At 69.1% G+C, this 53214-nt stretch carries 64 protein-coding genes (2 of these 64 cut by a window edge); 37 read left to right on the forward strand and 27 right to left on the reverse strand.

The window, feature by feature from the left end:
• From FMM06_RS02120 to pyk, 3 genes are all read right to left on the reverse strand, one after another.
• Nucleotides 1-131 carry the 5' end (the start) of a LytR/AlgR family response regulator transcription factor gene (locus tag FMM06_RS02120; RefSeq protein ID WP_143554570.1) on the reverse strand. It extends 601 nt beyond the left edge of the window, so the window shows 131 of its 732 coding nt (coding positions 1-131); the start codon lies at nucleotides 129-131; its stop codon lies beyond the left edge, outside the window.
• Entirely contained in the window at nucleotides 124-1260 is a 1137-nt protein-coding gene (locus FMM06_RS02125) for a sensor histidine kinase (protein ID WP_143554571.1), read from the reverse strand. Before FMM06_RS02125 ends, FMM06_RS02120 begins: the two co-directional genes overlap by 8 nt.
• A gap of 93 nt (nucleotides 1261-1353) precedes the next feature.
• On the reverse strand, nucleotides 1354-2796 hold the full coding sequence (pyk, locus tag FMM06_RS02130; RefSeq protein ID WP_143554572.1) for a pyruvate kinase: 1443 nt from the start codon (nucleotides 2794-2796) through the stop codon (nucleotides 1354-1356).
• Nucleotides 2797-2865: 69 nt separating this feature from the next.
• On the opposite strand from pyk, the gene FMM06_RS02135 reads away from it, so the two are divergent.
• From FMM06_RS02135 to FMM06_RS02165, 7 genes are all read left to right on the forward strand, one after another.
• Nucleotides 2866-3201: a DUF1244 domain-containing protein gene (locus FMM06_RS02135; RefSeq protein WP_143554573.1), complete on the forward strand. Its 336-nt coding sequence runs from the start codon at nucleotides 2866-2868 to the stop codon at nucleotides 3199-3201.
• 66 nt (nucleotides 3202-3267) lie between these two features.
• Complete coding sequence (locus tag FMM06_RS02140) at nucleotides 3268-3513, forward strand: DUF2312 domain-containing protein (RefSeq protein ID WP_143554574.1); 246 nt, start codon at nucleotides 3268-3270, stop codon at nucleotides 3511-3513.
• A 13-nt stretch (nucleotides 3514-3526) separates the two neighbouring features.
• Nucleotides 3527-4159 (forward strand): glutathione S-transferase family protein, encoded by a 633-nt coding sequence (locus tag FMM06_RS02145; RefSeq protein ID WP_143554575.1) that lies wholly within the window; start codon nucleotides 3527-3529, stop codon nucleotides 4157-4159.
• The gene (locus FMM06_RS02150; protein WP_143554576.1) at nucleotides 4156-4623 is read left to right on the forward strand and encodes a (2Fe-2S)-binding protein; all 468 of its coding nucleotides are present in this window, start codon (nucleotides 4156-4158) and stop codon (nucleotides 4621-4623) included. The genes FMM06_RS02145 and FMM06_RS02150 overlap by 4 nt, the downstream gene beginning before the upstream one ends.
• Complete coding sequence (locus FMM06_RS02155) at nucleotides 4616-5416, forward strand: FAD binding domain-containing protein (protein ID WP_143554577.1); 801 nt, start codon at nucleotides 4616-4618, stop codon at nucleotides 5414-5416. Before FMM06_RS02150 ends, FMM06_RS02155 begins: the two co-directional genes overlap by 8 nt.
• On the forward strand, nucleotides 5409-5657 hold the full coding sequence (locus tag FMM06_RS02160) for a hypothetical protein (protein WP_143554578.1): 249 nt from the start codon (nucleotides 5409-5411) through the stop codon (nucleotides 5655-5657). Before FMM06_RS02155 ends, FMM06_RS02160 begins: the two co-directional genes overlap by 8 nt.
• Nucleotides 5654-6004, forward strand: a complete 351-nt coding sequence (locus tag FMM06_RS02165) for a hypothetical protein (RefSeq protein ID WP_143554579.1) — start codon at nucleotides 5654-5656, stop codon at nucleotides 6002-6004. The genes FMM06_RS02160 and FMM06_RS02165 overlap by 4 nt, the downstream gene beginning before the upstream one ends.
• Nucleotides 6005-6007: 3 nt before the next feature.
• On the opposite strand, the gene FMM06_RS02170 is transcribed toward FMM06_RS02165, so the two are convergent.
• The 13 genes from FMM06_RS02170 to FMM06_RS02230 form a co-directional block, all read right to left on the reverse strand.
• Nucleotides 6008-6331, reverse strand: coding sequence for a hypothetical protein (locus FMM06_RS02170; RefSeq protein WP_143554580.1), 324 nt, complete (start codon nucleotides 6329-6331; stop codon nucleotides 6008-6010).
• Nucleotides 6332-6369: 38 nt separating this feature from the next.
• Nucleotides 6370-7497: a GNAT family N-acetyltransferase gene (locus FMM06_RS02175; protein WP_143554581.1), complete on the reverse strand. Its 1128-nt coding sequence runs from the start codon at nucleotides 7495-7497 to the stop codon at nucleotides 6370-6372.
• Nucleotides 7490-7948: a RidA family protein gene (locus FMM06_RS02180; RefSeq protein WP_143554582.1), complete on the reverse strand. Its 459-nt coding sequence runs from the start codon at nucleotides 7946-7948 to the stop codon at nucleotides 7490-7492. Before FMM06_RS02180 ends, FMM06_RS02175 begins: the two co-directional genes overlap by 8 nt.
• Nucleotide 7949: 1 nt before the next feature.
• Complete coding sequence (locus tag FMM06_RS02185) at nucleotides 7950-8555, reverse strand: HAD family hydrolase (RefSeq protein ID WP_143554583.1); 606 nt, start codon at nucleotides 8553-8555, stop codon at nucleotides 7950-7952.
• Entirely contained in the window at nucleotides 8552-8824 is a 273-nt protein-coding gene (locus tag FMM06_RS02190; protein ID WP_235889021.1) for a DUF3572 family protein, read from the reverse strand. The genes FMM06_RS02185 and FMM06_RS02190 overlap by 4 nt, the downstream gene beginning before the upstream one ends.
• 51 nt (nucleotides 8825-8875) lie before the next feature.
• Nucleotides 8876-9049, reverse strand: coding sequence for a 50S ribosomal protein L33 (gene rpmG, locus FMM06_RS02195; protein WP_143554584.1), 174 nt, complete (start codon nucleotides 9047-9049; stop codon nucleotides 8876-8878).
• A gap of 83 nt (nucleotides 9050-9132) precedes the next feature.
• Nucleotides 9133-11331: a ribonuclease R family protein gene (locus tag FMM06_RS02200; RefSeq protein WP_143554585.1), complete on the reverse strand. Its 2199-nt coding sequence runs from the start codon at nucleotides 11329-11331 to the stop codon at nucleotides 9133-9135.
• Nucleotides 11332-11370: 39 nt separating this feature from the next.
• Nucleotides 11371-11778 (reverse strand): DUF3597 family protein, encoded by a 408-nt coding sequence (locus FMM06_RS02205; protein WP_143554586.1) that lies wholly within the window; start codon nucleotides 11776-11778, stop codon nucleotides 11371-11373.
• Nucleotides 11779-11896: 118 nt separating this feature from the next.
• Nucleotides 11897-12586, reverse strand: a complete 690-nt coding sequence (locus FMM06_RS02210) for an Npun_F0296 family exosortase-dependent surface protein (protein WP_143554587.1) — start codon at nucleotides 12584-12586, stop codon at nucleotides 11897-11899.
• Nucleotides 12587-12827: 241 nt separating this feature from the next.
• Nucleotides 12828-13505, reverse strand: a complete 678-nt coding sequence (locus tag FMM06_RS02215) for an Npun_F0296 family exosortase-dependent surface protein (protein WP_143554588.1) — start codon at nucleotides 13503-13505, stop codon at nucleotides 12828-12830.
• 144 nt (nucleotides 13506-13649) lie between these two features.
• Nucleotides 13650-16253, reverse strand: coding sequence for a type I DNA topoisomerase (topA, locus tag FMM06_RS02220; protein WP_143554589.1), 2604 nt, complete (start codon nucleotides 16251-16253; stop codon nucleotides 13650-13652).
• A gap of 98 nt (nucleotides 16254-16351) precedes the next feature.
• Complete coding sequence (locus FMM06_RS02225) at nucleotides 16352-16747, reverse strand: hypothetical protein (RefSeq protein ID WP_143554590.1); 396 nt, start codon at nucleotides 16745-16747, stop codon at nucleotides 16352-16354.
• A gap of 8 nt (nucleotides 16748-16755) precedes the next feature.
• Nucleotides 16756-19236, reverse strand: coding sequence for an Rne/Rng family ribonuclease (locus FMM06_RS02230; RefSeq protein WP_143554591.1), 2481 nt, complete (start codon nucleotides 19234-19236; stop codon nucleotides 16756-16758).
• A 395-nt stretch (nucleotides 19237-19631) separates the two neighbouring features.
• Here FMM06_RS02230 and FMM06_RS02235 point away from each other — a divergent pair, with 395 nt between their 5' ends.
• The 4 genes from FMM06_RS02235 (at nucleotide 19632) to FMM06_RS02250 (ending at nucleotide 24227) form a co-directional block, all read left to right on the forward strand.
• On the forward strand, nucleotides 19632-20909 hold the full coding sequence (locus FMM06_RS02235) for an N-acetylmuramoyl-L-alanine amidase (RefSeq protein WP_143554592.1): 1278 nt from the start codon (nucleotides 19632-19634) through the stop codon (nucleotides 20907-20909).
• Between the two features lie 40 nt (nucleotides 20910-20949).
• On the forward strand, nucleotides 20950-21795 hold the full coding sequence (locus FMM06_RS02240; protein WP_185965004.1) for a diacylglycerol/lipid kinase family protein: 846 nt from the start codon (nucleotides 20950-20952) through the stop codon (nucleotides 21793-21795).
• Complete coding sequence (locus tag FMM06_RS02245; protein ID WP_143554594.1) at nucleotides 21792-22520, forward strand: metallophosphoesterase family protein; 729 nt, start codon at nucleotides 21792-21794, stop codon at nucleotides 22518-22520. Before FMM06_RS02240 ends, FMM06_RS02245 begins: the two co-directional genes overlap by 4 nt.
• Nucleotides 22521-22583: 63 nt before the next feature.
• Nucleotides 22584-24227, forward strand: a complete 1644-nt coding sequence (locus FMM06_RS02250; RefSeq protein WP_143554595.1) for an acetolactate synthase large subunit — start codon at nucleotides 22584-22586, stop codon at nucleotides 24225-24227.
• A gap of 11 nt (nucleotides 24228-24238) precedes the next feature.
• Here FMM06_RS02250 and FMM06_RS02255 read toward each other — a convergent pair whose 3' ends face one another.
• Nucleotides 24239-25504, reverse strand: coding sequence for a Y-family DNA polymerase (locus tag FMM06_RS02255; protein WP_143554596.1), 1266 nt, complete (start codon nucleotides 25502-25504; stop codon nucleotides 24239-24241).
• Nucleotides 25505-25590: 86 nt separating this feature from the next.
• Between FMM06_RS02255 and FMM06_RS02260 the strand changes: the two genes are divergently transcribed.
• Both FMM06_RS02260 and FMM06_RS02265 read left to right on the forward strand, forming a co-directional pair.
• Nucleotides 25591-26319: a queuosine precursor transporter gene (locus FMM06_RS02260; protein ID WP_143554597.1), complete on the forward strand. Its 729-nt coding sequence runs from the start codon at nucleotides 25591-25593 to the stop codon at nucleotides 26317-26319.
• A 32-nt stretch (nucleotides 26320-26351) separates the two neighbouring features.
• On the forward strand, nucleotides 26352-27398 hold the full coding sequence (locus tag FMM06_RS02265) for a hypothetical protein (RefSeq protein ID WP_143554598.1): 1047 nt from the start codon (nucleotides 26352-26354) through the stop codon (nucleotides 27396-27398).
• Here the strand turns inward: FMM06_RS02265 and purQ are convergent.
• Nucleotides 27395-28060 (reverse strand): phosphoribosylformylglycinamidine synthase subunit PurQ, encoded by a 666-nt coding sequence (gene purQ, locus FMM06_RS02270; RefSeq protein ID WP_143554599.1) that lies wholly within the window; start codon nucleotides 28058-28060, stop codon nucleotides 27395-27397. The genes FMM06_RS02265 and purQ overlap by 4 nt on opposite strands.
• Entirely contained in the window at nucleotides 28057-28287 is a 231-nt protein-coding gene (gene purS, locus FMM06_RS02275) for a phosphoribosylformylglycinamidine synthase subunit PurS (RefSeq protein WP_143554600.1), read from the reverse strand. Before purS ends, purQ begins: the two co-directional genes overlap by 4 nt.
• Nucleotides 28288-28367: 80 nt before the next feature.
• On the opposite strand from purS, the gene FMM06_RS02280 reads away from it, so the two are divergent.
• The 3 genes from FMM06_RS02280 to FMM06_RS02290 are packed head-to-tail and all read left to right on the forward strand — an operon-like array spanning nucleotide 28368 to nucleotide 29702.
• Nucleotides 28368-28709: a DUF6152 family protein gene (locus FMM06_RS02280; protein WP_143554601.1), complete on the forward strand. Its 342-nt coding sequence runs from the start codon at nucleotides 28368-28370 to the stop codon at nucleotides 28707-28709.
• Nucleotides 28710-28713: 4 nt separating this feature from the next.
• Entirely contained in the window at nucleotides 28714-29175 is a 462-nt protein-coding gene (locus tag FMM06_RS02285; RefSeq protein WP_143554602.1) for a hypothetical protein, read from the forward strand.
• A complete protein-coding gene (locus tag FMM06_RS02290; RefSeq protein ID WP_143554603.1) occupies nucleotides 29172-29702 on the forward strand; it encodes a histidine phosphatase family protein in 531 nt (176 codons plus the stop codon). Before FMM06_RS02285 ends, FMM06_RS02290 begins: the two co-directional genes overlap by 4 nt.
• Nucleotides 29703-29716: 14 nt before the next feature.
• On the opposite strand, the gene FMM06_RS02295 is transcribed toward FMM06_RS02290, so the two are convergent.
• Nucleotides 29717-30091 carry a hypothetical protein gene (locus tag FMM06_RS02295; protein ID WP_143554604.1) on the reverse strand — a complete coding sequence of 125 codons (375 nt, stop codon included), beginning with the start codon at nucleotides 30089-30091 and terminating at the stop codon, nucleotides 29717-29719.
• Nucleotides 30092-30095: 4 nt separating this feature from the next.
• Nucleotides 30096-30875 (reverse strand): phosphoribosylaminoimidazolesuccinocarboxamide synthase, encoded by a 780-nt coding sequence (gene purC, locus FMM06_RS02300; RefSeq protein ID WP_143554605.1) that lies wholly within the window; start codon nucleotides 30873-30875, stop codon nucleotides 30096-30098.
• A gap of 177 nt (nucleotides 30876-31052) precedes the next feature.
• On the opposite strand from purC, the gene FMM06_RS02305 reads away from it, so the two are divergent.
• Genes FMM06_RS02305 through FMM06_RS02320 form a run of 4 tightly spaced genes read left to right on the forward strand, consistent with a single transcriptional unit; the run spans nucleotide 31053 to nucleotide 32717 of the window.
• Complete coding sequence (locus FMM06_RS02305) at nucleotides 31053-31367, forward strand: DUF1476 domain-containing protein (RefSeq protein ID WP_143554606.1); 315 nt, start codon at nucleotides 31053-31055, stop codon at nucleotides 31365-31367.
• Nucleotides 31367-31606 (forward strand): BolA/IbaG family iron-sulfur metabolism protein, encoded by a 240-nt coding sequence (locus tag FMM06_RS02310; RefSeq protein ID WP_143554607.1) that lies wholly within the window; start codon nucleotides 31367-31369, stop codon nucleotides 31604-31606. The genes FMM06_RS02305 and FMM06_RS02310 overlap by 1 nt, the downstream gene beginning before the upstream one ends.
• 6 nt (nucleotides 31607-31612) lie before the next feature.
• Entirely contained in the window at nucleotides 31613-31945 is a 333-nt protein-coding gene (gene grxD, locus FMM06_RS02315) for a Grx4 family monothiol glutaredoxin (RefSeq protein ID WP_143554608.1), read from the forward strand.
• A 28-nt stretch (nucleotides 31946-31973) separates the two neighbouring features.
• Entirely contained in the window at nucleotides 31974-32717 is a 744-nt protein-coding gene (locus FMM06_RS02320; protein WP_143554609.1) for a hypothetical protein, read from the forward strand.
• On the opposite strand, the gene hemF is transcribed toward FMM06_RS02320, so the two are convergent.
• Nucleotides 32714-33562: an oxygen-dependent coproporphyrinogen oxidase gene (hemF, locus tag FMM06_RS02325; protein WP_143554610.1), complete on the reverse strand. Its 849-nt coding sequence runs from the start codon at nucleotides 33560-33562 to the stop codon at nucleotides 32714-32716. The genes FMM06_RS02320 and hemF overlap by 4 nt on opposite strands.
• 119 nt (nucleotides 33563-33681) lie before the next feature.
• On the opposite strand from hemF, the gene petA reads away from it, so the two are divergent.
• The 3 genes from petA to FMM06_RS02340 are packed head-to-tail and all read left to right on the forward strand — an operon-like array spanning nucleotide 33682 to nucleotide 36416.
• Nucleotides 33682-34236: a ubiquinol-cytochrome c reductase iron-sulfur subunit gene (gene petA / locus FMM06_RS02330; protein WP_143554611.1), complete on the forward strand. Its 555-nt coding sequence runs from the start codon at nucleotides 33682-33684 to the stop codon at nucleotides 34234-34236.
• Nucleotides 34237-34246: 10 nt separating this feature from the next.
• The gene (locus tag FMM06_RS02335) at nucleotides 34247-35587 is read left to right on the forward strand and encodes a cytochrome b (protein WP_143554612.1); all 1341 of its coding nucleotides are present in this window, start codon (nucleotides 34247-34249) and stop codon (nucleotides 35585-35587) included.
• 13 nt (nucleotides 35588-35600) lie between these two features.
• Nucleotides 35601-36416, forward strand: a complete 816-nt coding sequence (locus tag FMM06_RS02340; protein ID WP_143554613.1) for a cytochrome c1 — start codon at nucleotides 35601-35603, stop codon at nucleotides 36414-36416.
• Here the strand turns inward: FMM06_RS02340 and FMM06_RS02345 are convergent.
• Genes FMM06_RS02345 through ubiA form a run of 3 tightly spaced genes read right to left on the reverse strand, consistent with a single transcriptional unit; the run spans nucleotide 36413 to nucleotide 39518 of the window.
• Nucleotides 36413-37231 carry a 3'(2'),5'-bisphosphate nucleotidase CysQ gene (locus FMM06_RS02345; protein ID WP_235889023.1) on the reverse strand — a complete coding sequence of 273 codons (819 nt, stop codon included), beginning with the start codon at nucleotides 37229-37231 and terminating at the stop codon, nucleotides 36413-36415. The genes FMM06_RS02340 and FMM06_RS02345 overlap by 4 nt on opposite strands.
• Nucleotides 37224-38570 (reverse strand): TldD/PmbA family protein, encoded by a 1347-nt coding sequence (locus FMM06_RS02350; protein WP_143554614.1) that lies wholly within the window; start codon nucleotides 38568-38570, stop codon nucleotides 37224-37226. Before FMM06_RS02350 ends, FMM06_RS02345 begins: the two co-directional genes overlap by 8 nt.
• A gap of 27 nt (nucleotides 38571-38597) precedes the next feature.
• Complete coding sequence (ubiA, locus tag FMM06_RS02355; RefSeq protein WP_143554615.1) at nucleotides 38598-39518, reverse strand: 4-hydroxybenzoate octaprenyltransferase; 921 nt, start codon at nucleotides 39516-39518, stop codon at nucleotides 38598-38600.
• Between the two features lie 97 nt (nucleotides 39519-39615).
• Here ubiA and FMM06_RS02360 point away from each other — a divergent pair, with 97 nt between their 5' ends.
• The 10 genes from FMM06_RS02360 to FMM06_RS02405 all read left to right on the forward strand — a co-directional run bounded on the left by FMM06_RS02360 (nucleotide 39616) and on the right by FMM06_RS02405 (nucleotide 48178).
• Entirely contained in the window at nucleotides 39616-40359 is a 744-nt protein-coding gene (locus FMM06_RS02360; RefSeq protein ID WP_268900659.1) for a 16S rRNA (uracil(1498)-N(3))-methyltransferase, read from the forward strand.
• Nucleotides 40360-40457: 98 nt separating this feature from the next.
• Nucleotides 40458-41066 (forward strand): guanylate kinase, encoded by a 609-nt coding sequence (gene gmk / locus FMM06_RS02365; protein ID WP_144237034.1) that lies wholly within the window; start codon nucleotides 40458-40460, stop codon nucleotides 41064-41066.
• 32 nt (nucleotides 41067-41098) lie between these two features.
• Nucleotides 41099-41686, forward strand: a complete 588-nt coding sequence (locus FMM06_RS02370) for a DUF4893 domain-containing protein (RefSeq protein WP_143554616.1) — start codon at nucleotides 41099-41101, stop codon at nucleotides 41684-41686.
• Between the two features lie 73 nt (nucleotides 41687-41759).
• Nucleotides 41760-42107 carry an ATP-dependent Clp protease adapter ClpS gene (gene clpS / locus FMM06_RS02375; protein WP_407925182.1) on the forward strand — a complete coding sequence of 116 codons (348 nt, stop codon included), beginning with the start codon at nucleotides 41760-41762 and terminating at the stop codon, nucleotides 42105-42107.
• Nucleotides 42104-42775 carry an SDR family NAD(P)-dependent oxidoreductase gene (locus FMM06_RS02380; protein WP_235889025.1) on the forward strand — a complete coding sequence of 224 codons (672 nt, stop codon included), beginning with the start codon at nucleotides 42104-42106 and terminating at the stop codon, nucleotides 42773-42775. Before clpS ends, FMM06_RS02380 begins: the two co-directional genes overlap by 4 nt.
• Before the next feature lie 85 nt (nucleotides 42776-42860).
• On the forward strand, nucleotides 42861-43553 hold the full coding sequence (locus FMM06_RS02385; RefSeq protein ID WP_143554617.1) for a pirin family protein: 693 nt from the start codon (nucleotides 42861-42863) through the stop codon (nucleotides 43551-43553).
• A 77-nt stretch (nucleotides 43554-43630) separates the two neighbouring features.
• Complete coding sequence (locus FMM06_RS02390) at nucleotides 43631-45043, forward strand: TolC family protein (protein WP_143554618.1); 1413 nt, start codon at nucleotides 43631-43633, stop codon at nucleotides 45041-45043.
• A complete protein-coding gene (locus FMM06_RS02395; protein ID WP_143554619.1) occupies nucleotides 45040-46236 on the forward strand; it encodes an efflux RND transporter periplasmic adaptor subunit in 1197 nt (398 codons plus the stop codon). Before FMM06_RS02390 ends, FMM06_RS02395 begins: the two co-directional genes overlap by 4 nt.
• Nucleotides 46233-46964 (forward strand): ABC transporter ATP-binding protein, encoded by a 732-nt coding sequence (locus FMM06_RS02400; RefSeq protein ID WP_143554620.1) that lies wholly within the window; start codon nucleotides 46233-46235, stop codon nucleotides 46962-46964. Before FMM06_RS02395 ends, FMM06_RS02400 begins: the two co-directional genes overlap by 4 nt.
• Nucleotides 46961-48178 (forward strand): ABC transporter permease, encoded by a 1218-nt coding sequence (locus FMM06_RS02405; protein WP_143554621.1) that lies wholly within the window; start codon nucleotides 46961-46963, stop codon nucleotides 48176-48178. The genes FMM06_RS02400 and FMM06_RS02405 overlap by 4 nt, the downstream gene beginning before the upstream one ends.
• Before the next feature lie 55 nt (nucleotides 48179-48233).
• Here the strand turns inward: FMM06_RS02405 and FMM06_RS02410 are convergent, their stop codons facing one another.
• Nucleotides 48234-48959: a phasin family protein gene (locus FMM06_RS02410; RefSeq protein ID WP_143554622.1), complete on the reverse strand. Its 726-nt coding sequence runs from the start codon at nucleotides 48957-48959 to the stop codon at nucleotides 48234-48236.
• A 200-nt stretch (nucleotides 48960-49159) separates the two neighbouring features.
• The gene (pgmG, locus tag FMM06_RS02415; protein WP_143554623.1) at nucleotides 49160-50539 is read right to left on the reverse strand and encodes a phosphoglucomutase/phosphomannomutase PgmG; all 1380 of its coding nucleotides are present in this window, start codon (nucleotides 50537-50539) and stop codon (nucleotides 49160-49162) included.
• A gap of 134 nt (nucleotides 50540-50673) precedes the next feature.
• On the opposite strand from pgmG, the gene coaBC reads away from it, so the two are divergent.
• The 4 genes in view from coaBC to FMM06_RS02435 are tightly spaced (at most 55 nt apart) and all read left to right on the forward strand, a layout consistent with a single transcriptional unit that may run on beyond the window.
• A complete protein-coding gene (coaBC, locus tag FMM06_RS02420) occupies nucleotides 50674-51852 on the forward strand; it encodes a bifunctional phosphopantothenoylcysteine decarboxylase/phosphopantothenate--cysteine ligase CoaBC (RefSeq protein ID WP_143554624.1) in 1179 nt (392 codons plus the stop codon).
• A complete protein-coding gene (gene dut / locus FMM06_RS02425; RefSeq protein ID WP_143554625.1) occupies nucleotides 51842-52285 on the forward strand; it encodes a dUTP diphosphatase in 444 nt (147 codons plus the stop codon). Before coaBC ends, dut begins: the two co-directional genes overlap by 11 nt.
• A gap of 7 nt (nucleotides 52286-52292) precedes the next feature.
• Nucleotides 52293-53048: a HesA/MoeB/ThiF family protein gene (locus tag FMM06_RS02430; RefSeq protein ID WP_143554626.1), complete on the forward strand. Its 756-nt coding sequence runs from the start codon at nucleotides 52293-52295 to the stop codon at nucleotides 53046-53048.
• Nucleotides 53049-53103: 55 nt separating this feature from the next.
• Nucleotides 53104-53214: the 5' portion of a transglycosylase domain-containing protein gene (locus FMM06_RS02435; protein WP_143554627.1), read on the forward strand. The gene runs 1875 nt beyond the window's last position; 111 of the gene's 1986 nt are visible here — the first part of the coding sequence; it begins with the start codon at nucleotides 53104-53106; the stop codon falls past the right edge of the window.

The raw sequence follows: 53214 nt of genomic DNA on the forward strand, positions 1-53214 counted from the left end.
AGCGCGGCGGAGGCATCGCCCGCGCTGCCGACCAGCCTGATCTCGGGGAGGCTCGCGCACAGGATCTGCAGCCGCTCGATCCCTAGCGGCTCGTCGTCGACGATCAGCGTCCGCAGCGGTGCGTCAGGCATGCGCGGCAGCGGGGCGGGGCAGCCAGCGCAGCGTCGTCGGCATCGGCACGCCGAGCACGACGCGGTAGCCGCCGCCGAGCCGCGGTCCCGCCTCGCAGCGGGCGCGCTCGCCGAAGCGCGCGGCCAGGCGCTCGCAGACGTTGCGCATGCCGGTGCCGGTGCTCGGCGCCGCGGTGCCCGCCGGTGCGCCATCGTCCTCGACGACGATCTCCAGCCAGTCGCCGACCGCGCGTGCGCGGATCGATACCGTCACCGGCCGCTGCGTCGGCGCGACCCCGTGCTTGATCGCGTTCTCGACGACCGGCTGCAGAATCAGCCCTGGCACGCGCACGTCGGCGAGCGCGTCGGGGACATCGATGTCGATCAGCAGGCGCTCGGGAAAGCGCACCGCCTCGATCGCCAGGTACAGGCGCTGCATCGCGATCTCGTCGGCCAGCGGCACGTCGGCGACGGGGTCGCCGGTCAGACTGCTGCGGAAGAAGGTCGACAGCGTCATGATCATCCGCTCGGCGTCGGCGTTGCGCCCCGCCAGCACCAGCGCCGACAGCGAGTTCAGCGTGTTGAACAGGAAATGCGGGTTGATCTGGTACCGCAGCGCGCGGAGTTGAGCGGCCTGTGCCTCGGCCTGGTAGCGCGCCGCCTGGCGCTCGGCGTGGCGGACGCGCGCGGCATTGGCCATCGCCACCCACAGCACGCCCCAGGCGACGATGAAGAAATACCAGCTGACCGCCGAATCCACGATGTGGTGCAGCGGCGAATCGAGCTTCTTCGGGTTTTTCGCCAGCTCGGCAAGCGTGTTCTCGCTGGGCGACACGACGTAGAAGGCCATGTAGTTGATCGCCGAATAGGCGAGCGCGATCGGTACCGCCGCCAGGATCGCGGTGAGTACTAAGGTACGCGTCGTCCGGCCCTCGACCTGGCGCAGGACGAGATACAGGATCCCGGTGAGCATGATGCCGAAGACCGCGACGACCGCGCGCCGTCCGAGCATGTCGAATTGGTCGGGCCCGTCCCACATCGCCGCGCGCATGCTGTTGAGCGAGAAATAGAACGCCCAGAAGCCAAGGATCGACAGGACCGCAAGGCGGGGCGGTGCCCGTCCGGTCGGCGGCTGTTCGGGGTCGGCCATCCCCAATGACTACAAAGCGTGACACCCAGCGTCCATGCGCCCCGCGTCGTCTGTCGAAGCAGGGGTGACGTTGGTCGAACGGTCGCGCCTGATTCAGTATCCGGTCAGTTCGCTGCCCGTCAGCCGCACGACATGGACGACGTTAGTCGTGCCCGGCGTCGAGAAGGGCACCCCGGCGATCAGCACGAGCAGGTCGCCGCCTTTGCCCAGGCCGGTGCGCAGCGCCATGCGCTTCGATTTCTCGACCATCTCCTCGAAGCCCGCGACGTCGCGCGTCGTGACCGCATGGACGCCCCACACCAGCCCCATGCGGCGCGCGGTGGCGAGCACCGGCGTCAGGCACAGGATCGGCACAGAGGCCCGCTCACGCGCCACGCGCCGCACGGTCGAGCCGGTGATGGTGAAGCAGGCAATCGCTTTCGCCCCCACGGTGCGCGCGATCGCGCCGCCGGCGGACGAAATCGCGTCCGCGGTCGTCGCGCCGCTCGCCGCCTCGGCGAAGTGGACGCGCGCGTACCACAGGGGGTCGTCCTCGACCTGGTCGGCGATGGCGTCCATCATCGCGACCGCCTCGACCGGCCAGTTGCCTGCCGCGCTTTCGGCCGACAGCATGACCGCGTCGGCGCCGTCGTAGATCGCGGTGGCGACGTCGCTGACCTCGGCGCGCGTCGGCGACGGCGACTGGATCATCGATTCGAGCATCTGCGTGGCGACGACGACGGGCTTGCCCAGCGCGCGCGCCATCGCGACGATGCGCTTCTGCGCACGCGGGACCTGTTCGGGGGGCAGCTCGACGCCAAGGTCGCCGCGCGCGACCATGACCGCATCGGCAAGCTCGAGGATCTCGTGAAGCCGCTCCATCGCCTGCGGCTTCTCGATCTTCGCGAGCAGCGCGGCGCGACCGCCGATCAGGGCGCGCGCCTCGGCGACATCCTCGGGGCGCTGGACGAAGCTCAACGCGATCCAGTCGGCACCATGGTCGAGCGCGAAGGCAAGGTCGGTGCGGTCCTTGGGGGTCAGCGCCGCGAGCGGCACGACGACGTCGGGGACGTTCAGCCCCTTGTTGTTCGACAATTTGCCGCCGACCACCACCTCGGTGACCAGCCGCGTGGGCGCCGCCTCGACGACGCGCAGCACCATCTTGCCGTCGTCGAGCAGCAGGCGCGCGCCGACCGTCAGCGCGGCGAAAATCTCCTTGTGCGGCAGCTCGACCCGCGTGGCGTCGCCGGGTGTCTTGTCCATGTCGAGGACGAAGCGCGCGCCGGTCGTCAGTTCGATCGACCCTTCGGCGAAGCGCCCGACGCGCAGCTTCGGGCCCTGCAGGTCGGCGAGAACGGTCAGCGGGCGGCCGGTTTCCTTCTCCAGCGTGCGGATGTGCGCGATCAGCGAGGCGCGCGCCTCGGGCGTGCCGTGGCTCATGTTGATGCGGAAGGCGTCGGCGCCGGCCACGAACAATTTGCGGATCATCTCGAGGCTCGCGGACGCGGGCCCGAGGGTGGCGAGAATCTTCACGCGGCGGCGGCGCGGGTCGGTCATGGCTCGGCTGCTCCTGTGCGCGCGCCGCTGCTAGCGGTATAGCAGCGCGACCTCAAGGAGCAGAAAGCAATGAACGAAGCCGCCGAAGCCGCTGTCTTCCGCCGACTGGTCGCGCATCTGCGTCACCGCACCGACGTCCAGAACGTCGACCTGATGGGGGTCGGCGGGTTTTGCCGCAACTGCCTGGGCGACTGGCTCGCCGAAGCTGCGGGAATCTCGAAGGAACAGGGCCGCGAGCTCGTCTACGGCATGCCCTATGCCGAGTATAAGGCGGCGCACCAGACCGCGGCGACGCAGGAACAGCTCGACCGCATGGCCGCGAGCGTCGCGAGGAACGAGCGGCTCGACGCCGCGCTCGCCGACAGTTTCCCGGCCAGCGACCCGCCCTCGGCAAGCGAACCCTGACGCGCCCAGTAGCGCCTGCGCGCCGCTTGCCCTAGCTTGCCCGAATACGAATCACCGGGAGTAAGAATGTCGACGGAAAACGTCTCCGCCGAACAGCTGCGGCTGTTCATCGAGCGGATCGAGCGCCTCGAAGAGGACAAGAAGGCTCTCGCGGACGACATCAAGGATGTGTACGCCGAGGCCAAGGGTACGGGGTTCGACACCAAGACGATGCGTGCCATCGTCCGCCTGCGAAAGATGGAGAAGGCGGCACGCCAGGAGGCCGAGGCGCTGCTCGACACCTACAAGACCGCGCTCGGGCTGATCGACTAGGGGGGACACGACGATGCACCTGTACGGCGCGAAACTTTCGCCATTCGTGATGCGGCCGGTGCTCGCGGCGCGCGCCAAGGGGCATGAGCTGGAACCCGAGCCGTTCGAAGGTGGCATCAAGTCGCCCGAATATCTGGCGCTGTCGCCGATCGGCAAGATGCCGCTGCTCGTCGACGACGACGGCTTCGCGCTGCCCGAAAGCCAGGCGATCACCGACTATCTCGACCGCAAGCTCAGCGGCCCCAGTCTCGCACCGAGCGAGCCGCAGGCCGCGGCGCGGTGCCGGCTGATCGTGCGCATCGCCGACATCTACGTCGTCCCGCACCTGCGCGGCCTGTTCGGCGGGCGCGATCATCCCGACGGCATCGCGCCTGCCAAGGCTGGCACCGCCGAGGGACTGGGGTTCATCGAGCATTTCCGGAAGGACGACGATGTCTTCGTCGTCGGCGACGCCTTTTCGGTCGCCGATGCCGCGCTGATCCCGCTGTTCTTCTTCTACGACGCGCTCGACCGGGCGATGCAGACCGGTGCGCTGATCGCCGACCGGCCCGGCCTTGCGGCCTGGTGGGAACGCGCCAGGGCGAGCGAGCTGGGCTCGCGCTGCATCGCCGAACAGGCGGCTGGATTGAAGGCGATGCGCTCATGACCGGACTGACCATCAACGGCATCGCGCATAGCGCCGACGTGCCCTCGGCGACCCTGCTCGTCGAATATCTGCGCGACCACCTCGGCCTTACCGGCACGCATATCGGGTGCGAGACCAGCCAGTGCGGCGCGTGCAACGTGCTGATCGACGGCGTGCCGGTGAAGGCGTGCACCGCGCTCGTCGCGACGCTCGACGGTGCGGCGGTGACGACGGTCGAGGGGCTGGCCGCGGGTGAAACGCTCCACCCGATGCAGGCGGCGTTCCGCGAGCATCACGCGCTGCAGTGCGGCTTCTGCACGCCCGGCATGGTGATCGCGGGTATCGGCATCGCGCAGCGCCATGGCGCGGACGTGACGCCGGGGGTGATCGCGCACGAGCTCGAGGGCAATCTGTGCCGCTGCACCGGGTACATCAACATCGTCGCGGCGATCGCGGCGGGCGCAAAGGCGATGCACGATGCGTGATTTCGATCTCGTTCGTCCGGCGTCGGTCGCCGAAGCGGCAGCGGCCTTCGCGGCGAGCGGCGACGCGGCGTACCTCGCGGGCGGCCATACGCTGATCCCGGCGATGAAGGCCCGGCTGCGCGCGCCCGAGACCCTGGTCGACCTGTCGCGCCTGCCGGGTCTGACCGGCGTGACGCGCGACGGCGACCGGTTGTGGGTCGGCGCGCTGACCACCCACGCGGCGGTGGCGGAGGACGCGACCGTCGAGGCGGCGATCCCCGGTCTGTCGGCGCTGGCGCTGCTGATCGGCGACCCGCAGGTCCGCGCCAAGGGCACGCTGGGCGGCGTCATCGCCAACAACGACCCCGCCGCCGACTATCCCGCAGCGTGCCTCGCGCTCGACGCGACGATCGTCACCGACCGTGCCGAGTACGGCGCCGGCGATTTCTTCCAGGGCATGTTCGCAACCGCGCTGAGCGACGGCGAGATCGTCACCCGCGTCGGCTTCCGCGTGCCCACGGCGAGTGCCTACGCCAAGTTCCGCCACCCCGCATCGCGCTACGCGGTCGCTGCGGTGTACGTCGCGCGCTTCACCGACGGCGTGCGGGTCGCGGTAACCGGTGCCGGCCCGGGCGCCTTCCGCTGGACCGAGGCCGAGGCGGCGCTCACCGCCAGCTTCGACGCAGGCGCAGTCGCAGGCCTGACCCTCGAAGACGGCGATCTCAGCAGCGACATCCACTGCTCGGCCGAGTATCGCGCGCATTTGTGCGGCGTGATGTTGGCGCAGGCGGTTGAAGGTTCGATCAATGGATGACCAAGGCCTTGAATATGATGCTGAGAAAATCGCAGAACCTGTCACCAAGGGGCAGCTTTGGTCTATTTTACTGAAAGTAGATTTGCTTGCGCACGCAGCCCGAACGCTAGCAATCGCAGTTAGTATCGGAAACAAGGACTATATTAAAGAGATGACGGAGCGGTATGACCGAATAGACAAAGAATTCGAGGTAGAGCGCGATGCTCTCGTTGTTAAAGGTCGGACTGGTGAATTTTCGTGAGCCGGACGTTTAATCGTAACGTTGTCGACTTTGAAAAGGCCCGGGCTGACAAGAGGCTGACCGACGCGGTCTTGAATTCCGACGGGGGCGGTGGCACCTATGACGGTATGGAGAGGCGCGTCACCCATTTGGAAACGAGCTTAGAGTTTATCAAGCGCGACGTAGGTGAGCTACGTGTCGATGTTTCTGGTTTAAAGGTTGATCTTGCACGCCTTGATGAACGCGTCAAAAATCTTCCGGGCAAAGGATTTATCGTTTCGGCATCCATAACCATCATCGGACTAATCACCGCGATGATCGTGCTCAGCGATCAGATCAAGACCGCGCTGGGCCTTGCCGCCAGCTAGGCCTCAACGCCGCCGCTGCCGCTCCCGCCCGTAGTCGCTGTGTTCGAAGGAGAATGCCGCGAAGCCCTTGTCGCCCAGCGGCATCTCCGCCGTGCCGAACACGCCGCGCGCCCCGCCGGTGCCGACGAACGCGCCGACCTCGCCATGGACGCGGCGGTCGCGGCGGACCTCGGTCTCGTCGAACAGCGAGCGGTCGAACAGCGGGTCGACGGCGGGGGCCTTGGAGGCCTTGGCGATCTCGTCGGGCGTCAGGCGGTAGACGGTGCCGGGCTGCGCGGCGCAGGGGGCAGCGGCGAGGATCAGCAGGATCGGCCAGTAGCGTCGCATCGTCGTTCTCCGGCCCCGCGGGCGACGATAGCCGCGCCTCAGCCTTTGCGGAAGGGGCCGTGCTCGTCGAGCGCCTCGATATGCTCGACGACCGCCTCGCGCTCGGCCTGGAGGAAGTTGCCGACGGCGCGGCGGAAACCCGGATCGGGGATGAAGTGTGCGCTGTAGGTCGGCGTCGGGCGGTAGCCGCGCGCCAGCTTGTGCGACCCTTGCGCGCCCGCCTCGACCCGCGCGCGGCCGTTCGCGATCGCCCAGTCGATTGCGCGGTAGTAGCAGAGTTCGAAGTGTAGGAAGGGCACGTCCTCGCGGCAGCCCCAGTAGCGGCCGTACAGGCAGTCGTCGCCGATCAGGTTAAGGGCACCCGCGACCGCGCGGCTGCCGCGCCTGGCCAGCCCCAGCAGCACGCGGTCGCCCATCGTCGCCCCGAGTCGGCTGAAGAAGTCACGCGTCAGGTAGGGCTGGCCCCATTTGCGCGCGCCGGTGTCCTGATAGAACTCCCAGAAATCGTCCCAGTGTGCCTCGGTGATCTGGTCGCCGGTCAGCATCTCGATCTCGATGCCCGGCTGCATCACGCGCTCTTTCCGGATCTGCTTGCGCTTGCGGCTGCTCAGGTCGGCGAGGAAGTCATCGAAACTCGCATAGCCGTCGTTGACCCAGTGAAACTGCTGGTCGACGCGCACCAGCCAGTCGGCGGCCTCGAACGCCGCCACCTGCTCCGGCTCGATGAATGTCGCATGCGCCGACGACAGGCCGTTCTGGACGGTCAGCGCCTCCGCCGCGCCGAGCAATGCGGGGGCGAGGGCGGGGTCACGCAGCAGCAGCCGCGCGCCGGTCGCGGGGGTGAAGGGCACGCACGACTGGAGCTTGGGGTAATAGCGCCCACCGGCGCGCCGCCACGCGTCCGCCCAGCTATGATCGAAGACATATTCGCCCTGGCTGTGCGACTTGAGATACGCAGGCAGGATCGCCGCCGCCTTGCTGTCCGCGCCGTCGACGACGAGGTGCACCGGCTGCCAGCCGGTCGCGGGCACCGCGCTCTCGGACTCCTCGAGCGCGACGAAGAATGCGTGCTGCAGGAAAGGGTTGCCGGGTCCGGCGCAGGCGTTCCACTCGGCCGCCGGTAGATCGCGTGCACGCCGAAGGATGCGCGCGACCGTCTCAGGCATCGACGGCGATGATCGCGTCGATCTCGACCGCCACGCCGAGCGGCAGCGCCGCCACGCCGACCGCACTGCGCGCATGACGTCCACGCTCCCCGAACACCTCGACCATCAGGTCCGACGCGCCGTTGGCGACCTTGGGCTGGTCGGTGAAATTGGGCGTCGACGCGACGAAGACGCCCAGCTTGACGACCCGGCGCACCTTGTCGAGGTCGCCCAGCACCGCGTTCATCTGCGCGAGCAGCCCGATGCCGCAGCGGCGCGCGGCCGCCGCGCCTTCCTTCATCGTCATGTCCTCGCCCAGCCGCCCGCGGATCAGGTCGCCATTCTCGTCGAACGGGATCTGGCCCGAGATGTGGAGCAGCCCGGCGTGGACGACGCCCGGCACGTAGTTGGCAGCCGGTGCGGCGGCGTGCGGCAGGACGATACCCAGCTGGCCCAGGCGTTCGGCGATCATCTCAGCCCTCCATGAAGTTCAGGATATGCGGCAGCGCGGTGTCCCAGTCGTCGATCCGCGCGTCGGCGTCGTTCGCCTGCGGGATCAGGTCGCGCAGCCGCGGGTCGGCCACCATGTGCAGGCGATGCACCTCGGGGACGTGCTTGCGGACCGATGAGTGATGGTGCGGCAGGTCGTCGACGAAAACGCTGCGCGTCGCCATGAAGCTCTCGACCAGCGCCGCGACCGGCACGCCCTTCGGTCCCGAGTTGCCGATGACGCGGTACGGCATGCCGAGGCGCGCCAGCTCGCTTGTCCGGACAGCTGCGTGATGGTCGGCGATATTGGTCAGGATGACGATGTCCGCGACCTCGGCGATGCGCGCCAAGGCGTTGGCCGCGCCGGAGGCAGGGGTCTGGGTCGTCATGTGCGTGTCGAAGAAACCGTTGAGCAGCGGCATGAAGTCGGCCTGCTCGACCGTGCTGCCGTCGGCGCGGCGGATGTTGCCGCTCAGCGCGAAGGTATCGAGGCCGAGGCTCAGCTCGTGCGTGTCGCGCAGGTAGTCCTGGAACGGCCCGACGAAGTGCAGCAGCACCTCGTCGCAGTCGCAGATCAGCAGCGGCCTCATGTGTCGAGCCGCATCGCGGCATCGGCAAGACGCTGCGGCGGCACGTCGAGCGCCTCGGCGACCTCGATCAGGCTGGGCTCGTGTGCGGTCAGAAAGTTGAGGACGGCGGCCAGCACCGCCGGCTCGCCCGCTCGCGCGCGCAGCGAGGCCGCGTCCATGCCGGTCATCTCGAGCAGGCGAGGCCCGAGGTCGTAGTCGCCCGCGATATGCGCGAGTGCGCGAAGCGCCAGCGTCGCGTCGTCTTCGGCAGGGCGGCGCTCGCGGATCACGCGGCTGGACTTAGCGGATCGGCGCGCCCGGACAAGCGCACAAAACGCCGCTTACTTGATCTTGGCTTCCTTGAACTCGACATGCTTGCGCACGACGGGGTCATACTTGCGGAAGCTCAGCTTTTCCGTGGTGTTCGGCGAGCGCGGGTTCTTCTTGGTGACGTAGTAGAACCCCGTGTCGGCGGTCGACACGAGCTTGATCTTGAGGGTAGTCGGCTTGGCCATGTCACAGTCCTGTTGAGCGCAGCAGGCAGGGCCAGGCGCAAACGAAGCGCGCTAGTGGCTGGCAGGGGGGCAAAAGTCAAGGCTCACCGCCCCCGGCGCACGCCCCTGGGCACCCGCGACTGTCCCGCCCGCCGCCCGGTGCGCACGCGGTCCTGCCGGGGGCGGGTCGCGCCTTCGCCCAAGGGGAGTTCGAAGCGCAGGGCCCCGGTGATCGGGTTGGCCTCGACGAGGCGCAGGTCGAGGCGCTGGCCGGGGACGAAGGCGGTGCCGGTCTCGATGCCCTCCAGCCGCTTGAGCCCCTCGTCGAAGACGAAGCGCTCGTCGCCCAGCGTCGATACCGGCACCAGCCCGTCGCCGCCGATCCCGTCGACCGTCGCGAAGAAGCCGAAGCGCGCGACGCCGGTGATGCGCGTGCCCAGCGTCTCGCCGACCTTGGTTGCGAGGTGCGCGGCGACATAGCGGTCGAGCGTGTCGCGCTCGGCCTCCATCGCGCGGCGCTCGGTCATCGAGATATGTTCGGCGGTGCGCGCCATCGTGCCCGCCGCGGCGTCGCTCAGCCCGCCGTCGCCCAGCTTGTAGGCGCGGACCAGCGCGCGGTGGACGACGAGATCGGCATAGCGGCGGATCGGCGAGGTGAAATGGCCGTAGCTCGCCAGCGCCAGCCCGAAATGCCCCTTGTTGTCGGGCGAGTAATAGGCCTGGGTCTGCGTGCGCAGCACCTGCTCGCTGATCTGCTGACTGTACTCGGTCGCTTTGGCGTCGTTTAGCAGCTTGTTGAAGGTGCGCGGCTGGATGACCTGGCCGAGCGCGAAGGGGATGCCGAAGGTCTCGAGATAGTCCTTCAGCGCAACCAGCTTCTCGCGGCCTGGCGCCTCGTGCACGCGGTACATGCAGGCGGTGCGCTTCGCCTCCAGCGCCAGCGCGGCGGCGACGTTCGCGGCGATCATGAAATCCTCGATGACGCGATGCGCATCGAGGCGCTCGCGGACCTCGATGGCGGCGATGCGGCCGGCTTCGTCGAGGCGGACGCGGCGTTCGGGCAGGTCGAGGTCGAGCGGGGAGCGCGCGTCGCGGGCCTTCGACAGGGCGCCCCAGGCGCCCCAGAGGTGGCGAAGGACATCGAGCTCTGCGCCCGCGCTACTGTCGATCGCCGCCTGCGCATCCTCATACGAGATATTGACCACACACCAGATCACCGCGCGCGAAAACCGGTGCGCGACCAGCTTCCCCTCGGGCGAGATCGTCAGATGGCACGCCAGCACGGCGCGGTCGGCGCCCTCGACCAATGAGCAGGCGTCCGCCGACAGCGCTTCGGGCAGCATCGGCACGACCCGGTCGGGAAAGTACACCGAGTTGCCCCGCTCGCGCGCCGAGCGGTCGAGGGGCGAGCCCTCGCGGACGTAGAAGGACACGTCGGCGATCGCCACGACCGCATCCCAGCCGCCGTCGTCGCGGGGGGCCGCCCAGACCGCGTCGTCGTGGTCGCGCGCGTCGGCGGGGTCGATCGTCAGGATCGGCAGGTGCCGCAGGTCCTCGCGCTCGCCCAACGGCAGCGCGGCGGCGCGGTCGGCGTCGGCGATCGTCTCGGCGTTGAAGGCGTGTGGGATGCCCTTGGCGTGGATCGCGATCAGCGAGAAGCTGCGCGGCGCAAACGGGTCGCCCAGCACCTCGACGACACGTGCGTGCTGGCGCGGCGGGCGGCCCGAGGGTTCGGCGAGCACCAGGTCGCCGGGCTCGGCGTCGCCGCGGTCGAGGACGGCGAAGTCGATCCGCGCCTTCTTGTCGACGGGGACGAGACGGTAGCCCAGCGCTTCCTTGCGCAGGATGCCGAGGACGAACTCCTCGGACTTGGCGAGCGTCTTCATCGGGAAGGCGCGGTAGCCGCTGCCCTGTTCCTCGATACGCGCCAGCACCCGGTCGTTGACCCCGAGGGCGCTGCGGCTGCGGCCCTCGTTGACGCGGATGCGCGGCGGCGGGGTGCCGCGGTCCCACGCGTCGGGCACCGCGACGCACTCGCCGTCGCCGGCCTCGATGATCCGCAGGACGGTGACCCTGGGCAGGCCGCCGCCGCGGTGAACGGTGCGGCCGGGGCCGACCTCGAGTTCGCCCGCGTCGGCCATTTCCTTGAGCAGCGCCTTGAGCGCGATCTTGTCCTGCGCGTGCAGGCCGAACGCCTTGGCGATCTCGCGCTTGCCGACTGCGGTGGGGCTGTCGGCGACGAAGCGCAGCACGGCCTCGCGCGTCGGCAGGCCGGGGGGTGGAGGAGGGGGGCGGCGCGGCATCACATGCTCATGCGCGGCACGCGCCGCCCCGGCAAGTTCCTAGTCCTGCATGCTCGCGGGCACCTTGCCGCCGTTCGCCGCCAGCTTCGCCATCACCGCCTTGTGGAGCGCGATGTTCTGCTCGGCCGAACCGTGCTCACCGGCATGGACGCCCAGTTCCTCGGCCAGTTCGCGACGCGCGGCCATATCCGAGTCGAGGTCGAGCAGCTTGAGCAGGTCGACGATCGACGTCCGCCAGTTGCCGCCGCCGCCGGCTGCACCGCCCGCCATCTGGCTGAGCACCGCCTCGACATCGACCGGCGCAGCGCCTGCGGGAGCGGCTGCAACGGCGGGCTTGGCGACGGGGGCGACCCCGGGGGCTGCAGCCGGACGCGCGGCCGGAGCGGGGGCGGCAGCAGCGGGGCTGCGGCCCAGAATCTTGTCCATGATCTTGCCGAAAATGCTCATGCGTAACGCTCCTTGGTTGTCGCGCGCATTGAACGCCGCGGACATGACAAGAGACGCATCGCGTAACGAAAAAGGCCGCCCGGTAAGGGGCGGCCTTCGTCTCGTCGAGGTCGGTCGATCAGGCGGTGACGACGGGCATGCGACGACGCATGCCGAGGCCGACCAGGCCGAAGCCGGTGATCATCATCGCCCAGGCGGCGGGCTCGGGGACCGTCGCGCCGATCGTGATGTTGTCGAGCTCGAAGCCGCCGCCGCCGTTCTGCGACAGCACGACGCGGTTGAAGCCCTCGGTCACGTGGAAGTTGAAGAAGGCGTACTTCTCGCCGCCGTTGGCACCGGCAAAGGGGCCGCTCGGGTTGCCGCTATAGGCGCCCGACAGCGGAAAGGCGGTCAGGTTGGTGCTGCTGAGCAGCGTCGTGCCGTTGTAGAAGCTGACGGTGTTGTTGGCATCGAGCGCCGATGCCCAGACGCCGAAATAGTCGAGCGGCGTTCCGGTGAAGCTGATCTCCAGGTCGCCGGTCTCGCGGACCGCGACACCGTTACCGACGCCGTCGGCGCCGGTGTACTGGTCGGCGGCGAGGATCTGCGTCGAGGTAAAGATACCCGTCACGCCGATCGCGGCGAAGCTGGTGTTGACGGGCACGACGCTGCCGCCCGTCGGCTGGGCGTCGAAATCCTCGACGGCGCTGACGGCGAGGTCGCGCGTCGTCGACACCAGGCCGGGCGCCTCGACGGTGACGATGGTGACGGCCTGTGCGGCAGTCGCGCCGAACAGCGCGGCGGCGAGGGCCAGGGACTTGAAGGTCATCGAAAATTCTCCAGACTTAACAACTCGAAACCGAGTGCTGCCGGATCTGCAAAACCCGTGCCAAACGGGTTAACGTCGCTAATTGCTTGAATTCTATAGAGACGACTTCGTAACGAAGGTTAACAGTGTAAGAATATCCGACACGGCAGCGAAATGATGCGGCGGCTTATGGAACGGCTGGTTCGCGCAACGAAAAGGCCGCCCGGTGAGGGGCGGCCTTCAAGTCGTTCGAAACAGGCGATCAGGCGGCGGCGACAGAGCGGCGGCGCATGCCGAGGCCAACGAGCGCAAAGCCGGCGATCATCATCGCCCAACTGGCGGGCTCGGGCACCGCGGCGAGGGTGCCGACGGTGACGTTGTCGAGCTCGAATCCGCCACCGAGATTCTGGATCAGGTGAACCTCATCATAGCCGCCGGCCACGACGAAATTGAAGAAGGCATATTTCTCGCCGATGTCCTGCCCGTTGTAGGGCGGGTTCGGGTTGCCGTCGTAGCTGTCGTCGAGTGCCACCATGACGAGGCTGATCGTGTCGATCAGCGCGCCGTTCTTGTAGAAGGCGACCGTGTTGCCACCGTCGAGCGCCGACGCCCAGAGCCCGAAATAGTCGGTCGCGGGGCCGCTCAGAGTCAGGATCTGCTCGCCCTGGACGGTCTCGTACCTGCCGGTACCGCCAGCGCCGCCATAGGCGTCCGCGCCCGTGCTCAGCACCCCGTTGAACGACCCCGTCCAGGGGCTGCCGCCGAAGGTCGAGACATAGGGAAAGGTATAGCCACTCAGGCTGTCGAAATTCTCGACCCCCGACGTCGTGGCGAGCGTGGTGTTCTGGACACCGGCGGCCTCGACGGTGACGGTGGTAAGGGCGCTGGCCGAGCCGGCGAGCAGGGCGGCCGCGAGCGCGGCGCCGACGATTTTGGTCATAATCAAAGCAAGCTACTCCTGGATACGATGGGGGTAGCCATGCATGGCCTATGCCAGACAGGTTAACGCGCCGCTACAGTGGAGAGGCGCCAAACGCCGTCGATAGAGTGTAAGGCCAGCCGACGGTTTTTGGTTAACCTTCGTTTAGGTCGAGGATTTAGCCGGCTTTTTCGCGGCCTTTGGCGGCGCCTTCTTCTTCGCCGCAGGCTTGGCGGCGGCCGCCTTCTTCTTCGGCGCGGGCTTCTTCTTGCCCTTGGGCGGCATCGCGGCGCGCGCGTCGAGCAGGGCGACCGCCTCGTCGAGGGTCAGCGCCATGCCGTCCGAATCCTTCGGCACCGTGGCATTGGTGGTCCCGTCGGCAAGATACTGGCCGAAGCGCCCGGCGATCAGGCGGATCGGCGCGCCGCTCACCGGGTGCGGACCGAACTCGCGCAGCGGCGCGGGCGTGTTGCGCGCCCGCGGGCCGGCGGCGAGCGCCTCCGCCAGCTTGACCACGGCGGCGTTCATGCCCGTCTCGAACACGTCCGCGGTCGAGGTCAGGCGCGCATACTTGCCGTTGTGCTGGAGGTAGGGGCCGTAGCGGCCGATGCTCGCGACGATCTTTTCGCCGGTCTCGGGGTGGATGCCGACTTCACGCGGCAGCGCGAGGAGGCGCAGCGCCATGTCGAGGTCGTCGGGGCCGGCGACCGTCACGTCCTTGGGGATCGAGGCGCGGGGTGGCTTGGGCGCGTCCTTGGGTCCGTCGTCACCGAGCTGGACGTAGACGCCGAAGCGGCCCGACCGCAATGACACCGGTTCCCCCGACACGGGATCGGTGCCGAGCAGCAGCGGCGCACCGCCGTTGACGCTCGCCTCCGACGGGTCGCCCGCGAACTGGCGGGTGTAGCGGCACTCGGGATAGTTCGAGCAGGCGATGAAAGCGCCGAACTTGCCGGTCTTCAGGCTCAGGCGGCCGGTCCCGCACGTCGTGCACAGACGCGGGTCGGTGCCGTCGTCCTTGGGCGGGAAGAGCAGGGGCGCCAGAAACTCGTCGAGCGCCACCGTCACGTCGGACGGGCGCATGTCGAGCATGTCCTTGGTGCGCGCCTCGAACTCGGTCCAGAAACGGCCGAGCACGGTCAGATAGTCGAGGTCGCCCGCGGATACCTCGTCGAGCTCGGTCTCGAGCTCGGCGGTGAAGTCGTAGCCGACATATTTCTCGAAGAAGCGTTCGAGGAAGGCAGTGACCAGCCGGCCCTTCTCCTCGGCGAAGAAGCGGTTCTTCTCGATGCGGACATAGCTGCGATCGCGCAGCGTCTGCAGGATCGAGGCATAGGTCGAGGGGCGACCAATGCCGAGCTCCTCGAGCTTCTTGACGAGCGTCGCTTCCGAAAAGCGCGGGGGTGGCTCGGTGAAATGCTGGTCGGCGGTCACGTCGTTGACCACCGGGGTCTCGCCCTGGGTCAAGCGGGGCAGGCGCTTGCCGTCGTCCTCGTCGCCGTCGGCCGGGGTCTCGTCGCGGCTCTCGTTATAGACCGCCATGAAGCCTTCGAAGACGACGACCTGACCCGAGGCGCGCAGGCCGGTGCGGCCGTCGTCGGACAGCAGGTCGACGCTGGTGCGCTCAAGCCGCGCCGACGCCATCTGGCTGGCGATCGTGCGCTTCCAGATCAGGTCGTACAGCTTCGCGGCGTCGGCCGAACCGGCGTGGCGCTTCGACGGCTCGGTCGGGCGGATCGCCTCGTGCGCTTCCTGCGCATTCTTGGCCTTCGTCGCGTAGTGGCGCGCCTTTTCGGGCAGCGCGTCGCGGCCGAACTCCTTGCCGATCACGTCGCGGATCACGGCGATCGATTCGGCGCCGATCTGCACGCCGTCGGTCCGCATGTAGGTGATGTGGCCCTCTTCATAGAGGCCCTGCGCGACGCGCATCGTGTGGCTGGCGGTGAAGCCCAGCTTGCGCGACGCTTCCTGCTGCAGCGTCGAGGTGGTGAACGGCGGGTAGGGGTTGCGCGTGACGGGCTTGGTCTCGACCGCCGACACGGTGAAGCGGCCGGCCTCGACCTCGGCGCGGGCACGGTGCGCGTCCTGCTCGTTGGTCAGGTCGAACTTGTCGAGCTTCTTGCCGTGGAACAGGCTGAGCCGCGCGGTGAAGGTCGCGCCGCTCGCGGCGGCGAACACCGCCTGCACCGTCCAATATTCGCGGGCGCGAAACGCCTCGATCTCGCGCTCGCGGTCGACGACGATGCGCAGCGCCACCGACTGGACGCGCCCCGCCGACTTGGCGCCGGGCAGCTTGCGCCACAGCACCGGCGACAGGGTGAAGCCGACCAGATAATCGAGCGCGCGCCGCGCCTTGTAGGCGTCGATCAGCGCGTCATCGAGCTCGCGCGGGTGCGCCATCGCGTCGAGCACGGTCGCCTTGGTGATCGCGTTGAAGGTGACGCGCGCCGTGCCGCCCTTGGGCACCGCCTTGCGACCCTTCAGCCATTCGAGCAGGTGCCACGCGATCGCCTCGCCCTCGCGGTCGGGGTCGGTCGCCAGGATGATCCGGTCGGCGCCCTTGCTGGCGTCGGCGATGGCCTTCAACTGCTTGGCCTTGTCGCCGTACAGCTCCCACTGCATCGCAAAGCCGTTCTCGGGATCGACCGAGCCGTCCTTGGGCGGCAGGTCGCGGATATGGCCGTAGCTGGCGAGCACCTTGAAGCCGGGGCCGAGGTATTTTTCGATGGTCTTCGCTTTGGCGGGCGATTCCACGATGACGACTTGCATCTAGGTCTCCGGGGTCGCCGCCGGGGTGGCGTCAGGCGGGGCGGCCCCTACGCGCATGATATGGGGCTTGGCAAGCGGGCAGGGCAAGCGGGGGGCAGTCAGGCGGGCCTAGACCCCTCGCGGCAGATGCGCATCCAGCGCGTTACGGATGGCGCAAACAACAGGTTCAGGCTGCCCAGCTGGAGCGCCAGCGCCGCCACGCCGACCGCGACCGCAACGTCGCGCGACCATGCCTCGGTGCCAATATTGAAGGCGGCAACGACGGCGAGCGCGACCAGTCCCGCGAACAGCCAGCGCGCCGTCCGGCTGCCCCGGCGCGTCACGAACAGTACCAGCGCGGCGGTGAGCAGCGGGATGAGCACGGTGAACGCGACGGCGAGCGGCACGCCGTCGACTGCGATGCGGCGCTCGAACAACAGGCTCAGGTGCAGCACGTCGAGGGTGACGCCGGCCAGCGCCACCCTCTCGAACCACACGGCCGCGGCCGGCCGCACGCGTTGGCCTACGCCCCGAAGGTGCGCGACCACCAGCCCTTGCGCGGCTCGCCGGCGGGAACCGGGGCTTCCTCGCCTGCGTCATTGGCCGGAGCCTCCGACGCTGCGTCGTTCGCCGGTGCTTCGGCGACGGGGGCCTTCGCGGCCGGCGGGGCAGGGGGTGCCTCGTCGGCAGCTGCGACCGGCTCGGCGGCGGGCTCGCCCGCCTTGCGACGAGGGGCACGCTTTCGCGGCGCCTTCACGGCCTCGACGGGCGCTTCCTCGACCGGGTCGGCGGCGGGCGGTGCGGGCGGGGGCGCGTCCTCGGCCACCGGCTCGACCGCTGCAGCAGCCTTGCGGCCACGGCGCGGACGCTTGGCGGGCACCTCGGGCTCGGGCGCCGGCTCGGGCTCGGTGACGAGCTCGAGTTCGGGCTCGGGTGTTGCCTCGACCGTCTCGGCCTCGGCCGTCACGGGCTCGTCGGCACGCTCGGCACCGCCCTCGCGACGGCGACCGCCGCGACGGCCGCGACGGCGGCGCTTGGTGGCGTCGGCATCGGTCTCGCCCACGGGCTCGGCCACGACCTCGATCGTGTCGTCCGCAACCGCTTCTCCGTCGGCGGACGCATCGCCCTCGATGGTCTCGACATCGGCAGGGGCCTCGTCACCGGCTGCACGGTCGCGACCGCCGCCACGACGACGGCGCCGCCCGCGGCCGCCACGCTCGCGGTCACCGCGCTCGCCCTCGGGACGGGGGGCACGCGCCTCGCGCGGCGTGTCGCCCTCCTCCTCGTCGTCCTCGTCGTCACCGGTGTCGGCGGCGACATACTCCTCCTCGTCGTCGACGACGCTGACCGGCGCGGGGATCGGCGCGAGGACGATCTGGCGCGTCGGTGCGGGGCCGCCGGCATCGATGACATAGTTCGGGCCCATCAGGCTCTCGTCGGGCACCGCCTCGATGCCGACGCCATAGCGCTCCTCGAGCTCGGCGAGTTCGGCGCGCTTGCGGTTGAGGATGTAGACCGCGACGTCGGGGCCGGCGCGCAGCGTGAACTCGCTGCAACGGCCCTTGATCGCCTCAGCCTCGAGATCGCGCAGCGCGGCGAGCGCGGCGCTAGCCACCGCGCGGACATAGCCCGAGCCGTCGCACATCGGGCAGACGTGGGTCGATGCTTCCAGAATGCCGGTACGCAGGCGCTGGCGGCTCATCTCCATCAGCCCGAACGAGCTGATGCGGCCCAGCTGGATGCGCGCGCGGTCGTGGCGCAGCGCGTCCTTCATGGCGCGCTCGACCCGGCGATTGTTGCCGTTGACCTCCATGTCGATGAAGTCGATCACGACGAGGCCGGCCATGTCGCGCAGGCGCAACTGGCGGCCGATTTCCTCGGCTGCCTCCATGTTGGTCTTGAACGCCGTCTCCTCGATGCCGTGCTCGCGCGTCGAGCGGCCGGAGTTGATGTCGATCGACACCAGCGCCTCGGTCGGGTTGATGACGAGGTAGCCGCCCGACTTCAGCTGGACAACAGGCTGGTACATCGCGGCAAGCTGCGCCTCGACGCCGAAGCGCTGGAACAGCGGCACCGCGTCGTCGTACTGCATGACCTTGGGCGCGTGCGTCGGCATCAGCATCGACATGAATCGATGCGCCGCCTCGAAGCCCTCGGGGCCGTCGACGAGGATCTGGTCGATATCCTTGTTGTACAGGTCGCGGACGGCGCGCTTGATGAGCCCCGAATCCTCATGGACGAGGCACGGCGCGGTCGATGCCAGCGTCGTCTCGCGGATCTCGTCCCACAGGCGCGTCAGATACTCGAAGTCGCGCTTGATGTCGGCCTTGCCGCGCTTTAGGCCCGCGGTGCGGACGATCGCGCCCATGCCGGCGGGCAGGCGCAGGTCGGCCATGATCGACTTCAGCCGGCGGCGGTCGGCCATGTTCGAAATCTTGCGGCTGATCCCGCCGCCGTGCGCGGTGTTGGGCATCAGCACGCAGTAGCGGCCGGCGAGGCTGAGATAGGTGGTCAGCGCAGCACCCTTGTTGCCGCGCTCCTCCTTGACGACCTGGATCAGCAGCACCTGGCGGCGGCGGATGACCTCCTGGATCTTGTAGCGGCGGCGCAGCGCCTGGCGCTGGCGGCGCAGCGAGTCGGTGTCATCGTGACCGCCGGTCGCGACGACCTCGTCCTCGCCCTCGTGCTCCTCGTCGTCGTGCGCTTCCTCGGCGTGCAGCTCCTGCTCTTCCTTGAGCAGCGCGTCGCGGTCTTCCTTGGGAATCTGGTAATAGTCGGGGTGGATTTCGCTGAAGGCGAGAAAGCCGTGGCGGTTGCCGCCATATTCGACGAACGCCGCCTGCAGCGACGGCTCGACGCGCGTGACCTTGGCGAGATAGATGTTGCCCTTGAGTTGCTTGCGGTCGGCGGCCTCGAAATCGAATTCTTCGATGCGTTGTCCGTTAACGACCGCAACCCGTGTCTCTTCCGGGTGGCGGGCGTCGATCAGCATGCGCTGTGACATTGATATGCTCCATGGCGCGGTGCCTTGCGGCGCGCGCGCGCGAATGTGGGTTGAGAGATGTAAAACGGCGAGGTGACGGCGACCGTCCAGCCGGACCGCATGCGGCCCCGGCTGAATGTGTACGCGTCGGCGTCATGCGACCCTAACCTTGGTGGCCCGAAACCGGGCCGGAGTGGTGCCCGTCCCAGAAGGCGGCTCGCCCTGGCATGAGCCCTTCGCAGGGCGGCCGGGGGTCGCGCGACCGCAGGGGTGCGGGCGACGGCGCTGACGAACCGCTGCTGTATCGCCGCTGGTTCCGCCGTGTGAACGATGCGTAGCAGCACATCTTGCGACCGACAAGCGCGCGCGCTTTGCCGAGTTGCCGCCGGCGGGTGCGGGCGGTAACCCTGACCGCAATGCGCATCCTTGCCCTGTCGATGCTGCTGCTGTGCACCGCCCCCGCGGCGGCGCAGACCCCGGTGCGGGCGGGCGCACTGCGTGCCGCCGCCGAGAGCGTGACCGTCGAGCTGAACGGAGTGGTGACGGCGCGCGTGCTGGCGCTCGAATCGCCGCTGCGGCTGGTCGTCGACCTCGGCGGCGTCGATGCGGCGCGGGCAACCGCGGCGGGTGGCGGCGCGGTCATGCTGGCGCGGATCGGGCCGTTCGACCCCGCGACGGCGCGGCTGGTCATCGCGCTGCGCCGCCCGATGCGGATCGCGGTGGCGGTGCAGGACCGCGACTTCGGCCTGACGCTGAAGCTCGTACCGGCGAGCGCTGCCGACTTTACCGCTGCCGCCAAGTCCGGACGCCGCCCGCTGACCGTCATCCAGACGAAGCCTGCCGCCCCGCCGCGCCCGCCGGGGGGTAACATCCCCAACGCCGGCGACCCCGGTGGCCCCGTCGTGACACCCGATTTCGACCTGCCCGCCGACGTCTTCGGCCCGCCGCCGGCCGCGACCACGCCGGCACCGCCGCGCCCTGCACCACCGAAGGACGACCGGCCGCGCACCCGCCCGGGCGTCAAGCCGCTCGTCGTCATCGATGCCGGCCACGGCGGCAAGGACGTCGGCGCGATCGCCGTCGACGGCGGCTACGAAAAGAACGTGACTCTCGCCATCGCGCGTGCCGCGGCGCGCGCGCTCGAACGCGGCGGCAAGGTGCGCGTCCACCTGACGCGCGGCGACGACCGGTTCATCCCGCTGGGCGGGCGCGTGACGATTGCCCGCAGCAAGCGCGCCGACCTGTTCATCTCGGTCCATGCCGACGCCGCGCCGAACGCGCTGGCGCGGGGCGCGACGGTCTACACCCTGTCGGAGGTCGCGTCCGATGCCGCCGCCGCCCGGCTGGCGGCACGCGAGAACCGCGCCGACATCATCGCGGGCGTCAACCTGGGGGTCGAGGCACCTGAGGTCGAGGGCATCCTGCTCGACCTGCTGCGCCGCAGTACGCTGAACGGCGCCGCGGCCTTTGCCGACCTGCTGCAGGACGAGCTCGACGACGACATCGGCTTCCGCAAGAATTTCCGCGGCTTTGCGGGTTTTCGCGTGCTCAAGGCGACCGAGATTCCCTCGGTGCTGCTCGAAACCGGCTATGTCTCGAACAGCGAGGATGCCGAAATGCTGTTCTCGCGCACGGGCCAGCGCAAGATCGGCGAGGGCATCGCGCGCGCGGTCGAAGCCTATTTCCGCCGCTAGGCGCAGGAACCCCGACGTGCCGCGCGCGCTTGGAGCGACGATGACCGATAGCCCGACACCCGCCCGACCGCTGGCCCGCGTCTGGCTCGTCGTCAACGCAGGCTCGGGATCGACCGACGCGGCGGTGATCGAGGGGCTGACCGTGGCGCTCGGCACGCGCGGCGTCGCGGTCGCCGGCACCACCGATTTTCCCGAACAGGCACTGCCCGATGCGGCGCGGCTGCGTGCGGCTGACGCCGACACGCTGCTGATCTGCGGAGGCGACGGTACGATCAACGCGGCGTGGAGCGCCGCCGACGACTGGGAGGGCCAGTGCGTCGTGCTGCCCGGCGGGACAATGAACGGGCTGGCCAAGGCGCTGCATGGCGACAACGGCCGCGATGCGATCCTCGATGCGGTAGCGACCGCGACCCTGGTCAACCCGCCCACCGCCAGCACGGGTGTGTATCACGCGCTGGTCGGCGTCATTCTGGGGCCCGCCGCATCGTGGGTGCGGGCGCGCGAGGGGGTGCGGAAGGGTCGCTTCATCCGCGCCATGCGCGCCGCGCGGCTGGCCTGGGCGCGGTCGTTCGGACGGACGATCCGCGTCGCCAGGACTGCCGGCAAGCACCGCGCGGTGATCGTCACCCCTGGCGAGACGGGGCTGGAGGTCGCGACGATCAGCGCGGACGGAGTGACCGATGCGATCCGCCTCGGCTGGCAATGGCTGCTCGGCGACTGGCGCACCGCGCCCGGCGTCGCAGTCACCACCACCGACAGCGTGACCCTGCTCGGTCACCGCAAGGTCCGCGCGCTGTTCGACGGCGAGCCCGCGATGCTGCCTAGCCCGGCCGTGGTGCGTTTCGGGCGCACGCGCCTCAAATTTGTCCGGACAAAGCCCGCATGACGCGCATCTTCCACGTCAGCGACGTGCATTTCGGCACCGAGGACCGGGCAGCCCTCGACTGGTTCGCGGAAACCGTCCGCGCCGAGCAGCCCGACCTCGTACTGCTGACCGGCGACCTGACTGCTGCGGCACGGCGCAGCGAGTTCGCCGCCGCGAGTGCCTGGCTCGACACGCTGGGCGTTCCGATCCGCATCGAGCCCGGCAACCACGACCTGCCCGTCTACAGCCCGTTCATGCGCCTGTTCGACCCCTATGCCCGGATGCGGCGGATGTATGCGCGCTTCCACAAGCCGCTCGACCTGCCCGGCGTGACTTTGGTGTCGCTGAAGACCACGGCGCGGGTGCAGCTGCGGCGCAACTGGTCGCTGGGCCGTGTCGGACGCGATGCGCTGGCGCGGACGCTGCGGGCCTTGCGCGGTCACGACCCCGACACGCTGGCGATCGTCGCGTGCCACCATCCGCTCGTCGAGGCAGGCACGCGGACCCGCGGCGGCACGCACGGCGGCGTCGGCGCGATCGCTGCGCTGGCTCAGGCAGGCGCGCATGCGGTGTGCACCGGCCATGCCCATGACCCCTTCGACCGGCTGTGGACCGACGGCAAGTACAGCGTCCGGATGATCGGTGCCGGCACCTTGTCCGAGCGCGTCCGCGACACGCCGCCGTCGTTCAACGAGCTGCGGATCGTCGACCGCCAGCTGACCGTGACGGTCCGCACCGCCGGCTGAATCGGGCTTCCCCCGCGCGAACGTTGCGGGCACAACGACGCAAGGCCCCGGGGGGAACGCGACATGACCAAGGCATCCGATCTGCTGGTGCAATGCCTCGAAGGCGAGGGTGTCGAATATGTCTTCGGCGTGCCCGGCGAGGAGAATCTCGATTTCCTCGACAGCCTGTCGCGCAGCACCAAGATCAAGTTGATCCTGACGCGCCACGAGCAGGGCGCGGGCTTCATGGCGTCGACCTATGGCCGCCACACCGGCAAGGCGGGGGTGTGCGTCGCGACGCTCGGCCCCGGCGCGACCAACTTCGTGACCGCCGCCGCCTATGCCTTCCTCGGTGGCATGCCGATGCTGATGATCACCGGCCAGAAGCCGATCAAGAAGTCGAAGCAGGGCCGTTTCCAGATCCTCGACGTCGTCGACATGATGCGTCCGATCACCAAGTACACGCACCAGCTCGCGTCGGCCGACAATATCCCCGCCCGCGTCCGCGAGGCGATGCGGCTGGCGCAGGAGGAAAAGCCCGGCGCGACGCATCTCGAACTGCCCGAGGATATCGCCCACGACCCGACCGACGCGACGCCGATCCCGCCGAGCTTTGCCAGGCGGCCGGTGCCTGACGCCAAGGCCATTCGCGAAGCGGTCAAGGCGATCGAAGCGGCGAAATCGCCGGTGCTGGTGATCGGCGCGGGCGCCAACCGCACGATGACCTCGCGCATGCTCGGCCAGCTGATCGACAAGACCGGCATCCCGTTCCTGACCACCCAGCTCGGCAAGGGTGTCATCGACGAGCGCCACCCGAAATTCCTCGGCTGCGCGGCATTGTCATCGGGCGATTTCGTCCACGCCGCGATCCGCCACGCCGACCTGATCGTCAACATCGGCCACGACGTGATCGAGAAGCCCCCCTTCTTCATGGCCGCCGGCGGCACGACGGTGATCCACATCTCGAACAAGTCGGCCGAGGTCGACCCCGTCTATTTCCCGCAGATCGAGGTGATCGGCGACATCGCCAACGCCGTCTGGCAGATCAAGGAAGACATCGTCCCCAAAGGCTGGGATTGCAGCAAGATGCTCGCGGCGCGGGCCGCCGAGGTCGCCCACCGCGACGCCGCGATCGGCGACATGCGGTGCCCGATCTACCCGCAGTATCTGGTCGACCAGGTGCGGAAAGCCATGCCCAGCGACGGCATCATCGCGCTCGACAACGGCGTGTACAAGATCTGGTTCGCGCGCAACTACATGGCGCACGCGCCGAACACCGTGCTGCTCGACAATGCACTGGCGACGATGGGCGCCGGCCTGCCTAGCGCGATGGCGTCGGCGATGGTCTACCCCGACCGCAAGGTCATGGCGGTCTGCGGGGATGGCGGCTTCATGATGAACAGCCAGGAGATGGAGACCGCCTTCCGCCTGGGGGTCAACATCACCGTGCTGATCCTGAACGACAACAGCTACGGCATGATCCGCTGGAAACAGGCGAACATGGGATTTGCGGACTGGGGCTTGACCTACGGCAACCCCGATTTCGTCAAGTATGCCGAGAGCTACGGCGCGACCGGCCATCGCGTGACCAGCGCCGAGATGCTGCCGGGGCTGCTGGAGCAGTGCCTGAACGCCAAGGGCATCCAGCTGATCGACTGCCCGATCGACTATGCCGACAACGACCGAATCCTGAACAAGGACATCAAGGAGCTTAGCGCGGCGTTGTAGACGCTGCGAGCCTACTCGCTGAACTCCGCCAGCTCCGGGATCCGCGTGAACGCGATCTTCGGCCCCGAACTTCGCGTCGCCCCCCGCGCGTCGTGCCCGATCGTCACGGCATCGCGGCCCCAGCGGTTGTTGACCTTGTCGAGGGCGTGGCTGAGCGACAGGCGCCGGGCCTCGGTCGCGGCGCTGATGCTCGTGCCGGCGTCGAACAGCGCGAGTTGCGCCTCGCTGGCGGGCGACAGCTCGAGGAAGGTCACCGAGACCTGGCGGTAGCGATGCTCCGCCATCTCGCCCAGCATCCGCGCCCACAGCCGGTCGAGCACCGACAACAGGGTGAAGCTGTCCTGCGCCGCGACAAGCCGCGACCCATGCGACCATTTCGTCTTGTCCTCGCCCTTAACCGTCAGCACCATGAGCGATGTGCGGCACTCCATGCGGCGCAGGCGCGTCGCGGCCTTCATCAGCAGGCGGCGCGCAACCAGCCGCGCGCGGTCCGGGGCGCGGCGGTCGGGACCCAGCACGTGGCTGTGGCCGATGGTGCGCCGCTGCGTCGGGCGTTCGGGCAGGTCGGCGCCGCGCAGCATCCAGTGCAGCCGCTCGCCCCAGACATTGCCCCAGACCTCGCGCGCCTCGCGCGGGTCGAGTGACAGTATCCGCGCCATGTCGACCACGCCCTTCATGGCGAGGCGCTTCTCCATGTTCTTGCCGACCCCCGGGATGTCGCCGGGCTTGAGCTCGCACAGCCGCCGATGCAGCGACGGCGCGTCGAGGATGGTCAGCCCGTCGGGCTTCTGCATGTCGCTGGCGATCTTGGCGAGCAGCCGGTTCGGCGCGACGCCGATCGACGATTTGAGCCACTCGCCGACGTTGGCCGCCACCCCCGCCTTGATGCGCGCAGCGAGCGCCGCGACCTGCGTCACCGAGTTCTCGTTGTCCATCAACCGGCACGCGACCTCGTCGATCGAGCAGACCGCGGTGACGGGGACGTGGGTCTCGATCTCGGCGATGATGCGGTGGTGGTAGCGGACATATTCCTCGTGCCGCGCCGGCACGACGATCAGGTCGCGACACATCGCCTTGGCCTGCCAGATCGGCGTGCCGGTCTTGATGCCGAAGGCCTTCGCCTCGTAGCTCGCGGCGATCGCGGCGGTCGAATCGGTGTGGACCGCCGCGACGGCGATCGGGCGGCCGCGCAGGTCGGGCTGCAACTGCTGCTCGACACTCGCGAAATACGAGTTGAGATCGAAATACAGCCAGCGAAGGGGCGGCGACTCGTCCACGCCGCGACACTAGCACAATCGGAACATAGATAGAACATGGTTGCGGGGGCGAGCCGACTTCGCCAAGGTCGTTTCGAGGGGGACGCATGGACAGCATCAAGCCCGTCGAGGCGGCCGCGCTGGGGGGGCGCCAGCTGCGCTACTACGACTTCGCGATGGCGGCGTTCGTCGCGATCCTGATCTGCTCGAACCTGATCGGCGCGGCGAAGCAGGCGACCTTCACGCTGCCCGTCGTCGGCCAGGTGATCTTCGGCGCGGGCATCCTGTTCTTCCCGCTCGGCTATGTGCTCGGCGACGTGCTGACCGAGGTCTACGGCTACGCCCGCGCCCGCCGCGTCGTCTGGGTCGGCTTCGCGGCGTCGATCTTCGCGGCCGCGATGGCATGGGTGGTGGTCGCGATGCCGCCCGCGCCGGGCTGGCCCGACCAGGCGGTGTACGAAAAGGCGTTCGGCAACACGCCGCGCATCTTTCTCGCGTCGATCCTCGCCTTCTGGGCGGGCGAGTTCGCCAACTCCTTCGTGCTCGCGAAGCTCAAGGTGCTGACCCAGGGCCGCATGCTGTGGACCCGCACGATCGGCTCGACGGTGGTCGGGCAGGGCGTCGACAGCCTGATCTTCTACCCGCTGGCGTTTCTGGGCGTCTGGGAGACCTCGCTGGTCGTGCAAGTCATGCTGACCAATTACCTGCTCAAGGTGCTTTGGGAGATCGTCCTGACCCCAGTCACCTACCGCGTCGTCGCGGCATTCAAGCGGGCCGAGGGGGTCGACGTGTTCGACCGGGCGACAGACTTCACGCCGTTCCGGGCGAAGGTGTGACGGCCGGAGGGTTCAAGCCCTTCAATGCCGTCTTGCTGAGCGATACCGCCACGCTCAGCCTGACCGGGCTGCTGGCCTATGTGGACAGCCACCGCGAGGCTTTCGTCGACGAGCGCGGGACGGGTGGACTGGTCGCCCTCCACGGTGCCGATCTCGCGACCGGGACGCTGCAATTCACCGACGGTGTCGCGCGGCTCGACGTGATGACGCCCCAGCAACTCGTGCTCGTGCTCGACATGGCTTCGACCCTCGGAGCGCGCGTCCGCGACGATCGCTTCGAGACGCTGATCGCGCCGGATACCCGCTATTGTCACCTCGACGACGCGACGTACCTGCGAACGATCTACTTGGCGCAACCGACTTTCGCCACGCGGGTCAGGCCGTGGCTGCACGCGGTTCTGATAATGCTGGGCACGCTGGTCTTGATCGTGCTGGCATCGGTGCCGTCGCTCCTGCAGGAGCCATGGCTGCGCCCGATGCTGCCGCGGGCGATCGTCCCCGAGATTTATCCGGAGGCGTCCGGGCCCGTCGTCGCGCGGCCTGCGCAACCTGGGCCGGCGAAGATCGTCATTCTGGTGCTCCCCGACTTCAACCCGGACCTCGCCGCCCGGCTGGGCGCTGGGCTGGGTGCCGAGCTTCGAGAGGCTGTTGCAGTCGAGTCGGCGCAAACCGGCACCTTGGATGGCTTCGAAGGGCAGGTCGATGCCAGCGACATCGTGACCCGGCTCGCAGGCGATCTGACATGGCTCCGGGAAGCCCATCCCGGCAGCCTGGTCATCGTGCTGACCAACGCCGATATCAACAACCGCGCCTGGTCGACGCGTTTCCTGTTTTCGGTGCATTTCTCGGGGGGTGCGGCACCGTGGAGCGTCGTTTCCGGCAGGCGGCTCTACACCATGAACGCGCTGTTCGACCGCACACTCGTCGAAAGTCGTCTGGAAAAGCTTTTGCTTCGGGCTGTCGGCGAACAGCTCCGGGGTCTGTCACGGACCACCGACCCGAGTGACCTCATGTACGCACCGCTATTGTCCGCGACGGATATCGACCGCCTGGAGGGGAAACTGCCCCCGGCGCCCTAGCCGAGCGCCGCGACCAGTCCGTCGAACATCCGCCGTCCGTCGGTGCCGCCGTGGGCGTCCTCGATAACGCGCTCGGGGTGGGGCATCAGGCCAAGGACGTTGCCCTGGTCGTTGACGATGCCCGCGATGCGGCGCGCCGAGCCGTTGACCGACTCGCCGTAGCGGAACACGACGCGGCCCTCGCCCTCGAGCCGGTCGAGCGTCGCGTCGTCGGCGAAGTAATTGCCGTCGTGGTGCGCGACCGGGATGCGGATCGTCTCGCCGGCGTCGTAGCGGCTGGTGAAGCTGGTCTGACTGTTGGCGACTTCGAGCGCCACGGTGCGGCAGACGAAATCGAGGCCGGCGTTGCGCATCAGCGCGCCCGGCAGCAGTCCCGCCTCGGTCAGCACCTGGAAGCCGTTGCAGACGCCGAGGACCGCGACGCCGCGCTCGGCCGCCGCGACGACGGCGCGCATGACCGGCGAGCGGGCGGACATCGCGCCCGAGCGCAGGTAATCGCCGTACGAGAACCCGCCGGGCAGCGCGATCAGGTCGAGGCCCGCGGGCAAGTCGGTGTCGCCGTGCCAGACCATCGCGGGCGCGACGCCGGTCGTCTCTCGCAGCGCCACGGCGAGGTCGCGGTCGCAATTCGACCCCGGGAAGACGACGACGGCCGTCTTCACAGCGTCTCCACGCGGAACGTCTCGATGACGGTGTTCGCCAGCAGCTTGCGTGCCATGTCTTCGATTGCTGCAGTCGGCGTACCGTCGGCGAGATCGAGTTCGATGACCTTGCCCTGGCGCACACCCTCGACGCCGTCGAAGCCGAGGCCGTTGAGGGCATGGTGGATGGCGCGGCCCTGCGGGTCGAGGACACCGGGCTTCAGGGTGACGGTGACACGGGCTTTCATGGCGCGCGGTTTAGGCGCGCGCGCTGGAACCGGCAAGCGCCTGCCGCTATTGTTGCGGCACGACCGCACTGGAGGTTCTCATGCGTATCGCTCTTTTCTCCGCCGCTCTCGCCGTCGCCGTGCCCGCTGCCGCGCACCACGGCTGGAGTTCGTACGACGCCGCTAGGGCGATCAAGGTCAGTGCGCCGGTCTCGGCCGTGACGTGGGGCAACCCGCACGGCACCGCGAAGGTCGCCTATCAGGGCAAGACCTGGGACGTCGTGCTCGCGCCGACGACGCGCATGGAGGCGCGCGGCCTGACGCAGGACATGCTGACCAAGGCCAAGTCGGTGACGCTCGAAGGCTATCCGCGCAGCGACGGCACTACCGAGATGCGCATCGAGCGCGTCATCGTCGGCGACAAGACCGTCGAGCTGCGCTGATCCCGTGGAGGCCGTCGCGCTCGACTGGGCGCGCGAAGTCGCGACCACCGGCCTGGCGCGCTGGGCGAGCGGGTCGGCCTATCCGTGGATCAATGTCGCGCATGTCCTGGGGCTGGTGCTGTTCCTCGGCAGCATCGCTGTCGTCGACCTGCGGGTTGCGGGTGCCTGGCCGCGCCTGCCGGCCGGTGAGTTGACCCGCGCGCTGACCCCGTTCGCAGTCGCGGGATTCGGGGTGATGCTGGTCAGTGGGGCGCTATTGTTCGCCGCCGATGCGCCCGCGACGGTCGCGTCGGCGGCGTTCCGCTGGAAGCTCGCGGCGATCGGGCTTGCGCTGCTCAATGCCGCGGCGTTCCGGTCGTGGTTCGCCGATGGCGCGAACAAGCGCGCCGCGGGCCTAATGGCGGTGGCATCGCTCTGCCTATGGGTGACGGTCGCCACGCTCGGCCGCATGATCGCCTACACATGAGGCGCTGGCTTCTGCTCCTGCTGTTGATCGCCGGCCCGGCGCAGGCCGATGAGGCGGGCTGGCGCGCCTTCCTCCAGCCGGGCACGCACGCGATCATGCGCCATGCCGAGGCACCAGGCACGGGCGATCCGCCGGGCTTCCGGCTTGACGACTGCGCGACGCAGCGCAACCTTAACGCCGCCGGACGCGCGCAGGCGGCGCGCATCGGCGCGGCGATCCGCGCCCGCAGCGTACCGCTGACTGCGGTTCTGACCAGCCAGTGGTGCCGCGCGACGGACACCGCGCGGCTGCTCGGCCTCGGCGCACCGCGCGCGCTGCCCGTACTCACCTCGTTTTTTGCGCAACCCGGTGCCGAGGCGCGCGCCACCGCAGCGCTCAAGGCCGCACTCGCCGGTCGCGGCAAGTCTTTGCTCGTCAGCCATCAGGTCAACATCACCGCGCTCACCGGTGTCTTCCCGGCGTCGGGCGAGATCGTCGTGTTCAGCCTGTCGCCCGGAGGCGCGGTGCGGGTCGAGGGCCGGATCTAGCCCGGCGACTGACACTATTCCGCCGGCTTGGCCTTGGCTTCGGCCTCGCGAGCCAGATCGGCGGCGTGTTTGGCGAGCGCCACCGGCGCAGCTGGTACGTCGGACTTCGCCCAAGGGTTCGAGCGCACGCAATAGCCGCTGTAGTCACCGCACTGGCGGACTTCGCCCGTCCGGCTGTCGACGACGACAATGACATTCTCATCGTCGCCGATCGTCGCCGCGTCCGGGTCCGCCGGCGGCGCGACCTTCATCTGCGACCACAACTGCCCGGCGGCGAAGGTACCGAGTCCGAGGTAGCGGCCGTGCCCGTCTGCTGTGGCGACGCCAGCCTTGTCGTTGCACCCTGCAACGAGCAGTGCGACCGCGGCGAGGACGATCGGCCCCCGCACGTGCCTACTTCCCGCGTGCCTTGCGATGCTCGTCCATGTCGAGCACGGTCGACACCACGCCTTCGGGCAGCAGGCCGAGGCGGCGGGCGACTTCCTGATAGGCCTCGACTTCGCCGCCGAGGTCCATGCGGAAGCGGTCCTTGTCCATCTTCTCGTTGGTCTTCATGTCCCACAGGCGGCAGCCGTCGGGGCTGATCTCGTCGGCGAGGATGATGCGGCTGAAGTCGCCTTCGTACAGGCGGCCGAACTCCAGCTTGAAGTCGACCAGGCGGATGCCGACGCCGGCGAACAGCCCGGCCATGAAGTCATTGATGCGGATCGCCAGGTCGGCGATGTCGTGCATCTCGTCCTGGCTGGCCCAGCCGAACGCCGAGATATGCTCCTCGGTGACCATCGGGTCGCCGAGCGCGTCGTCCTTGTAATAATATTCGATGATCGTGCGGGGCAGCGGCGTGCCGTCTTCCATGCCGAGGCGCTTGGCGAGGCTGCCGGCGACAACGTTGCGGACGACGACCTCGACCGGCACGATCTCGACCTGGCGGACAAGCTGCTCGCGCATGTTGAGGCGGCGGATGAAGTGGGTGGGCACGCCGATCGTGCCGAGCAGCGTGAACAGATGCTCCGAAATACGGTTGTTGAGCACGCCCTTGCCGCTGATCGTGCCCTTCTTCTGGGCATTGAAGGCGGTGGCGTCGTCCTTGAAATACTGGATGATCGTGCCGGGCTCGGGGCCTTCGTACAGGATCTTGGCCTTCCCCTCATAGATCTGGCGGCGGCGGGACATGGGCGGGGCCTTCTTCGAATCGAACGCCCCGGCGCGGGCGTCAATGAACGCTGCGCGGCCGGGGCGGGGTTCCCTTCCACATAGCGCGGAGGTGCCCTTATGACAATGTTTGGCCCCCCAAGTTGAACCGGGCGGCGCGGCGCTCTATCTGGAGGTGAACCGCGACCGGGGAACCGCATGACCACGTTTGATACTCGCCAGAAAGCCTTCGAAGACAAGTTCGCGCGCGATGCGGACCTGCAGTTCAAGGTCACCGCACGGCGCAACCGCCTGCTCGGCCTGTGGGCCGCCGAGCGCCTGGGCATGACGCCCGAGGCCGCGTCGGACTATGCCAAGTCGGTCGTCGCCGCCGATTTCGAGGAAGCGGGCGAGGAAGACGTGTTCCGCAAGGTCGCCGCCGACCTGGGCGATGCCGCGACCGAGGCCGAGATCCGCGCCGCGATGCAGTCGACCTTCACCGAGGCGCAGCGCCAGTACATGGACGCTGCCTGATGGGCATGGCCGCCGCCGAGATCGAGGCGATGATCGTCGCCGCCATTCCGGGGGCGGCGGTGGAGATCACCGACCTCGCCGGCGACGGCGATCATTATGCGGCAAAGGTGGTGGCGGCAGCGTTCGTAGGCATGCCGCGCGTGCGGCAGCACCAGATGGTTTACAATGCGCTCGGCGGACGGATGGGCGGCGTGCTTCACGCGCTCCAGCTGACCACCGCCGCGCCGGCACAGGAGTGAGTTGAGATGGACGACCAGGTTCAGGCGCGCATCGGCGGCATCGTCGGTTCGAACGACGTCGTGCTGTTCATGAAGGGCACGCCGATCTTTCCGCAGTGCGGCTTCTCCTCGACCGCGATCCAGATCCTCGAGCGGCTCGGCGTCGAGTTCGAGACCGTCGACGTGCTGCGCGATCCCGAGGTGCGTGCCGGGGTGAAGATCTTCAGCGACTGGCCGACCGTGCCGCAGCTGTACGTCAAGGGCGAGTTCGTCGGGGGCTCGGACATCATGATGGAGATGTTCCAGTCGGGCGAGCTCGAGGAGCTGATGACCGACAAGGCCGTGGCTCGCGCGGCTTGATTGGCAGGACGGCCGTGCGGGCCGCCGGATGAAGAAACTCGACTTTGCCGAGGTGTGGCGCACGACCTTCGCCGACGTGCGTGCCAACGTGGGCCTCTACGGCACGCTGGCCGCGGCGTTCGTGCTGCTGCCTGCGATGGTCGTAGCGGTACTCGGACCCGGCGAGGCGCGCACCGTCGCCGACCTGAACGGCACGCGCCTGTTCGCGCAGCTCGTCGTGGCGCTGATCGGTGCGGTCGCGCAGCTGGCGATCATCGCGCTGGCATGCGGCACGGTCCCGACCCCGCGTGCAGCGCTGGCGCGCGGGTTCGCAGCACTGCCGGGACTGGCCGGCGCGTCGCTGCTGACCGCCTTTGCGATTTTGCCCGCGGTGCTGCTGCTTTCGGCGTCGCGCCAGGGCTATCCGGCGCTGCAGTTGGCTGGCCTCGTCGTCTTGCTGCCGGGCCTGTACGTGATCGTGCGGTTGACGCTTGCCGTGCCGATGCTGGCGACGCGGACCTTCGGGCCGGTGACCGCGCTGCGCGCCAGCTGGGCCGCGACGGCTGGCAACGGTTTCCGGATCTTCGGCTTTCTCGCAGCGATCGCGGGCTTGCTGTTGCTGGCCATGCTGCTCGCCGGGGGCGTCGCGGCGGCGCTCGGCTCGGTTTTCAAACTGGTCGGTGCGCCGCAGCTCGCCAATTTCGTTGTCGCGCTGATCTCGGCCGTGGTCCTGAGCGGCTACACCGTGGTCAATTCGGTCGGCCTGGCGACCCTGCTCAAGCGTCTCGCCTAGTCCCACTTCGCCAGCGGCGGCAGGCTCATCAGGATCGCATCGACATTGCCGCCGGTCTTCAATCCGAAGGTCGTGCCGCGGTCGTAGACCAGGTTGAATTCGGCATAGAGGCCGCGGTAGCGCAGCTGGACGTCACGCTCCGCGGCAGTGAACGCGCGGTCCATGTTGCGCCGCACGAGCATGGGGAAGGTCTGGAGCAGCGTGCGTCCGACATCCTGCGTGAAGGCGAAGTTCGCCTCCCAGTCGCCTTCGAGGTGATCGTAGAAGATGCCGCCGACGCCGCGCCCGCGACCACGGTGCGGCACCCAGAAATATTCGTCGCACCATTTCGAGTAGCGGTCCCAATAGTCCGCTCCGTGGCGTCCGCAGGTCGTCTCGAAGGCCGCCTTGAAGTCGGCGGTATCGGCAGCGACCGGCAGTGCGGGGTTGAGGTCGGCACCGCCGCCGAACCAGCGCTTCGTCGTCACCAGCATGCGCGTGTTCATATGGACCGCCGGCACGTGCGGGTTCGCCATGTGCGCGACCAGGCTGATGCCCGTCGCGAAGAAGCGCGGGTCTTCGCTGGCACCGGGGATCTGCTTGGCGAACTCGGGCGAGAAGGTGCCGTGGACGGTCGAGGTGTTGACGCCGACCTTCTCGAACACGCGGCCCTTCATCACCGACATCACGCCGCCGCCGCCGGGCTCGCCGCTCGGATCGGGGCGGTCCCAGCTTGTCCGGACAAAGCGGCCGGGTGCGCCGCCGCTGCCCTCGTCCTCGAGGGCTTCGAAGGCTGCGCAGATCTGATCGCGGAGCGACTGGAACCACGCCTGGGCGCGCAACTGCTGATCGTCGAACTGTGTCATAAGCGCGTCATGGCGCGGCACACCGCTATCGACAAGCCACCCCGCGCCAAAATGCCCGTTGCGCAAGGGATGCATGAGCGTCTAACAGCCGCCTGACTAATTTCAGGGCAAACACCGCAATGGCAACCCAGCCGCACGACGACCTGACCGAAACGGGCGAGCGTCGCCGCGATTTCATCTACATCGCCACCGGCGCCTTCGCGGCCGCCGGTGCCGCCGTTGTGGTCTGGCCGCTGGTCAACCAGATGAACCCGTCAGCCGACGTGCTGGCGCTGGCGTCGATCGACGTCGACCTGTCGCCGATCCAGCCCGGCCAGGCGATCAAGGCGAGCTTCCGCGGCAAGCCGCTGTTCGTGCGCCGCCTGATGCCGGCCGAGATCGAGGCCGCCAACAAGGTGCCGGTCAGCGAGTTGCGCGATCCGCAGTCGCTTGCCGACCGCACCAAGCCCGGCAATGCCGAGTGGCTGATCACGCTGGGCGTCTGCACCCACCTCGGTTGCGTGCCGCTGGGCGCGGGCGAGGGCGAGAACCGCGGCGACTTCGGCGGCTACTTCTGCCCGTGCCACGGCTCGCACTACGATACCGCGGCGCGTATCCGCAAAGGCCCGGCACCGAAGAATCTCGAAGTGCCCGAATACGCCTTCAAGTCCCCCACTTCAGTCACCATCGGTTGAGGCGCACAGCATGAGCTTCCCCTGGGCCAAGCACTACGAACCCAAGAGCGGGTTCATGAAATACGTCGACAGCCGCCTGCCGATCCCGCGACTGGTCTACAACAGCCTCGGCGCCGGCTATCCGGTGCCGAAGAACCTGAATTATTTCTACAATTTCGGCGTGCTCGCCGGCGTCGCGCTGGTCATCCAGATCATCACCGGCATCGTGCTGGCGATGCACTACGCCGCCAACGCCAAGATCGCGTTCGACAGCGTCGAGCACATCATGCGCGACGTCAACGGCGGCTGGATGATGCGCTACATGCACGCCACCGGTGCGTCGTTCTTCTTCATCGCGGTCTACATCCACATCTTCCGCGGCCTGTATTACGGCTCGTACAAGCCCCCGCGCGAGGTGTTGTGGCTGCTCGGCCTCGTCATCTTCCTGCTGATGATGGCGACCGCGTTCATGGGCTATGTGCTGGTCTGGGGGCAGATGAGCTTCTGGGGTGCGACGGTCATCACCGGGCTGTTCTCGGCCCTGCCGCTCGTCGGCGAGACCATCCAGACGTGGCTGCTCGGCGGCTTCGCGCCCGATAACGCGACGCTCAACCGCTTCTTCTCGCTTCACTATCTGCTGCCGTTCGTGACGCTGGGTGTCGTCATCCTGCACGTCTGGGCGCTGCACATCCCGGGGTCGAACAACCCGACCGGCATCGACGTCAAGTCGGAAGCCGATACCGTGCCGTTCCACCCCTACTACACCGCCAAGGACTTCTTCGGCCTGGGCGTGTACCTGACGATCTTCGCGGCGGTGGTGTTCTTCTGGCCCAACGCGCTGGGCGAGGTCGACAACTACATCCCGGCGAACCCGCTCTCGACGCCGGCGCACATCGTCCCCGAATGGTATTTCTGGCCGTTCTACGCGATCCTGCGCGCCTTCACCGTGGACTTCCTGTTCATCCCGGCGAAGCTGTGGGGCGTCATCGCGATGTTCGCGGCGATCCTGCTGCTGTTCTTCCTGCCGTGGCTCGACACCTCGCCGGTGCGTTCGAACAACTATCGGCCGATGGCGAAGATCGCCTTCTGGGTGTTCTTTGCCGACATCATCCTGCTGGCGATCTGCGGCGGCAAGCCCGCCGAGGAGCCGTGGGTGCGGCTCAGCCAGCTCGCGTCGGTCTACTACTTCGCGCACTTCCTCATCATCCTGCCGATCCTGAGCCGGATCGAGCGACCGCTGCCGTTGCCCAATTCGATCTCGGAGGCCGTGCTCAAGCGCCAGACCAACGTCGGTGCGCCTGCGTCGCAGCAGCTGCCGGGGGCGGGGATCGCCGAGATGCCGGCGACCGGCCGCGCGCAGCCGGCCGAATAAGGGGCATTCGATAATGGTTAAGCTCATTGCCGCAGCTATCGGCGCGATCTTCTGCGCTGCGCTGCTGTGGGGCGCGGTCCAGCCGCGTGACGCGGTCGTGCCCGATCTGGTCAAGAAATATTATCAGCACGCCGAGCCGGCGGGTTTCAGCTTCGACAATCCGATCGTCGGCAAGTTCGACCGTGCGCAGCTGCAGCGCGGCTTCCAAGTCTACAAGGAAGTCTGCTCGGGCTGCCACTCGCTCAATCGCGTGGCGTTCCGCACCCTGACCGACATCGGCTTCTCGGCCGCCGAAGTGAAAGCGATCGCCAAGCAGTACGACATTCCGTCGCTCGACGCCGCGGGTGAGCCGACGACGCGCAAGGGCCTGCCTTCGGACAATTTCTACGGCCCGTACGCCAATGACGACGCCGCGCGTGCCGCGAACAACAACGCGCTGCCGCCCGACCTGTCGCTGATCGGCAAGTCGCGCGAGGGTGGTGCGAACTACGTTCACGCGCTGCTGATCGGATATAAGGAGACGCCGCCCAAGGATTGGACGACGCCCGATGGCCTGTATTTCAACGTGCACTTCCATTCGCTCAACATCGCGATGCCGCCGCCGCTGAACCCCGACCAGGTCACCTACGTCGACGGCACCAAGGCGACCGTCGACCAGATGGCAAAGGACGTCGCGGCGTTCCTGATGTGGACTGCCGAGCCCAAGCTGGAGGAGCGTCGCCGCACCGGTGTCGGCGCGGTGATCTTCCTGATCATCCTGACCGGCCTCGCCTATCTCAGCTATGCACGCGTCTGGCAGAGCGTGAAGGCGAAGAAGACCCAGGTCTAACGCCGCCGCGCGGCCAGTGCCGCCAGCCCCGCGTTCAGCCGGCGCCTGCACTCCTCGTGCAGCGCCGGCGTCGCGGCAACCACGCCGACGATGACCGGATCGGGCTGGTTGAAGCGGAGCGGCTGCCCGGCCCGGTCGGTGATCAAGCCGCCCGCCTCGGTCAGGATCAGCGCGGCAGCCGCCAGGTCCCACTCGTTGACCGTCCGCCCCTCGAGCCATGCATCGCACTCGCCACTCGCGACCTTGGCGGTTCGCAGCGCGATCGAGTTGGGACGCTCGACGGCGATCGCATCCCAGGGCTCGGGCCACCATTGCGCGTGCAGGTTGTGCGGCTCGATCGGCAAGCCGAGACCGGCGAGGTCGTGGCGCCCGCTGACCGCGAGCCGCACGCCGCCCAGATGCGCGCCGCGCCCCGCGACCGCGACGAACAGCTGCCCGCGCACTGGCGCCGCGAGCGCCGCGAGCACCGGCCGGCCCGCCTCGATCAGCGCCACCGACACTGCCCAGCCGTCGCGCCCTCGGATGAAGTCGCGCGTGCCGTCGATCGGATCGACGACCCACACACGGTCGCGCGTCAGCCGGTCGGGCGCGTCGGCGGTCTCCTCCGACAGCCATCCATAGCCGGGGCGCGCGCCGAGCAGCCGGTCCTTCAGATAGGCATCGACCGCGAGATCGGCGTCGCTGACCGGATTGCCCGGTGACTTGTCCCAAACCGTATTGTCGGCGCGGAAATAGCGCATCGCCAGTTCGCCCGCTGCACGGGTGGCGCGCACCAGCAGCGCGAGGTCGTCGCCGGTATCGGGCGCGTCAGGCACCGGCGAGCGTCATCCCCTCGATGCGCAGCGTCGGCACGTTGGTCGCATGACGGAACACGAGGTCATCGGCGGCAGCGAGGTTCGCGAACATGTCCTTCAGATTGCCCGCGATGGTCACCTCGGCGACCGCTTCACCCAGTTCGCCGTCCTCGATGACGAAGCCGCTGCAGCCGCGCGAATAATCGCCGGTCAGCCCGTTGACCCCCATGCCAATCAGTTCGGTCACGTACAGCCCGCGCCCGATCCCGCGCATCAGGTCGGCCGCCGTACCGCTGCCGCCGCTGAGGTGCAGGTTCGCCGGTCCGGCGCCCGGCGCTCCGCTTGTGCCGCGCACCGCATGGCCCGTCGGCGCGAGGCCGAGCTGACGCGCGCTCGACGCGTCGAGCAGCCACTGGGACAGCACGCCGTCGCGGATGATCGGCGTCGGCGTCGTCGCCAGCCCTTCGCCGTCGAACGGACGCGAGCGCAGCCCGCGGATGCGGTGCGGATTGTCGGTGACCTGGATGCCGGGCGCGAAAATCTGCGTGCCAAGTGCGTCGAGCAGGAAGCTCGTGCGCCGCGTGATCGACCCGCCGCCGATCGCCCCGATCAGATGGCCGAGCAGGCTGCTGCCGACGCGCGGATCGAACACCACGGTCAGCGACTGGGTCGCCAGCTTGCGCGGGTTGAGGCGGCGGACTGCGCGCTCACCGGCGCGGCGGCCGGTGGTTTCGGCGTCCTCGAGGTCGGCGAGGTGGCGCACGCTGTGATAGGCATAGTCGCGCTGCATCGCCTCGCCCGCGCCCGCGAGCACGCTCGCCGACACGCCGTAGCTGGTGCCGCGATAGCCCTGCGCGAAGCCGCCCGAGGTCGCGAGCGCGGTCACCGCACGTCCGGCGCTGGCACCGCCGCCTTCGGAATTTGTCACGCCTTCTACCGCACGCGCGGCGTCCTCGGCAGCGAGGGCTGCGCTTTTGAGCGATTCGGACGACGGGTCGCCGCCGTCGTCGAGGTCGAGGTCGGGGGCGGCGGCGCGCAGCAGCCGCTCCTCGGGGGCGAGGCCGGCGAACTGGTCCTCGCTCGCCTCGCGCGCCATCGCCAGCGCACGCTCGACGACGAGGCCGAGGCCGGCGGGCGACAGGTCGGAGGTCGAGACGCTGGCGACGCGCTGCCCGACGAAGACGCGAAGGCCGACCTCCTCGCCTTCGGACCGCTGGATATCCTCGAGGACGCCGAGGCGCACGCCGACCTGGGTCGAGGCGTCGCCGATGTACACCGCGTCGGCAGCGGTCGCGCCGCCCGCCTTTGCGGCCGACAGGGCATGGGTCAGGCGATCGAGCGCGGCATCGACGGTAAGCATCGCCGGGATGTAGGGCGGCGAGGGGGGCTAGGCCAGCCCCACGACGGCGAGGCCTGCGAACACCAGTGCACCCGCGACCCGGTTCGACCGGAACAGGCGCAGCGTGTTGGCAGTCGAGCGGTCCCCCAGCGACGCGACCTGCCAGGCGAAGTGCATCGCCGCCGGCAGCAGCGCGAACAGCGCGAGGGGGTCGGGGAACATCTGCCAGACCGCGACCGCGAGCAGGATCATCGTCGCGGCGTAGAACAGCCCTACGCCCGTTCGCGCCTGCGGCCCGAGTGCCCGCGCGCTCGATTTGATGCCCGCCAGCGCGTCGTCCTCGATGTCCTGCAGCGCGTAGATCGTGTCGTACCCCAGCGTCCAGGCGATGCCTGCGGCGTACAGCGCCGCCAGCCCCCACGACGGCTCGGCGACCGCCACCCATGCCACCGGTATCCCCCAGTTGAAGGTCAGGCCCAGCCACGCCTGCGGCCACCAGGTGATGCGCTTCATGAACGGATAGGCGGCGACCAGCCCGAGGCTGGCGAGTGCCACCAACTGCGCCTGCCACCTGAGTTGCAGCAGCACGACCAGCCCGATCAGGCTGAGCGCCACGACCCAGGCGAAGGCGGCGCGGCGCGACACGCGCCCGCTGGCGATCGGACGGTCGCGTGTCCGGACAACCTGCGCGTCGAGGTCGCGGTCGACGATGTCGTTGTAGACGCACCCCGCGCCGCGCATCGCCGTGGCACCCAGCAGGAACCACAGCAGCAGCGGCCAATCCTCGCGCAGGCCCCCCGCCAGCGCCAGTCCCCAGGCGCACGGCCAATACAGCAGCCACGTCCCTGCTGGCCGGTCGAGCCGCGCCAGGCGCGCATAGTCGCGCATCCCCTGCGGCAGCCGGTCGATCCACGAGGTTTCCGCGTCGGGGGTGGCGATGCTAGGCACGCTGCCATCTACTGTCGTCATGCTGGCGAACGCCAGCACCCACGGCCGCTCAAGGCTCGACACTTTGGGCGCGGGGGACGATGGGTGCTGGCGTTCGCCAGCATGACGGGGTGAAGATTTGAGCAGGACCAGCGACACTCTGCCCGCCAGCACGCCGCGCCTGTTCGTCGATGCGCCGATGAGCGAGGGTGCCCACGTCACGCTGCCCGCGCCAGCGTCGCACTACCTCGGCGGTGTCATGCGGCTGGGGGAGGGCGACGCGGTCAAGCTGTTCGACGATTCGACCGGCGAGTGGCTGGGGCGCGTCGAAGGTGGGACGCGCAAGGCGCTCGGCGTGCGGCTGGTCGAGCAGCTGCGGCCCCGCGAGGCGGTCGCCGACCTGTGGCTGTGCGTCGCGCCGTTGAAGCGCGGGCGCATCGACTGGGTCGCCGAAAAGGCCTGCGAATTGGGCGTCGCGCGGCTTGTGCCGGTGCTGACCGCGCGCACCGTCGTCGACAAGCTCAACCTCGACCGGTTGCGCGCGCACATGGTCGAGGCGGCCGAGCAGTGCGGGCGTACCGCGCTGCCCGAACTCGCCGAGCCCGTGAGCCTCACCGCGCTGCTGAATGGCTGGAACCCGGCTCGAACGCTGATTTTCGCCGATGAGGAGGGCGGCGCGCCACTTGCCGCGACCCTGCGCGACTGCCCCGCGCCCGCGGCGATCCTCATCGGCCCCGAGGGCGGTTTCACCGACGCCGAGCGCGCCGCGATCCGCGCGCTGAACGCGGCACGGCCGGTCAGCCTGGGGCCGCGCATCCTGCGGGCCGATACCGCCGCCGCGGTCGCAGTCGGCGTCTGGCAGGCGGTGGTGGGCGAATCGTAGCGCCTGCGACCTTGCCGCCCCCGCGCCACCGTGCCACATCGCCTGCCTTGACCAAGTTCGCGCCCCCCACTGCCGCCGTGCCCGCGCGCCGCGGCCTGATGTTCGTGCTGTCGAGCCCCAGCGGCGCGGGCAAGACGACGATGTCGCGCCGCTTGATCGTCGACGATCCCGAGATCGTCATGTCGGTGTCGGTGACGACGCGCCCGCCGCGCCCCGGCGAGATCGACGGCCGCGACTATCATTTCATCGACGATGCCAAATTCGACGAACTGCTCGAGGCGGGCGAGCTGCTCGAATGGGCGACGGTGTTCGGCCACCGCTACGGCACGCCGCGCGAGCCCGTGCAGGACGCGCTGCACGCCGGCCGCGACGTGCTATTCGACATCGACTGGCAGGGCACGCAGCAATTGCAGCAGACCGACGCGGGCTCGGACCTGGTACGCGTCTTCATCCTGCCGCCCGGTATGGGCGAGCTCGAGCGGCGGCTGCGCTCGCGCGGCACCGACTCGGACCCCGTCATCGCGCACCGCATGCGCCGCGCCGCGACCGAGATCAGCCATTGGGGCGAGTACGACTATATCCTGATCAACGACGATCCCGACCTGTGCCTCGGCGAGATCCGCGCCATCCTGAAGGCCGAGCGCCTGGCCCGCCGACGGCAGATCGGGCTGGCGGGGTTCGTCCGCGACATGCTCGCGAAGACCTGAAACTCGCCGCAATCGCGGGATAACCTGCGTCTATGAAGCTCGTCGCCTTTGCCGTGCTCGTGTCGCTCGCCGTACCGGCCGTCGCCGGGCCGCAGCCGTGGCGGCGCGAAATCACCGAGACCGACCGCAAGCGCCTCGCCGGGCTTTGGCGTGCCTGGACCACGGCGCGCGCTCAGGTCGGCGCCGCCGGTCACTCGGACGCCTGGGCGAAGGAAGAGCCGCTGACCGACCCTGCCGCGGGCGCGGGCGGCGAGGCACCGCCGCCGGGCCGCTACCGCTGCCGCACCGTCAAGCTGGGCACGCGTACTGCGGGCATGCCCGTGTGGACGATGAGCGAGACCTATCCTTGCCGCGTCGAGCAGGTAGAGGGCGGCTTGCGCTTCGTCCGCGAGGGCGGGGCGCAGCGGACGGCGGGGCTGCTGTTCCCCGACGGCGACCGCCAGGTCTATCTCGGCGCGCTCAGCCTGGGCAGCGAGGGCGGGTTGTTCGACTATAACGCCGATGCCGAGCGCAATCAGGTCGGCGTGTTGCGGCGGCTGGGGGAGCGGCGCTGGCGGCTCGAGCTGCCGTGGCCGAAATGGGAATCGACGCTCGACGTGATCGACATCGTCCCCGCCTGAGGCGCCGCGCCACCCTTTTCGCGGGAACCTCGGGGGACTATATTGCGTCGTTCGAGACCCCGTCCGCGAGACCATGACTGCAATGATTTACAACGGCCCAGACCGCGACGACGATCGTGACGGCGACACCGGCGTCGGCATCGCGACCAAGACCAAGCCGAAGACCAAGCAGCCTGCGCTGTACAAGGTGCTGCTGCTCAACGACGATTACACGCCGATGGAATTCGTCGTGCTGACGCTGCAGCGCTTCTTCCGCATGACGATCGAGGATGCGACGCGGGTCATGCTGCATGTCCATCAGCGCGGCGTCGGCATCTGCGGTGTCTTCACTTACGAGATCGCCGAGACCAAGGTCAGCCAGGTCATCGACTTCGCGCGCGAGCACAACCATCCGCTCCAGGCGACGATGGAAAAGGATTGATCCTTCCGTCGTTCGGCCCCGACCTGCGCGCGGTCGTGGTCGGCGCGAGCGGCGGCATCGGCGGGGCGCTCGTTGAGGCCCTGGCGCTGCGCGGCGAGGTGACCGGTCTGACGCGCGCCGATCTTGACCTCACCGATCCGGCGTCGATCACTTCGGCAGCAGCGCGGATCGACAGGCCGCTGGACCTCGTCATCGTCGCGACGGGCTCGCTAGGTGCCCCCGAGAAGGCCCTCCGCGACCTGGACGCCACGCGTCTCGCCGACCAGTTCGCGGTCAACGCCATCGGCCCCGCGCTCGTCGCCCAGGCCTTCCTCCCGAAGCTGCGCACCGACCGCAGGACGGGGTTCGCCGTGCTATCGGCACGCGTCGGGTCGATCGCCGACAACCGGCTGGGCGGCTGGCACGCCTATCGAGCGTCGAAGGCCGCGCTCAACCAACTTGTCCGGACAATGGCGATTGAGCACGCGCGCCGCTGCCCGCTCGGGGTCTGCGTCGCGCTGCACCCGGGGACGGTCGACACCGGGCTGTCGGCGCCGTTCCAGCGCGGGGTGCGTGAGCTGTTCACGCCAGCGGTAGCGGCGGGACACCTGCTGACGGTGCTCGACGGTCTGCAGCCGGCGGATACGGGCGGGTTCTTCGCCTGGGACGGCAGCGCGATCGCGTTCTGAATCGATGCCCCGGGCACATGGCTGTGCCTCACTGGTGCAACGATCTGCCCCTCCCCACATCCCCCGGCGAAGGAGACCTTATCCCATGATTACCCATCGTCCGGCCGCCGCGCGCGGCCATGCCAACCACGGCTGGCTCGACAGTTTCCACAGCTTCAGCTTCGCCGACTACCATGATCCCGCGCAAATGGGCTTCCGCGCGCTGCGGGTTGTCAACGAGGACCGCGTCGCCGGCGGCGGCGGGTTCCCGACGCATGCCCACTCGGACATGGAGATCGTGACGTACATCGTCGACGGCGCGCTCGAGCATAAGGATTCGACCGGCACCGGCGCGATCATCCTGCCCGGCGACGCGCAGCGCATGAGCGCAGGGACAGGCATCCGCCATTCGGAGTTCAACGCCAGCACAACGGCGCCTGTCCACCTGCTGCAGATCTGGCTGCTGCCCAACGTGCGCGGCATCGCGCCCGGCTACGAGCAGGCGACGCTGCCCAGCGTGCCGGAGGGCGACAGCCGCCTCGACCTGATCGGCGGCCCCGACGGCGGCGCGGTGACGATCCGCAGCGATGCGACGCTGCACCGCGCGATCGTCGGCGCCGGCGGCACGCTCGAGGTGCCGATCTCGCGCGGCCATGCCTGGGTGCAGGCGGTGAAGGGCAATGCCACGCTGGGCGACCTGGCGCTCGCGCCCGGCGACGGCGCGGCGGTGACGGGCGAGACGGCGCTGCATCTCGCCAGCGAGGACGGCGCCGAGCTGCTGGTCTTCGACCTCAGCTAGGCGCAGGCGGGCGGGGGCTTTGTCGCATTACCGCGTATTCACTCGACGCGAAGATTCCGCCCGCTAAACGAGTATCGATGCCCGCCCGCCTGTTGCTCATCGCCAGTCTGCTTGCCGGGCCGGCGTTCGCCGCGAACCCCGACCCGCGCGGGCTGATCCCGACCGAGCGGCCGCGCGTCACCAACGGCCCGGCGTGCGGCAATGCCGTACCCGCCGGGCCACTGGCCTTGCCCGATCTCGTCGACCTCGCGCTGTGCCGCAATCCCGCGACCGCCGCGGCCTGGGCAAGCGTGCGCAGTGCCGCGGCGGGCGTCGGCATCGCGCGCGCCGCCAACCTGCCGACCGCGACGGTCAGCGTCGGGCCGACACTGAGCCGCACCGACTTCTTCCGGAACGACAGTTTCAGCAGCGGCGGCCAGACCTTCACGACGACGGGCGGCGGCACCGATTTCGGTGCCACGGCCAGCCTCGCGCTCGACTATCTGATCTTCGATTTCGGCGGGCGCCGCGCGCGGATCGACAGCGCGCGCGCCAGCCAGGCCGCGGCACTCGCCAGCTTCGCCGACACCGCGCAGGGGGTCGCCCTCGACACCGTCACCGCCTTCAACGCAGTGACCGCAGGCGTCGCGTCGGTTACCGCGGCGCGTGCCAGCGTCGAGTTCGCGCGCTCCTCGTTCGACACCGCCCGGGCGCGCGAGATCGCAGGGGTCGCCACCCCCTCCGACCGTCTGCAGGCGCGCAGTTCGTTGGCGCAGGCCGAGCTCACGCTGACCCAGGCCGAGGGCGACCTGCGCACCAGCCAGGGGCAGCTCGCGACCGTCGTCAGCCTGCCACCCTCGACGCGTCTTGCGCTCGCTGCGCCTCCGGCGCTCCCCGCGACGACGCGGCTGACCGGCGATGTCGACGCGCTGATCGCCGAGGCCGAGCGGCTGCGTCCCGATATCCTGTCGCAGCGCGCGCAGCTCGACGCCGCCGCCGCACAGGTCCGCGCGGCACGGTCGGACGCGCGGCCGTCGGTCAGCGCCAACGGCAGCAACAGCGTCAGCGCGCTCGGCGGCTCGAACGACCGCAACTCGGCCAGCATCGGCCTGTCGCTCAACATCCCGCTCTTCAACGGCGGATCGCGGCGCTATGCGGTGACGCAGGCCGAGGCCGAGCGCGACCGCGCCGCCGCCGTCACCGAGCAGGTGCGTCAGCAAGCGGGGCTCGACGTCTTCACCAACCATACTGCGCTCGACACCGCGATCCGCAGCCTCGCGACGGCGCGTATCCTGATCGAGAGCAGTGTCGCCGCCGCCGATATCGCGCAGGGACGCTACAAGGCGGGCGTCGGGACGTTCACCGATCTGCTCAATGCGCAGAGCCAGCTGGCGAGCGCGCGGCAGCAGCTGGTGCAGGCCGAATTCGACGTGCGCACCCGGCAGGCACAGCTGGCGCGCGCCATCGGCGGGATCGGCGCCGAGGTCGATGCAATGAGGACGGGTCGATGAAGCGGATCAAGAAGCGCTGGATTCTGCTCGCGCTCGTCATCGCGGCCGCGGTCGGCTGGTATTTCTACAGCCGTGCCAACGCCCCCGCGCCGGGGTCGCAATACAAGACCGCCGAAGTCACGCGCGGCGACCTGAGCGAGGTGATCACCGCCAACGGCATCCTGAACCCCGTGCGGGTCGTCAGCGTCGGCACGCAGGTGTCGGGAACGGTCGCCAAGCTCTACGTCGACTTCAACGACAAGGTGAAGGAGGGGCAGCTGCTCCTCGAGCTCGACCCGTCGGTCTATGCCGCGCGGCTGGCGGCCAGCGAGGCCGCGCTGGCGAACGTCCGCGCCACCGCGGCATTGCAGAGCGCCAATGCGCGCCGCTCGGCGCAGCTGTTCAAGCAGCAGTATATCAGCCGTCAGGAATATGAGACCGCGCTGGCGAGCGCCCAGTCGAGCGCTGCGCAGGTGCAGGCGGCGCAGGCGCAGATCAAGCAGGACCGCACCAACCTCGGCTACACCGTGATCCGCTCCCCGGTATCGGGCGCGGTGATCGCGCGCTCGGTCGATCTCGGCCAGACGGTGGCAGCGTCGTTCAGCACGCCCGAGCTGTTCAGGATCGCGCGCGACCTGACCCAGATGCAGATCGAGGCGGCGGTCGCAGAGGCCGATGTGTCGAAGGTGCGTGTCGGGCAGAAGGTCAACTTCACCGTCGATGCGTACGGCACGCGCAACTTCGAAGGTTTCGTCCGCCAGATCCGCCTCAACCCGACGTCGCAGCAGAATGTCGTGACCTACACCGTCATCGTCGGGGTCGCGAACCCCGACGGCGCGTTGCTGCCGGGCATGACCGCCAATGCGTCCTTCCTGATTTCGAACTTTGAGAATGCCGTGCTGCTGCCCAATGCGGCGCTCAGCTGGAAGCCCGCCGACTACACGCCGCCGCGCCGCACCGGTGCCGGACAGAAGCGTGTTCCGAACGATCCGTCGATGCTGACCGTCTTCGTGCTGCGCGATGCGGCACCGGTCCCGGTGCGCATCAAGATCGGCGCGTCGGACCAGGACAATACCCAGGTCGTGTCGGGCGCGCTCAAGGCCGGTGACAAGGTCATCGTCGGCGATACATCGAAGGACAAGAAGGGCGGCGGCTTCGGTCCCCCGGGCACCGGCGGCAACAGCGGCGGCGGTGGACGCGGTAGCAGCAGATGAGCGTCCCCGTCCTGTCGCTGCAGAACGTCATCAAAGACTATGCCAGCGAGGCGGGGACCTTCCGCGCGCTGCACGGCGTCAGCATGGACGTGCAGCGCGGCGAGCTGATGTCGATCATGGGGCCATCGGGCTCGGGCAAGTCGACGCTGATGAACGTCATCGGCTGCCTCGATTCGGCGAGCGACGGGGTCTACCGCTTCGAGGGGCAGGACACCGCGACGCTGGGCGAGACCGCGCTCGCGAAGCTGCGCAACAAGGGCATCGGCTTCATCTTCCAGCAGTTCAACCTGCTGCCGCGCCTGACCGCGCTGGGCAATGTCGCGCTGCCGCTCGTCTATGCCGGGTTCGACCGGAAGGCGCGCGAGACGCGGGCGCAGGAGCTGTTGACCAGTGTCGGGTTGGGCGACAAGCCGCGCTCGCGTCCGTCGCAGCTGTCGGGCGGTCAGCAGCAGCGTGTCGCGGTGGCGCGCGCGCTGGCGAACGATCCCGACCTGCTGCTCGCCGACGAACCGACCGGCGCGCTCGACACAAAGACCGGCGCCGAGGTGCTCGGCCTGTTCAAGACGCTCAACCGCGAGCGTGGCGTGACGGTCGTGCTGGTGACCCACGATCCCGAAGTGGCGCGAGCGACCGACCGCGTCGTGCGCATCCAGGACGGGCTGGTGTTCTACGACGGCCCGCCGACCGAGGACGCGCTGTACGGGCATGCGCCTGAGGGTATCGCATGATCAGCGCGATGCTCGCCGAGGCCTGGGGCGCGCTGATCGCCAACCGGCTACGCTCGGCGCTGACGATGCTCGGCATGATCATCGGCGTCGCCGCGGTGATCCTGATGCTCGCCATCGGCGGCGGCGTGCAGAAGCAGGTGGCGGACTCGATCGCCGGGCTCGGCTCGAACATGCTGATCGTCACGGCAGGCTCGGGTCGGCAGGGCGGCTTCATGGGGGGGGCGGGGACCGGCGCAACGCTGCGCCTCGACGACGCCGACAAGATCGCGCGGCTGGAGCATGTCGTCGCGGTCGCGCCGACCGCCAACATCCCCGCGCAGGTCGTCGCCGGGCCGGCCAACTGGGCGACGACGGTGACCGGCGCGCCCCCTGCGTGGTTCACCGTACAGGACTGGCGCCCCGCCGACGGGCGCACTTTCTCGGACATGGAGGAGCGGGCCGCGGCGCGCGTCGCGCTGATCGGCCAGACGGTCGCCGACAATTTGTTCGGCGCCAACGACCCGATGGGCCAGTCGGTGCGCATCAAGGGCACCAGCTTCACCGTCATCGGAATCATGTCGAAGCGCGGGCAGGGGTTCGGCGGCATGGACCGCGACGACCTGATCGTCGTGCCGCTGACCACCGCGCTGCGTCAGCTGCAGGGCAACTTCTTCCGCCGCTCGATCCGGTCGGTGTCGGTCGCGGTCGACAGTGCCGAGAACCTCGATTCGACCGAGGAAGCGATCACCCAGACGCTGCGCCGCGCGCACAAGCTCGACCGTAACGCCGCGGACGATTTCAGCGTGACCAACCTGACCGCGGTGACCGACACTTTGTCGACGACGACCGCGGCGATCTCGGCGCTGCTCGCGGCCATCGGGTCGATCAGCCTGGTGGTCGGCGGCATCGGCATTATGAACATCATGCTGGTGTCGGTGACCGAGCGGACGCGCGAAATCGGCATCCGCATGGCGATCGGCGCGCCGCGGTCGGCCATTCGCCTGCAGTTCTTGCTTGAGGCGCTGATGCTGTCGCTGCTCGGTTGCTCGATCGGCGTGGGGCTCGGCACGCTGGGCGCGACCGCGGCGAGCGGGGCGATCGGGTTCGACACGTCGGTGACGCTGTTCGCGGTGGTCGTCGCCTTCGCGGTGTCGGCGTCGATCGGCATCTTCTTCGGCTGGTACCCGGCGACCCGCGCCGCGAAGCTCAGCCCGATTGAGGCGCTGCGGTCCTGACGCAGAAAGGGGGCCGGGACTTGCGTCCCGCCCCCCCTTCGAACCTCGTCTCGAATTAACGATTGAAGGTGGTGGCAGCAGCCGTCTTCAGCTTGTCGGTGGCGACCGCAACGCGGTTCTGGACCGGCTCGAAGACTTCGCCGGCGAGCTTGACCAGCGTCTCTGACAGCTTCGACATCTCGCTGATCGCCGCGTCGAACTGCGTCTTGGCGAAGTCGTTCTGCAGCTGCATCAGCTCGTTCGGGGTCTTGACGGTCGTCATCGCGCGGGCGGCGGCGGTCGTCTCCTCGAAGCTCTTGCGGCTGAAGTCGGCGACCTGATGGGCGATCGACTCGAGGCCTGTGGTGGCCGCCTTGGTCGACGCGAGCAGCGCCTCGACGTTGCCGCGTGCCATCGCCGTCATCTCGTCGAGCGACTTCATGCCGGTCTCGATGGCTTCCTTTGACTTGGCGGTCATCTGCTCGAGGGTGGCCTTGCCCTGCGACATGGCGTTCTCGGTGCCGTTCTTGATCGCGTCGGCGGCGCCGTTCTGCATGTTGGTCATGGTCTCGTTCATGGAAAATACCTTCTTGGGTTCGGGGGTGAGGACGGGTGCTTCGGTGGTGATGACAGGCTCGGGAGCGACCGGCTGGGGCGCAACTGCGATCGGCTCGGGAGTCGGCGCAGCAGGGGCTGGCGTGGGCGCGACGGGCTCGGGCGTGGCTGCGACGGCAGCAACCGGCTCGGCCACGACCGCGGCTACGACAGACTCGGCGGCCAGCACCGGCGGCAAGTCGGCCATCGGCGGCACGAACTTCGGCGCCTTGGGCTTGCTCCGCGCAATCGCGGGAGCGATTGCGGGCCCGGCTGCCGGAGCGGCCTGGTTTCGCGGTTTGCGATTATCTGCCATGCGTGTCTCCGGGCTCATGCTGCACTGCACAATAAGCCCGGATCGTGACGATTGCAAGTCCGATGCTGCACCGCAGCAAAATAATTGTCCCGCTAATGTCCGACGACGACGGGCTCGACTCCGCTCGCCGCCAGCTCGCCGTTGAGCGCCGTCATCAGCCGCTCGAGTGACGCTTCGCTGACTGCCTCGGCGCGCGCCACCAGCACGTCCTGCGTGTTCGACGCGCGCAGCAGCCACCAGCCGTCGGGCGTGTTGACCCGCGCCCCGTCGGTACGGTCAACCTTGGCGCCGCTCGCCTCGAGGCGCGCCAGCACCTCCTCGACGACGACGAACTTGCGGTCTTCCGACGACTGGAAGCGCATCTCGGGCGTGTTGATCATTACCGGCATCGAGTCCTTGAGTGCGGTCAGCGACCCGCCCATCTCGCTGACTGCGCCGATCAGGCGGACGGCGGCGTAGATGCCGTCGTCGAAGCCGTACCAGTCGTGCTGGAAGAAGACATGGCCCGACATCTCGCCCGCCAGCGGACTGCCGACCTCCTTCATCTTGGCCTTGATCAGCGAGTGACCGGTCTTCCACATCAGCGGCGTGCCGCCGAGTTCGGCGATGCGGTCGAACAGCATCTGGCTCGCCTTGACGTCGCCGATGATGACCGCTCCCGGCAGCGCCTTGAGCACGGGTGCCGCGAGGATCGAGAGCAGCTGGTCGCCCCAGATCACGCGGCCCTGGCCGTCGACCGCGCCGATGCGGTCGCCGTCGCCGTCGAAGGCGACGCCGAAGTCGCAGCCCTTCTCAGCAACGACGCGCTTCAGGTCGACGAGGTTCGCCTCGTCGGTCGGGTCGGGGTGGTGGTTGGGGAAAGTGCCGTCGACGTCGGTGAACAGCAGGTGATGCTCGCCCGGCAGATGCTTGACGAGCTTCTCGACCACTGGCCCGGCGACGCCGTTGCCGCAATCCCAGGCGATCTTGTAGGCGGGCGGCGCAAAGCCCTGCAGCAGCCGCTCGACGTACCGGTCCATGATCTCGTGGGTGCTGGCCTCGCCCGCGCCGCTCTCCCAGTCGCCCGCTGCAGCTGTGCGGCCCAGCGCCTGGATGTCGGCGCCGAAGAACGGGCCGTTGCCCAGCATCATCTTGAAGCCGTTGTAGTTCGGCGGGTTATGGCTGCCGGTGATCATCACCCCGCCGTCGCAGCCCAGCTCGTGCACCGCGAAATACAGCATCGGCGTCGGCCCCAGCCCGATCCGTACCGCATCGACGCCGCTGTCGTTCAACCCCTCGACGAGCTTCGCCTCCAGCCCCGGCGACGAGGTCCGCCCGTCATAGCCGACCGCGACCTTGCGGCCCCCGGCACGCGCGATGCGCGTCCCGAAGCTGCGCCCGATGGCATAGGCATCGGCCTCGCCCAGGGTCTCGCCGATGATGCCGCGGATGTCGTACTCGCGCAGCGACGTGGGGTGGAAATCGTGCGTCATGGGTTCTCCGAAACGGGCGCGGCGCGCGCTTACTGCACTGCCGAATGTTACAATGCCAGTGGCGGCTACGCCTTGGGGCCAGTGGCGGTTCCGCCTCCATCGACAGCGCCGGGCGGCGGCGCTAAGTCCCGGGCGTGCACGGCAAACGGATCCTGCTGATCGTCGGCGGCGGCATCGCGGCCTATCGCGCGCTCGACGTCGTGCGCGGGGTGCGGCGCGCCGGCGGCGAGGTCACGCCCGTGCTGACGCGCGGCGGCGCCGAGTTCGTGACCGCGCTCAGCCTCGCCGCACTCGCCGAGGCGCAGGTTCACGAGGCGCTGTTCAGCGTGACCAACGAGGCCGCGATGGGCCATATCGCGCTCAGCCGCTCGGCCGACCTGATCGTCGTCTGCCCCGCCACCGCCGACCTGATCGCGCGCCACGCCGCCGGCATCGCCGACGATCTCGCGACGACGCTGCTCCTCGCCACCGACACGCCGGTACTGATGGTGCCCGCGATGAACGTGCGGATGTGGGACCATCCGGCCACCATCGCGAACATCGCGACGCTGCGCGCACGCGGGGTGCAGGTCATCGACCCCGACGAGGGCGTGATGGCGTGCGGCGAGTTCGGGCGCGGCCGCCTGCCGCCGGTCGATGCGATCGTCGCCGCGATCGCCCAGGCGCTGGCCGGGCCGCAGCGGCTGGCCGGCCGCCATGCGATCGTCACCGCAGGGCCGACGCACGAGGCGATCGACCCCGTGCGCTATCTCGCCAACCGCTCGTCGGGAAAGCAGGGCTATGCCGTGGCCGGCGCGCTTGCCGCACTCGGCTGCCGCGTCACGCTGGTCAGCGGCCCCGTCGCGCTGCCGACGCCGGCCGGATGCGACCGGGTCGATGTCGTCAGCGCGCGCGACATGGCGGCGGCGGTGGAGTCCGCGCTGCCCGCCGACATCGCGGTGATGGTCGCCGCGGTCGCCGACTGGCGCGTCGAGGCGGCGGGCGCGAAGCTCAAGAAGAAAGGTGCGCCGCCTGCGCTGACGCTCGTCGAGAACCCCGACATACTGGCGGGCATCGCCGCGCCGGGTCCGCGCCGCCCGCGCCTCGTCGTCGGCTTTGCGGCCGAGACCGAGACGACGCGCGAGCATGCTCAGGCCAAGCGGGTGCGCAAGAACGCCGACTGGATCGTCGCCAACGACGTGTCGGGCGATGTCTTCGGCGGCGACGCCAACCTCGTCCATCTCGTCACCGGCAGCGGGGTCGAGGACTGGCCGCCGCTGCCCAAGGCCGAGGTCGCGCGGCGCCTCGCTGCAAGGATCGCCGATGCCCTCTGAAGTGCCGATCCGCGTCGTCCGCCTGCGCCACGCCCTCGACCTGCCGCTGCCCGAATATGCGACCGAGGGTGCCGCGGGCATGGACATCGTTTCGGCGGAGACGCTGACCCTGTCGCCGGGCGACCGCGCAGGCGTGCCGACGGGCCTCAGCATCGCGATCCCCGACGGCTACGAGGTCCAGGTCCGCCCGCGCTCGGGCCTGGCGCTCAAGCACGGGCTGACCGTCGCCAACGCGCCGGGCACGATCGACAGCGACTATCGCGGCGAGGTCAAGGTCATCCTGATCAACCTCGGGCCGCGTCCCGTCCATATCGAGCGCGGCATGCGGATCGCGCAGCTGGTTGTTGCCCCGGTGACGCGCGGGCGTTTCGAGGAGGTCGACAGCCTCGACGACACGGCGCGGGGGAGCGGCGGCTTCGGCTCGACGGGGTGATGGGCGGGTGAGCCTGTCCGACGACGAACTCGACCGCTACGCGCGCCACATCGTGCTGCGCGAGGTCGGCGGGGCAGGGCAGCTGAAGCTCAAGGCGGCGTCGGTTGCCGTCATCGGCGCGGGCGGGCTGGGCAGCCCATGCCTGATGTATCTCGCTGCCGCAGGCGTCGGGCGGCTGACGATCATCGACGACGACCGGGTCTCGCTGTCCAACCTGCAGCGGCAGGTCCTATTCGGAACCGCCGACGTCGGACGGACCAAGACCGACGGCGCGGCGGACGCGCTGGCGCGGCTCAATCCCCACGTCGAGGTCGCGACCCACGCCGTCCGCCTGACCGCCGAGAACGCGCGCGAACTGCTCGCCGGGCACGACGTCGTCGCCGACGGGTCCGACAGTTTCGCCACCCGCCTCGCGGTCGCCGACGCGGCGCACGCCTTGCGCATTCCGCTGGTGTCGGCAGCGGTAGGGCCGTTCGACGGTCAGCTGGGCACCTTCCGCGGCTGGGAGGGGGACAGGCCGTGCTACCGCTGCCTCGTCGGTGCGGCCGCCGACCGCGCGGGCGACAGCTGCGCCGACACCGGTGTCATCGGCGCGCTGACGGGGATCATGGGGGCGCTGCAGGCGCTCGAGGTGATCCGCGAGATCGTCGGTTTCGGCGACAGCCTCGCGGGCCGGTTGCTGCTCTACGACGCGCTGTCGGCGCGGATGCGGACGCTGACGCTGCCCAAGGACCCGGGCTGCGTGGGCTGCGGGGTCGTATGACCCGCCTAATACGGCTTGCGGGCGCAATCGAACGCGCCTAACGCACGCGCGTCCCATGCCCCCGCGCCCCCGCCGTTCCCCGCCCGCCGCCCGGCCCAACCCGTTCGCCACGATCGCGAAGGTGATGGGCGGGCTGTTCCTCGCCGGTGTGCTGACGCTCGGCATT

The sequence above is a fragment of the Glacieibacterium frigidum genome (assembly GCF_007097155.1).
GTDB classification, from domain to species: Bacteria; Pseudomonadota; Alphaproteobacteria; order Sphingomonadales; family Sphingomonadaceae; genus Glacieibacterium; species Glacieibacterium frigidum.

Bases quoted from the DNA above. Each gene is read 5' to 3' on its own strand.
- FMM06_RS02125 (WP_143554571.1), bottom strand. From the start codon at position 1,260: ATGGCCGACCCCGAACAGCCGCCGACCGGACGGGCACCGCCCCGCCTT.
- pyk (WP_143554572.1), bottom strand. From the start codon at position 2,796: ATGACCGACCCGCGCCGCCGCCGCGTGAAGATTCTCGCCACCCTCGGG.
- FMM06_RS02135 (WP_143554573.1), top strand. From the start codon at position 2,866: ATGAACGAAGCCGCCGAAGCCGCTGTCTTCCGCCGACTGGTCGCGCAT.
- FMM06_RS02140 (WP_143554574.1), top strand. From the start codon at position 3,268: ATGTCGACGGAAAACGTCTCCGCCGAACAGCTGCGGCTGTTCATCGAG.
- FMM06_RS02145 (WP_143554575.1), top strand. From the start codon at position 3,527: ATGCACCTGTACGGCGCGAAACTTTCGCCATTCGTGATGCGGCCGGTG.
- FMM06_RS02150 (WP_143554576.1), top strand. From the start codon at position 4,156: ATGACCGGACTGACCATCAACGGCATCGCGCATAGCGCCGACGTGCCC.
- FMM06_RS02155 (WP_143554577.1), top strand. From the start codon at position 4,616: ATGCGTGATTTCGATCTCGTTCGTCCGGCGTCGGTCGCCGAAGCGGCA.
- FMM06_RS02160 (WP_143554578.1), top strand. From the start codon at position 5,409: ATGGATGACCAAGGCCTTGAATATGATGCTGAGAAAATCGCAGAACCT.
- FMM06_RS02170 (WP_143554580.1), bottom strand. From the start codon at position 6,331: ATGCGACGCTACTGGCCGATCCTGCTGATCCTCGCCGCTGCCCCCTGC.
- FMM06_RS02175 (WP_143554581.1), bottom strand. From the start codon at position 7,497: ATGCCTGAGACGGTCGCGCGCATCCTTCGGCGTGCACGCGATCTACCG.
- FMM06_RS02180 (WP_143554582.1), bottom strand. From the start codon at position 7,948: ATGATCGCCGAACGCCTGGGCCAGCTGGGTATCGTCCTGCCGCACGCC.
- FMM06_RS02185 (WP_143554583.1), bottom strand. From the start codon at position 8,555: ATGAGGCCGCTGCTGATCTGCGACTGCGACGAGGTGCTGCTGCACTTC.
- rpmG (WP_143554584.1), bottom strand. From the start codon at position 9,049: ATGGCCAAGCCGACTACCCTCAAGATCAAGCTCGTGTCGACCGCCGAC.
- FMM06_RS02200 (WP_143554585.1), bottom strand. From the start codon at position 11,331: ATGCCGCGCCGCCCCCCTCCTCCACCCCCCGGCCTGCCGACGCGCGAG.
- FMM06_RS02205 (WP_143554586.1), bottom strand. From the start codon at position 11,778: ATGAGCATTTTCGGCAAGATCATGGACAAGATTCTGGGCCGCAGCCCC.
- FMM06_RS02210 (WP_143554587.1), bottom strand. From the start codon at position 12,586: ATGACCTTCAAGTCCCTGGCCCTCGCCGCCGCGCTGTTCGGCGCGACT.
- FMM06_RS02215 (WP_143554588.1), bottom strand. From the start codon at position 13,505: ATGACCAAAATCGTCGGCGCCGCGCTCGCGGCCGCCCTGCTCGCCGGC.
- topA (WP_143554589.1), bottom strand. From the start codon at position 16,253: ATGCAAGTCGTCATCGTGGAATCGCCCGCCAAAGCGAAGACCATCGAA.
- FMM06_RS02230 (WP_143554591.1), bottom strand. From the start codon at position 19,236: ATGTCACAGCGCATGCTGATCGACGCCCGCCACCCGGAAGAGACACGG.
- FMM06_RS02235 (WP_143554592.1), top strand. From the start codon at position 19,632: ATGCGCATCCTTGCCCTGTCGATGCTGCTGCTGTGCACCGCCCCCGCG.
- FMM06_RS02240 (WP_185965004.1), top strand. From the start codon at position 20,950: ATGACCGATAGCCCGACACCCGCCCGACCGCTGGCCCGCGTCTGGCTC.
- FMM06_RS02245 (WP_143554594.1), top strand. From the start codon at position 21,792: ATGACGCGCATCTTCCACGTCAGCGACGTGCATTTCGGCACCGAGGAC.
- FMM06_RS02250 (WP_143554595.1), top strand. From the start codon at position 22,584: ATGACCAAGGCATCCGATCTGCTGGTGCAATGCCTCGAAGGCGAGGGT.
- FMM06_RS02260 (WP_143554597.1), top strand. From the start codon at position 25,591: ATGGACAGCATCAAGCCCGTCGAGGCGGCCGCGCTGGGGGGGCGCCAG.
- purS (WP_143554600.1), bottom strand. From the start codon at position 28,287: ATGAAAGCCCGTGTCACCGTCACCCTGAAGCCCGGTGTCCTCGACCCG.
- FMM06_RS02280 (WP_143554601.1), top strand. From the start codon at position 28,368: ATGCGTATCGCTCTTTTCTCCGCCGCTCTCGCCGTCGCCGTGCCCGCT.
- FMM06_RS02290 (WP_143554603.1), top strand. From the start codon at position 29,172: ATGAGGCGCTGGCTTCTGCTCCTGCTGTTGATCGCCGGCCCGGCGCAG.
- purC (WP_143554605.1), bottom strand. From the start codon at position 30,875: ATGTCCCGCCGCCGCCAGATCTATGAGGGGAAGGCCAAGATCCTGTAC.
- FMM06_RS02305 (WP_143554606.1), top strand. From the start codon at position 31,053: ATGACCACGTTTGATACTCGCCAGAAAGCCTTCGAAGACAAGTTCGCG.
- FMM06_RS02310 (WP_143554607.1), top strand. From the start codon at position 31,367: ATGGGCATGGCCGCCGCCGAGATCGAGGCGATGATCGTCGCCGCCATT.
- grxD (WP_143554608.1), top strand. From the start codon at position 31,613: ATGGACGACCAGGTTCAGGCGCGCATCGGCGGCATCGTCGGTTCGAAC.
- FMM06_RS02320 (WP_143554609.1), top strand. From the start codon at position 31,974: ATGAAGAAACTCGACTTTGCCGAGGTGTGGCGCACGACCTTCGCCGAC.
- hemF (WP_143554610.1), bottom strand. From the start codon at position 33,562: ATGACACAGTTCGACGATCAGCAGTTGCGCGCCCAGGCGTGGTTCCAG.
- petA (WP_143554611.1), top strand. From the start codon at position 33,682: ATGGCAACCCAGCCGCACGACGACCTGACCGAAACGGGCGAGCGTCGC.
- FMM06_RS02335 (WP_143554612.1), top strand. From the start codon at position 34,247: ATGAGCTTCCCCTGGGCCAAGCACTACGAACCCAAGAGCGGGTTCATG.
- FMM06_RS02340 (WP_143554613.1), top strand. From the start codon at position 35,601: ATGGTTAAGCTCATTGCCGCAGCTATCGGCGCGATCTTCTGCGCTGCG.
- FMM06_RS02350 (WP_143554614.1), bottom strand. From the start codon at position 38,570: ATGCTTACCGTCGATGCCGCGCTCGATCGCCTGACCCATGCCCTGTCG.
- ubiA (WP_143554615.1), bottom strand. From the start codon at position 39,518: ATGACGACAGTAGATGGCAGCGTGCCTAGCATCGCCACCCCCGACGCG.
- gmk (WP_144237034.1), top strand. From the start codon at position 40,458: ATGTTCGTGCTGTCGAGCCCCAGCGGCGCGGGCAAGACGACGATGTCG.
- FMM06_RS02370 (WP_143554616.1), top strand. From the start codon at position 41,099: ATGAAGCTCGTCGCCTTTGCCGTGCTCGTGTCGCTCGCCGTACCGGCC.
- clpS (WP_407925182.1), top strand. From the start codon at position 41,760: ATGACTGCAATGATTTACAACGGCCCAGACCGCGACGACGATCGTGAC.
- FMM06_RS02385 (WP_143554617.1), top strand. From the start codon at position 42,861: ATGATTACCCATCGTCCGGCCGCCGCGCGCGGCCATGCCAACCACGGC.
- FMM06_RS02390 (WP_143554618.1), top strand. From the start codon at position 43,631: ATGCCCGCCCGCCTGTTGCTCATCGCCAGTCTGCTTGCCGGGCCGGCG.
- FMM06_RS02395 (WP_143554619.1), top strand. From the start codon at position 45,040: ATGAAGCGGATCAAGAAGCGCTGGATTCTGCTCGCGCTCGTCATCGCG.
- FMM06_RS02400 (WP_143554620.1), top strand. From the start codon at position 46,233: ATGAGCGTCCCCGTCCTGTCGCTGCAGAACGTCATCAAAGACTATGCC.
- FMM06_RS02405 (WP_143554621.1), top strand. From the start codon at position 46,961: ATGATCAGCGCGATGCTCGCCGAGGCCTGGGGCGCGCTGATCGCCAAC.
- FMM06_RS02410 (WP_143554622.1), bottom strand. From the start codon at position 48,959: ATGGCCGACTTGCCGCCGGTGCTGGCCGCCGAGTCTGTCGTAGCCGCG.
- pgmG (WP_143554623.1), bottom strand. From the start codon at position 50,539: ATGACGCACGATTTCCACCCCACGTCGCTGCGCGAGTACGACATCCGC.
- dut (WP_143554625.1), top strand. From the start codon at position 51,842: ATGCCCTCTGAAGTGCCGATCCGCGTCGTCCGCCTGCGCCACGCCCTC.